Source organism: uncultured Maribacter sp., from assembly GCF_947500405.1.
Classification (GTDB): domain Bacteria; phylum Bacteroidota; class Bacteroidia; order Flavobacteriales; family Flavobacteriaceae; genus Maribacter_B.
The window spans coordinates 1-57,671 of sequence record NZ_CANMRY010000009.1; the positions used below are offsets into that span (position 1 = coordinate 1).

52 protein-coding genes, 1 tRNA gene and 1 pseudogene (1 of these 54 running past the window's edge) are annotated in these 57,671 nt (G+C 31.4%); 38 read left to right on the plus strand and 16 right to left on the minus strand.

Annotated elements, in window-relative coordinates; genetic code table 11:
* Positions 1-104 precede the first annotated feature (104 nt).
* The 9 genes from Q0945_RS12420 to bla all read left to right on the plus strand — a co-directional run bounded on the left by Q0945_RS12420 (position 105) and on the right by bla (position 8,167).
* A complete protein-coding gene (locus Q0945_RS12420; RefSeq protein WP_299435010.1) occupies positions 105-1,559 on the plus strand; it encodes a serine hydrolase domain-containing protein in 1,455 nt (484 codons plus the stop codon).
* Between the two features lie 240 nt (positions 1,560-1,799).
* Positions 1,800-2,303, plus strand: coding sequence for a sigma-70 family RNA polymerase sigma factor (locus Q0945_RS12425; RefSeq protein ID WP_299435012.1), 504 nt, complete (start codon positions 1,800-1,802; stop codon positions 2,301-2,303).
* Positions 2,300-2,887: a hypothetical protein gene (locus Q0945_RS12430; RefSeq protein ID WP_299435014.1), complete on the plus strand. Its 588-nt coding sequence runs from the start codon at positions 2,300-2,302 to the stop codon at positions 2,885-2,887. Before Q0945_RS12425 ends, Q0945_RS12430 begins: the two co-directional genes overlap by 4 nt.
* 365 nt (positions 2,888-3,252) lie before the next feature.
* Entirely contained in the window at positions 3,253-4,551 is a 1,299-nt protein-coding gene (locus Q0945_RS12435) for a M1 family aminopeptidase (RefSeq protein WP_299435016.1), read from the plus strand.
* Between the two features lie 353 nt (positions 4,552-4,904).
* Positions 4,905-5,144: a CopG family transcriptional regulator gene (locus Q0945_RS12440; RefSeq protein WP_299435018.1), complete on the plus strand. Its 240-nt coding sequence runs from the start codon at positions 4,905-4,907 to the stop codon at positions 5,142-5,144.
* The gene (locus Q0945_RS12445) at positions 5,137-5,424 is read left to right on the plus strand and encodes a type II toxin-antitoxin system RelE/ParE family toxin (RefSeq protein ID WP_299435020.1); all 288 of its coding nucleotides are present in this window, start codon (positions 5,137-5,139) and stop codon (positions 5,422-5,424) included. Before Q0945_RS12440 ends, Q0945_RS12445 begins: the two co-directional genes overlap by 8 nt.
* A gap of 124 nt (positions 5,425-5,548) precedes the next feature.
* The gene (locus Q0945_RS12450) at positions 5,549-6,511 is read left to right on the plus strand and encodes a polysaccharide deacetylase family protein (protein WP_299435022.1); all 963 of its coding nucleotides are present in this window, start codon (positions 5,549-5,551) and stop codon (positions 6,509-6,511) included.
* Between the two features lie 167 nt (positions 6,512-6,678).
* Entirely contained in the window at positions 6,679-7,161 is a 483-nt protein-coding gene (locus Q0945_RS12455; protein ID WP_299435024.1) for a GNAT family N-acetyltransferase, read from the plus strand.
* Positions 7,162-7,312: 151 nt separating this feature from the next.
* Positions 7,313-8,167 (plus strand): class A beta-lactamase, encoded by an 855-nt coding sequence (bla, locus tag Q0945_RS12460; RefSeq protein WP_299435026.1) that lies wholly within the window; start codon positions 7,313-7,315, stop codon positions 8,165-8,167.
* A gap of 133 nt (positions 8,168-8,300) precedes the next feature.
* Here the strand turns inward: bla and Q0945_RS12465 are convergent.
* Positions 8,301-8,453 (minus strand): annotated as a pseudogene (locus tag Q0945_RS12465) (IS110 family transposase); the annotation flags it as partial.
* A gap of 218 nt (positions 8,454-8,671) precedes the next feature.
* Positions 8,672-9,052 carry a transcriptional repressor gene (locus tag Q0945_RS12470; RefSeq protein ID WP_299435027.1) on the minus strand — a complete coding sequence of 127 codons (381 nt, stop codon included), beginning with the start codon at positions 9,050-9,052 and terminating at the stop codon, positions 8,672-8,674.
* A 329-nt stretch (positions 9,053-9,381) separates the two neighbouring features.
* Here Q0945_RS12470 and Q0945_RS12475 point away from each other — a divergent pair, with 329 nt between their 5' ends.
* From Q0945_RS12475 to Q0945_RS12535, 13 genes are all read left to right on the plus strand, one after another.
* The gene (locus Q0945_RS12475; protein WP_299435029.1) at positions 9,382-10,293 is read left to right on the plus strand and encodes an NAD(P)/FAD-dependent oxidoreductase; all 912 of its coding nucleotides are present in this window, start codon (positions 9,382-9,384) and stop codon (positions 10,291-10,293) included.
* 276 nt (positions 10,294-10,569) lie between these two features.
* Positions 10,570-10,968, plus strand: a complete 399-nt coding sequence (locus Q0945_RS12480) for an NTF2 fold immunity protein (RefSeq protein WP_299435031.1) — start codon at positions 10,570-10,572, stop codon at positions 10,966-10,968.
* A 376-nt stretch (positions 10,969-11,344) separates the two neighbouring features.
* A complete protein-coding gene (locus Q0945_RS12485) occupies positions 11,345-12,181 on the plus strand; it encodes an alpha/beta hydrolase (protein ID WP_299435033.1) in 837 nt (278 codons plus the stop codon).
* A gap of 132 nt (positions 12,182-12,313) precedes the next feature.
* Positions 12,314-12,877 (plus strand): Crp/Fnr family transcriptional regulator, encoded by a 564-nt coding sequence (locus Q0945_RS12490; RefSeq protein ID WP_299435035.1) that lies wholly within the window; start codon positions 12,314-12,316, stop codon positions 12,875-12,877.
* A gap of 115 nt (positions 12,878-12,992) precedes the next feature.
* Positions 12,993-13,409, plus strand: a complete 417-nt coding sequence (locus tag Q0945_RS12495; RefSeq protein ID WP_299435037.1) for a DoxX family protein — start codon at positions 12,993-12,995, stop codon at positions 13,407-13,409.
* A 40-nt stretch (positions 13,410-13,449) separates the two neighbouring features.
* Positions 13,450-14,295: a hypothetical protein gene (locus tag Q0945_RS12500; RefSeq protein ID WP_299435039.1), complete on the plus strand. Its 846-nt coding sequence runs from the start codon at positions 13,450-13,452 to the stop codon at positions 14,293-14,295.
* 32 nt (positions 14,296-14,327) lie between these two features.
* Positions 14,328-14,483, plus strand: a complete 156-nt coding sequence (locus Q0945_RS12505) for a 4-oxalocrotonate tautomerase family protein (protein ID WP_299435041.1) — start codon at positions 14,328-14,330, stop codon at positions 14,481-14,483.
* A 44-nt stretch (positions 14,484-14,527) separates the two neighbouring features.
* The gene (locus Q0945_RS12510; protein ID WP_299435043.1) at positions 14,528-14,899 is read left to right on the plus strand and encodes a nuclear transport factor 2 family protein; all 372 of its coding nucleotides are present in this window, start codon (positions 14,528-14,530) and stop codon (positions 14,897-14,899) included.
* A gap of 335 nt (positions 14,900-15,234) precedes the next feature.
* Positions 15,235-16,089, plus strand: coding sequence for an alpha/beta hydrolase (locus Q0945_RS12515; protein WP_299435045.1), 855 nt, complete (start codon positions 15,235-15,237; stop codon positions 16,087-16,089).
* 23 nt (positions 16,090-16,112) lie between these two features.
* Entirely contained in the window at positions 16,113-16,346 is a 234-nt protein-coding gene (locus Q0945_RS12520; RefSeq protein WP_299435047.1) for a hypothetical protein, read from the plus strand.
* The gene (locus Q0945_RS12525; protein ID WP_299435337.1) at positions 16,298-16,993 is read left to right on the plus strand and encodes a Fic family protein; all 696 of its coding nucleotides are present in this window, start codon (positions 16,298-16,300) and stop codon (positions 16,991-16,993) included. The genes Q0945_RS12520 and Q0945_RS12525 overlap by 49 nt, the downstream gene beginning before the upstream one ends.
* A 108-nt stretch (positions 16,994-17,101) precedes the next feature.
* Positions 17,102-18,196, plus strand: coding sequence for a serine hydrolase (locus Q0945_RS12530; RefSeq protein ID WP_299435049.1), 1,095 nt, complete (start codon positions 17,102-17,104; stop codon positions 18,194-18,196).
* 111 nt (positions 18,197-18,307) lie between these two features.
* Complete coding sequence (locus Q0945_RS12535) at positions 18,308-19,330, plus strand: adenosine deaminase (RefSeq protein ID WP_299435051.1); 1,023 nt, start codon at positions 18,308-18,310, stop codon at positions 19,328-19,330.
* A gap of 43 nt (positions 19,331-19,373) precedes the next feature.
* On the opposite strand, the gene hemL is transcribed toward Q0945_RS12535, so the two are convergent.
* The 4 genes from hemL to Q0945_RS12555 are packed head-to-tail and all read right to left on the minus strand — an operon-like array spanning position 19,374 to position 22,731.
* Positions 19,374-20,651, minus strand: coding sequence for a glutamate-1-semialdehyde 2,1-aminomutase (gene hemL / locus Q0945_RS12540; RefSeq protein WP_299435053.1), 1,278 nt, complete (start codon positions 20,649-20,651; stop codon positions 19,374-19,376).
* 18 nt (positions 20,652-20,669) lie between these two features.
* Positions 20,670-21,485 carry a glucosaminidase domain-containing protein gene (locus Q0945_RS12545; RefSeq protein WP_299435055.1) on the minus strand — a complete coding sequence of 272 codons (816 nt, stop codon included), beginning with the start codon at positions 21,483-21,485 and terminating at the stop codon, positions 20,670-20,672.
* The gene (locus tag Q0945_RS12550) at positions 21,482-22,387 is read right to left on the minus strand and encodes a pyridoxal-phosphate dependent enzyme (protein ID WP_299435057.1); all 906 of its coding nucleotides are present in this window, start codon (positions 22,385-22,387) and stop codon (positions 21,482-21,484) included. The genes Q0945_RS12545 and Q0945_RS12550 overlap by 4 nt, the downstream gene beginning before the upstream one ends.
* A gap of 11 nt (positions 22,388-22,398) precedes the next feature.
* Positions 22,399-22,731 (minus strand): hypothetical protein, encoded by a 333-nt coding sequence (locus Q0945_RS12555; protein WP_299435059.1) that lies wholly within the window; start codon positions 22,729-22,731, stop codon positions 22,399-22,401.
* Between the two features lie 208 nt (positions 22,732-22,939).
* Between Q0945_RS12555 and Q0945_RS12560 the strand changes: the two genes are divergently transcribed.
* On the plus strand, positions 22,940-23,098 hold the full coding sequence (locus tag Q0945_RS12560; protein WP_299435061.1) for a DUF5522 domain-containing protein: 159 nt from the start codon (positions 22,940-22,942) through the stop codon (positions 23,096-23,098).
* Positions 23,099-23,176: 78 nt separating this feature from the next.
* Positions 23,177-23,737, plus strand: a complete 561-nt coding sequence (locus Q0945_RS12565) for a DUF4136 domain-containing protein (protein WP_299435063.1) — start codon at positions 23,177-23,179, stop codon at positions 23,735-23,737.
* Positions 23,738-23,791: 54 nt separating this feature from the next.
* Here Q0945_RS12565 and Q0945_RS12570 read toward each other — a convergent pair whose 3' ends face one another.
* The gene (locus tag Q0945_RS12570; protein ID WP_299435065.1) at positions 23,792-24,259 is read right to left on the minus strand and encodes an Lrp/AsnC family transcriptional regulator; all 468 of its coding nucleotides are present in this window, start codon (positions 24,257-24,259) and stop codon (positions 23,792-23,794) included.
* Between the two features lie 164 nt (positions 24,260-24,423).
* On the opposite strand from Q0945_RS12570, the gene Q0945_RS12575 reads away from it, so the two are divergent.
* A complete protein-coding gene (locus tag Q0945_RS12575) occupies positions 24,424-26,190 on the plus strand; it encodes an aromatic amino acid hydroxylase (RefSeq protein ID WP_299435067.1) in 1,767 nt (588 codons plus the stop codon).
* Here Q0945_RS12575 and Q0945_RS12580 read toward each other — a convergent pair.
* From Q0945_RS12580 to alaS, 3 genes are read right to left on the minus strand one after another with little or no spacing between them, the layout of a single operon-like run.
* A complete protein-coding gene (locus Q0945_RS12580; protein ID WP_299435069.1) occupies positions 26,187-26,801 on the minus strand; it encodes a DUF4230 domain-containing protein in 615 nt (204 codons plus the stop codon). The genes Q0945_RS12575 and Q0945_RS12580 overlap by 4 nt on opposite strands.
* A complete protein-coding gene (locus Q0945_RS12585; protein ID WP_299435071.1) occupies positions 26,798-27,748 on the minus strand; it encodes a GSCFA domain-containing protein in 951 nt (316 codons plus the stop codon). Before Q0945_RS12585 ends, Q0945_RS12580 begins: the two co-directional genes overlap by 4 nt.
* Positions 27,749-27,755: 7 nt before the next feature.
* Entirely contained in the window at positions 27,756-30,371 is a 2,616-nt protein-coding gene (gene alaS / locus Q0945_RS12590) for an alanine--tRNA ligase (protein ID WP_299435073.1), read from the minus strand.
* A gap of 104 nt (positions 30,372-30,475) precedes the next feature.
* On the opposite strand from alaS, the gene Q0945_RS12595 reads away from it, so the two are divergent.
* From Q0945_RS12595 to Q0945_RS12615, 5 genes are read left to right on the plus strand one after another with little or no spacing between them, the layout of a single operon-like run.
* The gene (locus tag Q0945_RS12595) at positions 30,476-31,453 is read left to right on the plus strand and encodes a M23 family metallopeptidase (protein WP_121065386.1); all 978 of its coding nucleotides are present in this window, start codon (positions 30,476-30,478) and stop codon (positions 31,451-31,453) included.
* Complete coding sequence (locus Q0945_RS12600) at positions 31,453-31,782, plus strand: MerR family transcriptional regulator (RefSeq protein WP_298487646.1); 330 nt, start codon at positions 31,453-31,455, stop codon at positions 31,780-31,782. Before Q0945_RS12595 ends, Q0945_RS12600 begins: the two co-directional genes overlap by 1 nt.
* Before the next feature lie 19 nt (positions 31,783-31,801).
* Entirely contained in the window at positions 31,802-32,401 is a 600-nt protein-coding gene (locus Q0945_RS12605) for a LemA family protein (protein WP_299435075.1), read from the plus strand.
* A gap of 5 nt (positions 32,402-32,406) precedes the next feature.
* Entirely contained in the window at positions 32,407-32,844 is a 438-nt protein-coding gene (locus tag Q0945_RS12610; protein WP_299435077.1) for a TPM domain-containing protein, read from the plus strand.
* Positions 32,825-33,616, plus strand: coding sequence for a TPM domain-containing protein (locus Q0945_RS12615; RefSeq protein WP_299435079.1), 792 nt, complete (start codon positions 32,825-32,827; stop codon positions 33,614-33,616). The genes Q0945_RS12610 and Q0945_RS12615 overlap by 20 nt, the downstream gene beginning before the upstream one ends.
* Positions 33,617-33,761: 145 nt before the next feature.
* Here the strand turns inward: Q0945_RS12615 and Q0945_RS12620 are convergent, their stop codons facing one another.
* From Q0945_RS12620 to Q0945_RS12645, 6 genes are all read right to left on the minus strand, one after another.
* Positions 33,762-35,153 (minus strand): right-handed parallel beta-helix repeat-containing protein, encoded by a 1,392-nt coding sequence (locus tag Q0945_RS12620; protein WP_299435081.1) that lies wholly within the window; start codon positions 35,151-35,153, stop codon positions 33,762-33,764.
* Positions 35,154-35,283: 130 nt separating this feature from the next.
* Complete coding sequence (der, locus tag Q0945_RS12625; protein ID WP_299435083.1) at positions 35,284-36,588, minus strand: ribosome biogenesis GTPase Der; 1,305 nt, start codon at positions 36,586-36,588, stop codon at positions 35,284-35,286.
* A 74-nt stretch (positions 36,589-36,662) separates the two neighbouring features.
* The gene (locus Q0945_RS12630; RefSeq protein WP_299435085.1) at positions 36,663-37,373 is read right to left on the minus strand and encodes an acetyltransferase; all 711 of its coding nucleotides are present in this window, start codon (positions 37,371-37,373) and stop codon (positions 36,663-36,665) included.
* Positions 37,374-37,559: 186 nt separating this feature from the next.
* Positions 37,560-39,083 carry a choice-of-anchor I family protein gene (locus tag Q0945_RS12635; protein ID WP_299435087.1) on the minus strand — a complete coding sequence of 508 codons (1,524 nt, stop codon included), beginning with the start codon at positions 39,081-39,083 and terminating at the stop codon, positions 37,560-37,562.
* Between the two features lie 89 nt (positions 39,084-39,172).
* Complete coding sequence (gene era / locus Q0945_RS12640; RefSeq protein ID WP_299435089.1) at positions 39,173-40,060, minus strand: GTPase Era; 888 nt, start codon at positions 40,058-40,060, stop codon at positions 39,173-39,175.
* Positions 40,047-41,411, minus strand: coding sequence for an amino acid carrier protein (locus Q0945_RS12645; RefSeq protein WP_299435091.1), 1,365 nt, complete (start codon positions 41,409-41,411; stop codon positions 40,047-40,049). Before Q0945_RS12645 ends, era begins: the two co-directional genes overlap by 14 nt.
* Positions 41,412-41,593: 182 nt before the next feature.
* On the opposite strand from Q0945_RS12645, the gene Q0945_RS12650 reads away from it, so the two are divergent.
* The 8 genes from Q0945_RS12650 to Q0945_RS12685 all read left to right on the plus strand — a co-directional run.
* Positions 41,594-41,666: transfer RNA gene (locus tag Q0945_RS12650), tRNA-Met, on the plus strand.
* Positions 41,667-42,062: 396 nt separating this feature from the next.
* Positions 42,063-43,478, plus strand: a complete 1,416-nt coding sequence (gene xylE, locus Q0945_RS12655) for a D-xylose transporter XylE (RefSeq protein ID WP_299435093.1) — start codon at positions 42,063-42,065, stop codon at positions 43,476-43,478.
* An 89-nt stretch (positions 43,479-43,567) separates the two neighbouring features.
* Positions 43,568-47,731, plus strand: a complete 4,164-nt coding sequence (locus Q0945_RS12660; protein ID WP_299435095.1) for a two-component regulator propeller domain-containing protein — start codon at positions 43,568-43,570, stop codon at positions 47,729-47,731.
* Between the two features lie 552 nt (positions 47,732-48,283).
* Positions 48,284-50,935, plus strand: a complete 2,652-nt coding sequence (locus Q0945_RS12665) for a glycoside hydrolase family 3 C-terminal domain-containing protein (RefSeq protein WP_299435097.1) — start codon at positions 48,284-48,286, stop codon at positions 50,933-50,935.
* 39 nt (positions 50,936-50,974) lie between these two features.
* Complete coding sequence (locus Q0945_RS12670; protein ID WP_299435099.1) at positions 50,975-54,127, plus strand: TonB-dependent receptor; 3,153 nt, start codon at positions 50,975-50,977, stop codon at positions 54,125-54,127.
* 19 nt (positions 54,128-54,146) lie between these two features.
* Positions 54,147-55,664 carry a RagB/SusD family nutrient uptake outer membrane protein gene (locus Q0945_RS12675; RefSeq protein ID WP_299435101.1) on the plus strand — a complete coding sequence of 506 codons (1,518 nt, stop codon included), beginning with the start codon at positions 54,147-54,149 and terminating at the stop codon, positions 55,662-55,664.
* 9 nt (positions 55,665-55,673) lie between these two features.
* Entirely contained in the window at positions 55,674-56,804 is a 1,131-nt protein-coding gene (locus Q0945_RS12680) for an IPT/TIG domain-containing protein (protein ID WP_299435103.1), read from the plus strand.
* Positions 56,805-56,870: 66 nt separating this feature from the next.
* Positions 56,871-57,671 carry the 5' portion of an endo-1,4-beta-xylanase gene (locus tag Q0945_RS12685; RefSeq protein WP_299435105.1) on the plus strand. It continues 606 nt past the right edge of the window, so the window shows 801 of its 1,407 coding nt (coding positions 1-801); it begins with the start codon at positions 56,871-56,873; its stop codon lies off the right edge, out of view.

Consider the following 57,671-nt stretch of genomic DNA (forward strand, 5'->3'; position numbering starts at 1 on the left):
GACCTAGTTCAAACTATTTTTTTGCCTTCCAAACGGCTGAAAAAAATCTTTTGAACGGACAAAAAAGACAAAAAAAAGGGCAACCTATTTCAGTATAATACAGAATGAAGTACTCATATTTAACACTAGTCTTTTTAATTATTATTTCTGGATGTAAACCTTCGGAAAAACTATTAGAAAAGAAAGATGACAAACAAGATTTAATAAATTTTTTATTCCAAGATTATATAGGAGAAAAACCGAGTACAAGTTTTATTGTTATAAAAGATGGCAAAATAGAAAAATGTCAAAGTTTTGGATATGCAAATTTAGAAAACAAAATACTTGCTAATTGCCAAACCAATTACAGAATCGCCTCTGTAACAAAACAGTTTACTGCAATGGGAATTTTGATTTTAATAAATCAAGGGAAATTAAATTATGATTCTAAACTGACAGAAATAATCCCAGAATTCCCAGATTATGGAAAAGAAATCACAATTAAAAACCTAATGTCACATAGGTCTGGTTTACAGTCTTATAATAGATTATATCCAAAAGATTGGGAAAAACAGCTTGTTGATAAAGACGTGCTTAATCTTTTAATGAAACAAGATAGTCTGTTGTTTCCTGCAAATTCTAAATTTAGATACAGTAATTCAGGATACGCTGTTTTGTCTATGATTATAGAAAGGGTTTCTGGAAAAACCTATAAAAAATTTATGGACGATGAGATTTTCAAAAAGCTAGGAATGACCAACAGTACTGTATACTTAAGTGATATAAAAATCGAAAATCGTGCTTATGGTTATAATTTGATAAAAAATAAATTTGAAAAGAAAGACCAAACTAAATTTACTGCAATTCAAGGAGATGGAGGAATTTATTCTTCTGTAAGTGATTATGCTAAATGGGATAAGGCTTTGTATGATGAAACTCTTGTTAGTAAAAATCTACTCGATGATGCGTTTTCTAATTGGGACGAAAATGGAAAAACCGATGAAAATGGTTATGGATTTGGTTGGTTTATTGACAAAAAAAATGATAAAAAATATTTACTTCACAATGGAAGCACAAGAGGTTTTCTAACTACAACATTAAGAATTCCCTCTGAAAAAATTACAATAGCAATTTTTTCAAATTATGGAAATTTAGGAGGTCTAAAAAGAAAGGCTTTATTTTTAGCTAGTCTCTTTTCTAATTACAGAGCACCTATGCCTGCTGAACTGGTACTAAAAAAGGATATTGAGGATAACGGAATAGAAAATTTTGCAACCAAATTTAATCAACTAAAATCTGACAATAGTAAATACGATATTGTGAATAAGGAGTTAGTTTATTTAGGCTTTGGTTTTTTTAAAAATGAACCAGAAAAATCAAAAGAAGTGTTTGAACTAATCACATCTGAATATCCAAATTATTTTGGAGGTTACTATGGATTAGGACAATACTATGCCTATAAAACTAAAAATAATAAGTTGGCTATAGAAAATTATAAAAAAGTAGTTGAACTAAATCCATCGAATGAACAACGACTTGTTAATCGTTCGAAAAAAATGATTAAAAAATTAAGTGAATAAAAACTGTGCCTAACAATGGCTATAAGTAATTGCTGGTTCTCGCATACTTCTGAAAATCCTCGCGGATTTTCCATTCAGCAATTATTTGCTAAATTTAGTACCAAAACCACACAACTACTAATAGCCGAAGCCTTTACCTTTAATGGTTCGTAAAAATTCATCCTTTTTAAAAAAAATGTTTTCTAAATTGTCATATTTCTCGAATTATGGTAACTAAAGTAGTAAAGGGAAGTATTAAAAATGGAAAAACAAAAAAGCCTATTTCTATCCGAACTTGAGGAAAACCAAGATAAATTATATAGGCTTTGTTCAATATATTCTGATAATAATGAAGACTCAAAAGACCTATTTCAAGAGGTTTTAGTTCAAATCTGGAAGTCGATGAGTTCATTTAAAGGCAATTCATCTATTGGTACTTGGATGTTTAGGATAGCATTAAATGTTTGCCTTCGTTTCAAATCAAAATACACGAAAAACCAAAACCGATTTATAAGATTAGATAGTATGACTATTTGTAATATCGGTTCTGAAGTAGAAGACGAAAATAATAATGAAAAACTAAAAGCTTTAAGGAAGTGTGTTAAAAAATTGAATGATGGAGATAAGGCAATAGTTGCTTTGTACTTAGAGGGATTAGCATACCGAGAAGTTTCAGAAATACTTGGGTTATCTGAAAATCACGTAGCCGTAAAAATCAAGCGAATTAAATCAAAATTATTTAACTGCATAAATGGAATATCATGATAGAAGATGAATTAATTAAAATCTGGCAATCGTCGAGTAATCAAGAGCGTATAAAATTTGAGAAATCAAAATTAATGATTGAACTACAATCAAGTTTAAAGCGTTTAGACAAATGGTGGAACTATCTGGAACTTTCAGAAACGGTTTTAGCTATATTTGGAGTTTTATTATCTACTTTTTTATTATTCAAGATTCCATTCATTCTGACAAAAATAGCATTGGGTTTAATGATTATTTGTGCAGTTTATTTAATAATAAAATATCGAGGTGTAAAAAAGTTTCAGCCTAGTGACTTGGAAAAAGATTACCTCAATTATCTCAAAAAAAACAAGGAATATCTTCAAGCACAAAAGAAATTCCTTAAATCATATTTCTATTGGGGCATATTACCAGCTTATCCAATAATGCTATTATTCACTATCAGCGTTCGGGAAAAAGTTCCAATATATTTGATTGTCCTTATTAATGTTGCTGCAATCGGAATAGGTGTTTATGGATATTTCTTAAATAAAAAAAGAGTAAAAAAAGAAATAAACCCAAGAATATCTGAAATTAAGGAATTAATAAATCAATTGGAACAATAGCATATGAAGTCCGAATATAGACCATCAAGAGTTTCAACAAACTTTTTAGAACAATTATCAAAAATCTTGAGTTTTTCAACTTCAAAAACAAGAAGAGAAACAATCAAACAAAAGAGAAATCAAATTAGGAATAAAAAGTACTAAGCACAACATTGGCTATAATTAATACGGGGTTTGGTTTTTAATCAAAAGTTTAGTGTATTTTTATGAAGTCCGCCAAATTTTTAATTTGGCTTTTAAAAAGAGAAAAATTAAAAACAAAATATAAAAATTCGGCTCTGTGTTAATCCGACAAGTTAGTGCCTTTTTACACGCTACTTTTCATACACAAGTCCGTTGCCATTAATTATGACCCGTCCTGAAATATGTATACTAAGTACATCACATTAATTTTTAAAATTTTACTTCTAATTCCGTTAGCAAGTCAAGCAAATCCCTATCAAAATGATTTAAATGTAATTAGTTATCACTTGACAATCGAACCTGAGATTAATCAAGGATATATTAGTGGTTCCGTTGTAATTTGTTTTCAAATTAATGAAACTAACGAATCCGTAGTTCTAAATTCTGGAAATCTAGTAATTGACAATGTAATTGGAAACAATGTTTTGGATTTTAAGAAAACTGGAAACGATTTGATAATTAACCTTTCCGAAAGGGAGCAAAAAGATAATGAAATAACTATAAGTTATCATGGTAGTCCTAAAAGAGGGATTTTCTTTGATAAAGAGAACGGTGAAGCTTATACGGCTTATGCCACTAATCAATGGATGATTTGCAATGATTTACCTAGAGACAAAGCATTGTTCAATATTGACCTAGTAATTCCTTCAGATAAATCTTGTGTAGCAAGTGGAGAGTTGCGCAGTAAAATTCGTCAGAATAATAAAATAAGATACTCTTATCAACAGAATTACGAGACACCAGCCTATACCTACGGATTTGCAATTGGTAATTACAACAAAGTAAAAAGCGAATATAAAGGAGTAGTATTGAATTATTTGGCGCCAAATTATTCTTCGAATCAACTCAAGGTTATTTTTAAAGAGACACCTTCCATTATATCTTTTTTTGAACAAAAGTCGGGTATTGAATATTATCAATCGGTTTACTCGCAAATACTTATTGGAAACCACTATCAAGAAATGTCTGGATATTCAATCTTAAAAGATGGGTATGGAAATCTGGTATTAAAAGATAGTACTGAAACTAATTTGATTTCACATGAACTGTCTCATCAATGGTGGGGAAATCGAATAACATGCAAGAATTGGAATCATTTCTGGCTCAATGAAGCGATTGCAACGTTTATGTCAGCCGCCTACAATGAACATCGTTTTGGTAAGGAAAAATATGAATCTGATATAGGTTCATATTTTAAAGTATATCAAGGTTTAAAAAAGCGAGGAAAAGATAAGCCTCTAGTTTTCAATGGTTGGTCGAATCCAACCAGAGATGACCGAAACATAGTGTACTTTAAAGGAGCATACGTAATACATTTACTAAGAGAAGAAATGGGTGAGGAAAAATTTTGGAACGCACTACGTTTTTATAGCACCAAATATTTTGGAAAAACTGTCACAACTCTAAATTTCCAGCTTGCATTAGAAGAATCATCGGAGATGAATCTCAAGGATTTTTTTAGTAAATGGGTGTATAAATAACTTGTTTTCATTTTAAGATTTATTAAAGAAAGCTAAAAAAACGTTTTGCAACAAAACCTATAAAAAATACGGGCTACTGGCTTAGTAAAAAGGTATGTGTATTTTTATGAAGTCCGCAAGCGTCTTTGGCCCCGACGCTTCGGGGTTACTTTTTAGCGGGACAAAGAAAAAAAGAAAACCAAAAGATTTCGCTATGTACGTGGCGGAAAGCAAACGCCAGTTTGCTCCCGTACTTTTCATAGCTCAACCGTTGCCAACTATAATAACTCTACCCTCTAAATACTAACATTTCTAAATAAAAAAACTTGCTAAATAATAAATTTTGGTGTATTTTTACACCAAAAAAGCATCTCATGGGACGACAAAGCATTTCTTTTACTGAACCAAATGATAATTGGTTAAAAGCTCAGGTTGATAATAAAGAATACTCAAGCAAGAGTGAGCTTGTTAATGACTTAATCAGACAAGCACGAAAACAAAATAAACAAATTGATTGGATTGCAGCAAAGTTAGATAAGGCAGAAAAAAGCGGATTTACTTCTGATAGTAAAGAGCAGATTTTATCTCAATCCAAGAGTTTATTAAATGGCTAAATACATATTAAGTAACACTGCCAAAGAAGACTTAATCAGAATTCATCATTATGGTGTTAAAAAATTTGGGATGGCACAAGCTGACAAATATTTTGACTCTTTTTTTGAATACTTTGACATCATTGCACAAAGACCTTACTCATTTGAATCGGTTGACTTTATAAAAAGTGGATATAGACGTTGTGTCTGCGGATCGGATAGCATTTATTACAAAGTAAATAATGATAAAGTGGAGATTATGGTTATAATTAGACGTCAGGATTTGGATAACTTATTATAAAATTACAGTTAGTAACACTGTATAAAAAAAATAAGGCGTTTGTGCTAAACCGAAAGTCCTTTTAATATAAACAAAGTCCACTAAATATAAAACATGTCTCTTTACGAACATTAAAAAAAAATTGATGACCCAAATTCGACCTATATTTTTATTCCTTTTAGTAGTCTTTTTTGGATGTAAAGATTCGAAATACACAAAAAAAGAACAAGCTGAAAAAATTGTAGTAACCAAACCAACAGTCAGTTTCACCTTCGACGATGGCAACACTTCAAATTTAGCAGGATTCCAGTTTGAGGAATGGAATAAAATGATTTTATCAACTCTTGAAAATGAAAATCTAAAGTCTGTGTTTTTCGTTACAGGAAAGAACAAGTCGGATAAAAAAGGACAGTTTTTACTTAAAAGTTGGAACGATAACGGACATAAAATAGCAAATCACTCATTTTCTCATCCATATTTTAATTCTGAAAAAAATGATTCGCATCTTTTTGAGAGTGAACTTATTAAAACAGATGCTATTATTTCAAATCTTAGTAACTCTGTTAAACTATTTCGTTTTCCTTATTTAAAAGAAGGGCAGAATCCATCAAAAGTTGACAGTATTAGAAATATTCTCGCCAATAATGATTACAAAAACGGTTATGTAACTATTGATGCTTCTGACTGGTACGTTGACCAACGTTTAATTACCAGAATCAAAAAAGTCGGAATCGAAAAAACGGAAATTGATGTATTTAGAGACTTTTATGTTCAGCATATTATGGAAAGAGCCAACTATTATGAAAAACTTTCAATGGAATTAAACGGCAGACACATTAATCATACTTTATTACTTCATCATAATTTGACATCCGCCCTCTTTTTGGACGACCTCATAAATAAATTTAAAAAAGAAGGCTGGGAATTAATAGACGCGGACAAGGCATATGAAGATAAAATATTCGAAAAAATTCCTGACCCAAATTTTGCAGGAGAAAGTTTAATTTATTCTAAGGCAAAACAATCTGGAAAATATGGAGAATCATTACGCTATCCAGCCGAAGACGGTAGATATGAAAAAACTAGAATGAATGAGCTTGGTTTATAAATAGCACGTATATAAAACGTATGCTAACAGGTATAAAAGCAATAGCGGTTCTGGTGTAAACTTGAACCGCTATTGCTTTTAAATAAGTATATTCGTAACACGAAAGACTAGTGCAATTAATCTGCTACTGCTCTTACACTAAACGTTGTGTGTAATTAAACACTAAAATGAAAAACAGTCTAAATATTTTGAGATTACAAGAAAATGACGTTGAGCGATTAGCAGAACTTGTAGAGCTATTGAATGAGGTTTTCGAAGAGCCTAACAAAGTTGCTTCAAAAGGACAACTGAAGAAGCTATTGACTAAAGCTGATTTTCATGCAATTGTGGCAATTAAAGAAGATAAAGTTATTGGAGGATTAACTGCTTATGAAATAGAACGATATTATACTGATAAGAAAGAATTATATATTTATGACATAGCAGTTAAAACGGAATTTCATAACCAAGGGATAGGAAAGGAATTAATTGACTATTTAAAGGATTATTCAATTAAAAACGGGATTGAGGGAATTTTCGTTGAAGCACACTCAGAAGATGAACAAGCAGTTAAGTTTTACGAATCTACTTTTGGTAAAAGCGAAAAAGTAGACCACTTCAATTTTGAAATAAAAACTACACACAACAATGGCTCCTATGGGAAGCACTAGCCCAGTTCTCCAAATTTACTATTTTTAATACTTAATAATGGCTTGGTAAACATACTAGCCGAGACCATTGTGCGTAATGCAAGAAAGAACAAACTTAGAATTAATGAAAAAATATTTTCCTATTATAACTAATCTACTCATTCTGAATTTATTGATTTCAAATCAAATCTACAGTCAGGATACTCTTCAAAAACATTTTAAACAAATTGCAGATACAATAAAGGGAAACGTAGGAATCAATGCCTTGCATCTTGAAAGTGGAGAATCAATTTCTTTCAATGGAGACGTAAAATTTCCAATGCAAAGTGTTTATAAGTTTCCAATCGCAATGGTAATGCTTCACGAAATTGACAATGGTAAATTTTCTCTTGGGGACACCATAGAAATTAATAAAGCGGAATTTATACCCGAAGCTGGTTATAGTCCAATAAGAGACAAATACCCAAACGGTGCAAATCTTACAATCAAAGAAATTTTACAATATAATGTTTCACGAAGTGATGGAACAGCTTGTGATGTTCTATTAAGACTTTTAGACGGAACGGAAAACGTACAAAAAAACATTCACGACTTAGGAGTAAAAAATATAGCCATATCAACAACCGAAATGGTTCAAGTTGCAAATGACACCATTCAATATCAAAATTGGTCAACCCCAATAGCAATGAATGAACTTTTGGAAATATTCTATAAAGGTAATTATCTCTCAAAAGAAAGCAGAGATTTACTATTGGCATATATGTCAATCTCTAATGAATGGTTTGACAGAAGAATAAAAAGGTTATTGCCTGAAAAAACTGAACTGGCTCATAAGACAGGAGCTTCCCGAACATATAATGGACTAACCAGAGCTACGAATGATGCTGGTATAATCACATTACCTGATGGTAGTCATTTAGCAATCACTGTCTTCATTTCAGACTCTTATGATTCGCAAACAAAAAGGGAAATGACAATTGCAAGAGCATCAAAAGAGGCTTATAATTATTGGACAAGAAAAAAATAAAAGTACCAGCGCACAACAAAGAACTGAGGAAAAAAGCAAGTAAATTTTTTCTTAATCTGAGACAATACTATTCTAAGCTCATAGATACCAAAATCTGATTCTTTGAGCTTTTTTTATTCGAATTATCTTCTATTTATCTAGGTAATATTGAAACGTAAGTTTCGTCATATGGTTTACCAGATTTTGCGATTGCAAAGGACTGTTTGAGTAGTTTGTTAGCAACTGCTATTAACGCTAGTTTCTTACTTTTTCCTTTACCAACGATTCGGTCAAATAACACCTTGCATTGCTCTTTTGTTCTTTTGTTCTTTTGTTCTTTTGTTCTTTGATTTTAACTAATATAAATTAATAGAAAACAAACTTAGGATGGCTAAAATTACTACTGGTTTTGGTACTTTTTCAAAAGTATAGGCTCATCTACAAAGTCATCAAATTTTTCATATACGATACTGCTGCAAAACATTTTGAAATAAAAAAACAACCTATTTCAAGACAAAGCAAAACTCACGAACAACCATTACAAATTCCAGAGATAAGACCATTAAAGGACTGTGAAACATAGCCTTTTGGCAACGGAATTTCAATTTCTTTAGTAAGACACTCTACAGTTCCACATTTGAGACACCTAAAATGGAAATGATTATGATTGTGCTCTTTTTTTTCTTCATCACAATTAAGGCATAATGCAAAATATTGTTTTCCATCATCACCAACAATTCTATGAACCCGACCATCATCACAAAATCTGTTTAAAACACGGTAGATAGTTGCTCTGTCCATTTCAGAACTTAATTTCTCTCTTATCATATCATGGCTCAACGCAGAATTAGCCGATTTCAGAGCTTCTAAAATTTCTGTTTTAGACTGTGTATTCCTTCTTTTCATAATTCATTAATGCGACTATGTTGCAATAACGTAAAATTTTATTACTTTTACAAAAAAACATAAAGCTATGTCAGAATGTTTAATTGATCCAAAAAAACTAACCAACCTAAAAATTGAGTTTAGCAAATAAGCTTATACAATAACGCTTCTTGAACATTCCAACATAAAAATACTAAAAGGTTATGTTGATAATATCATATCAGCATTTAATAATATGCACGAAAATCTCATATAATGTTAACAAGAAAAATTTTATTAAAACTGCATAATTAACGACTATGGCAATCGGTTTACCATATTCACTATCCGCAATATCAAAATGCAATCCAATGAAAGATAAAAATGAATTTGAAGTAATTATTATAGGTGGCAGCTACGCTGGACTTTCAGCAGCAATGGCGCTAGGTAGGTCTTTAAGAGAAGTTCTAATTATAGATAGCGGTAAGCCCTGTAATAGACAAACACCTTTTGCACATAACTTTATAACACACGATGGAAAAAAACCTAATGAAATTTCAGCGTCGGCACGAAAGCAAGTTGAAAAATATCCAACAATTAAATTCCATAATGGTATCGCAAATAAGGGAATTAAGACAGAGAATAGTTTTAAAATCACCACCGAGAAAAATGAAACATTTTCCGCTAGAAAAATAATTTTCTCTACTGGAATAAAAGATATAATGCCAAATTTAAATGGTTTTTCAGAATGTTGGGGAATTTCAGTAATTCATTGTCCTTATTGTCACGGTTATGAATTCAAAAAAGAAAAAACGGGAATTTTAGGGAATGGCGATTATGGATTTGAATTTTCCAAAATGATAAGTAATTTGACCAAACAATTGACTTTGTTTACAAATGGAAAATCAACATTAACAAATGAACAAACTGAAAAATTACAAAAGAATAACATAAAAATTGTTGAAAAGGAAATTGAAAGTTTAGAACACCAAAACGGACATTTAAATCATATCTTGTTTAAGGACAATACTAAAGAAACCATCAAAGCTATATATGCGAAAGCTGATTTTGAGCAACATAGTAAATTACCAATGGAATTAGGGTGCGAACTTGACGACAAAGGATATATTAACGTAGATATGCTCCAGAAAACGAATGTTGACGGATTATTTGCTTGCGGAGATAACACAACTTTTTTGCGCTCAATTGCAAATGCAGTTGCCAAAGGAAATGTTGCTGGCGCAATTGCGAATAGAGAATTAATTGAAGAACATTTCGGATAAAAAGTTGCACATAACAAAGAACTGAGATAAAAAACAAATAAATTCTTCCTTAATCTGAAAGCATTTTGCATCTGCGATGTCGTCATATTTTTAATTTTAGTATTTTTTAATACCAAAAAGTTAAAAATAAAATATGGCTTGTGGTACAACCGAAAAGAAAAAGCTAATTTTCTACCCTACTATTCTTAAACAAAACCGTTGTGTGTAATTTGAGAAAAATGAGGAGGAGAATGAAATTAGTAACATTTATTTCGATATTATTAACAGTAAATTGTAATGAACAAAATGAAAAAACCTGCTGAATTAACAAAGGAATTTATAATTGATTATAAAAAATGGAATGACTTTGCCTTCTCAACTAAAGAAAGTAAAGTTGAGAATACCAAACATAAAATTGGAAAAATGTATGATGAATTAATACTGAAATTTTGCAGTCCCGAAAAAAAATATCAAGGACTTGCTTATGGAAGTGAATCTGACCATTGCCCAAAACAAGAATTAGTTATTGAAGAATTAATTGATTCGAAAAAAGCAATTGTTAAAACTAAATTCACCAACGAAAAATTTAGTTTTATTGAACACGATTTTGAATATCATTTTACTCTAAATGGGGATCAATGGATTTTAGAAGAACTATATTTAGTAGATGAAGATGGAAAGCATAAGTCTCTATAAGAAACTATGCACAACAAAGAACTGAGGAAAAAAGCAAATAAGTTTTTCTTTAATTTAAAACAATATTATTCTAGGCTCATAGATTCAACACCTTGATTCTTTATAATTATTCAAAATAAATGTTTTATGAAAGAACCAGCTACTTCTACTCACAACAGCCTGAAAACAAGATCTAAAGTCTAACAGAACTGAACTTAATACAAGTAGCAAAAGAGAGAGGATTATTCCCGACGCTTCGGGACTGTCAAGGTCTAAAGCTTCACTGTATAAAATTTATTGCTAATTCTAATAGATTTTCTATTCGGTTTATATTTACTAAATTAGGTGCTTAACCGTGCAACAAACCACATACAAACGCTTTGGCAGTCATTAAAAAATGAAAGAAATTCAGATACCATATAACTCTGAAACATTATCAGCAACTTTATTTGATGATAATAACAATGAAACTGTTTTAATTATAGCTTCTGCGACAGGAGTAAAGCAGGAATACTACAGTAAATTCGCTAAATTCGCTGAGAATAATGGAATTACTGTTATCACATTTGATTATAATGGAATAGGTCGTTCTTTAAAAAAACCAATCAAAGAACTAAAAATAGATGCTGCATATTGGGGTAGTAATGATTTAGAAAGTATAATACAATACACTATAAATAACTACCCAAAATCAAAGAAGGTAATAATTGGACACAGTATTGGAGGGCAACTAATTGGACTTGCCAAATCCTCTAACAGATTAGATAAAATAATTTTAGTAGCAGCACAATCAGGGTATTGGAAAAACTGGAAAGGAATTGAGAGAATAAAAATGTGGTTTAATTGGTATATTCTTTTTCCTTTTCTTATTACAACTTTTGGATATCTGAAATCTAAGAAAATTAGCGGAATGGAAAATCTGCCAAGAAATGTTGCTAACCAATGGAGAAATTGGGGAAAGAACAGAGAATATATTTTTAGTGATAAATTTATAATTGAAACTTTCTATGAAACAATAAAGACAAATATAACTGCTTATAGTATAGATGATGATGATTTTGCTCCGAAAGAGGCTGTTAAATGGATGACAGAGAAATATAAGAATGCAAAAATAAAATCAGTACATTTAAATCCAATTGATTTTCAAACCAATAAAATTGGACATTTTGGAATATTTAAAGACCGTTTTAAAAAAACAATTTGGACTCAAATTTTGAGTGAAATAAATTGTTAATAAAAACAAAATATCCATGAAAAAAACCAGACGATACAAGGCTTTTCTTCACATCATTATTCTTTTTTTTGTTTTTGATATTTCCGCTTAATTCCTTTACTAATCATAGACGAAACACTAGGCAACAATTAAATGAATCATCCTCTAAGACAACATATTGAAGAAATAATTAAGCTGACAGACGAAGAGTTTAAGTTCATTTTGAGCCATTTTGAAACTATAACTAAACGCAAACATCAATACATTTTACAAGAAGGAGAAATTGCTAACAAAGAATATTGGATAACGAAAGGTTGCTTAAAAAGTTACTTTTTTGACGAAAGCGGAAAAGAACATATTTTACAGTTCGGAATGGAAAATTGGTGGATAACCGACTATGAATCTTTTGTAAAACAATCTAAATCAAAAATTAATATAGACTGCATCGAAAATTGTGAATTGCTTTACATAACTTATAAAAACAGAGAAAAACTCACCAAAGAAATGCACAAAATGGAACGATTTTGGGCAAAGAAAAGTAAGTTTGGTAGAATAGCGCTTCAAAACAGAATCTTATCATTATTAAAAAACTCTTCAAAAGAGCGATATGAATTACTTCTTGAACAATATCCAAAACTTTTTCAAAGAGTGCCTAAAAAACTTATAGCTTCCTATTTAGGTGTTAGTAGAGAAACTTTAAGTAGATTAAATTCCTAAAATAAGTTTCTTTAATATGTGACAAATGTCACATATTAATAGTGACAAATATCCTCCAGTCTGTTCTGTCGTTTTTTGACTTTTGTATCAAAATAATTTTAAAAAAATAAATGATATGAACGCTTTAGATAATTTTCAAAACAAAGACATAGGCTTATTGTTACAGAGATTGAGTATAGGTGTACTTATACTATTCCACGGAATTGCAAACTTGACTTCCAATTATTCATTTATCAAAAGTTTACTAAACGGTATCGGAATTCCGGAATTAGTTGCATACTCGGTTTTTATAGGAGAAATAATTGCCCCAGTACTAATAATTATAGGTTGGAGAGCAAGGTTGGCAAGTTCAGTTTTAGCATTCAATATGTTAACTGCTATTTTAATGGCCCATACAGGAGATATTTTTACATTAAATCAATTTGGCGGTTGGGGAATTGAACTACAAGGCTTATATCTATTTGGTGCAATCGCAATATTTTTATTAGGTGCTGGAAAGTATGCGGCATCAACTACTTCAAAATGGGATTAATTCAATAAGTAAACTTTAGCAGTTACTTAATCCTTCAGTAATGAACAAATATTCCTTTTTCTTTTGCATATTATTTATCTCTATAAATTGTATTTCCCAAATTAATGATATAGAGTTATCAGATAATTTAGAGTTAAACAGAGTGTATTTAGGTTTAGTTTCAAATTCTGGTGTAAACATGACTAATTTTGAAATGGACAATAATACTTCCTTACAGTCTGGATTAATGCTAACATATTCATTAAGCCAAGTGGTAAGATTACGTTCTTTTGGTGTTTTAAAATTTGAAAGTAGTGAGCAGACACAAGGCTTTACATCTTATGAAGTTATCTATGATATATTTGAGAACACTACTTGGCATTTTGGAACAGTATCTACACCAGCAACAGAATTAAGACCAAATCCAACTACTTGGGAAAGTCAGACAGAAACCAACGCTCAATCCAAAATAATTGGAGGTAGAACAGGAACAAAAATTAATTTTAGGCTAAGTCAAAATCTCAAAATTACCTATGGTTTATTTAATCATAATGGCATTTGGGCTAATCATTTAAAAATTAATTATAAATTCATCAAAATTGCTGGGTATATAGAAAAGAGTAAAACCTTTTTAGCATTAGATATTGACACTAGAAGAATTAATTCTACATTAACGTTTGAGCCAAATAATCAATTTTCACAGTCAATTTTCGTTAATTTCAACAAAGGATTTAGTCTTCTTTTAGAATCCGAATATTCTATGATTAAAGAAAAAATGTGCTATAGCAATATTGGATTTAGAAAATATTTTTCAAATTCCAACTTAAGACTAAAAGGCTATTTTTTAATTGGCTATAGTACAATTGAGAACAACCAAGTAACAGGTAGTTTTGCCATCCATATTTAACCTTCAAAAATTAATTTTAATTAAAAGAAACTATGCCATACATAAACATAAAAGTTACAGACACAAATGTAACCAAAGAACAAAAGAGACTATTAATTGAAGGCACTACACAGTTGGTTGTTACTATTTTAAACAAAAAACCTGAAACAACTCACGTAGTAATTGACGAAATACCTATTGAAAATTAGGGATTTAGTGGGAAGCAATCTTTAGCAACTAAAAAATAGTCAAAATGTACCAAGACAATATTAAAGAAATAGAAAATTTAATTAATAACTACTTCGAGGGAATTTTTTACGGCAACACGTCAAGTCTTGAAGCTTGTTTTAGCCTTAACGTAAATATATGGGGAGATATAAATTCAAACGAATATTTTAAAAGTGTTGGTGAGTATATTAAAACCGTTAAAAATAGAAAAAGCCCTAATGATTTAAACGAAACTTTTAAAATGTCAATTGTAGGGGTAGATATACTTGGAAAAATTGCAATGGTAAAATTACACGTACCAATGTTAGGATATAATTATTATGACTACTTATCCCTTTTCAAAATAAAAGACGAATGGAAAATAGTTAATAAGTTATTTACTAATGTTGTTTTGTAGACTTCCCTAAAAACGAATTATAATTATGAAGATTACAATTAATGAATTAAAACATAAAGATGCAGAATTGATTATTGAATATTGGTATCAGTATGACGGAACAAAATCATTGCAATGAATCTGCGGTCGTTGAGCGTGTTAACTGCATCTTTAAAGACCAGTTCTATCTTAATAAGACTTTGACACTCTGAAACACACAAAGAGAGCAACAAAAAATGCAATTAATTTATAGAATGAAATAAGATTACATTTATCTTTAGACTATAAAACACTTAATATGGTATTTAAATTAACAGCTTAATTATTCCATTTAACCCGTAACCATATTTCAGGACTTGACAGAAGAAAAATCCGATATGAATAACATAGTCATAAATACGAAACTTGGCAATATTGAATATAATTCTATTGGAAAAGGAACTGCAATAGTATTTGTACACGGTGGACACTCAAGTTGCAATGAGACACTCTGCCACAAAGGATTCGATTTAGATAAATACCAGTTAATTACCCCTTCTCGTCCAGGGTACGGAAACACCCCTTTGGAAAATAACCAAACACCAAAACAAGCAGCCGACTTAATCATAGAGCTTATAAACCACCTATCCTTAGGAAAGATAGTTGTATACGGTATTTCAGCAGGCGGATTAACAGCAATTGAGATTGCAAGCAATTACCCAAACAAAGTCAGTAAGCTGATTCTTGCCTCGGCAATTTCAAAAAAATGGCTTGATGAAAATGACAAAATTTATAAGACGGCAAAAAAGATGTTTAATCCCAGAATGGAAAAATTCGTGTGGGGAATGGTTAAGTTCTTTTCTCAGATTTTTCCAAATACGATTGCAAATAGTTTTTATCCTCAGTTTTCCTCGAGCTCAAAACATAAGCTAAAAAAGAGTGATGTTCAAGAATTGCTTTCTACAATGAAACACTACAATTCTAAAACGGGATTTTTAAATGATATTGACCAAAATATTAATCATGGGACAATTGCAAAAATTAAATGTCCAACTCTAATTATTCATAGTAAAAATGATAGTAGTGTTCCTTTTGAACATGCTTTATACTCGAATAAAATGATTGACAATTCAGTAATGGTAAAATTGAATAATGAATGGGGGCATCTATTTTGGATTGGAACTGACTCGAAAAAGTCAATAGAAAAGACGATAAAATTTATTGAACAATAGAATTCCAGCACGCAAAAACCAATATGAAAGAGGCTCTTATAAAAAAAGAAGATATTAACCCAGAAAAAAGAGATGATTGGGGTGAAGTACATAATTATATAAAAGCAATTAACACCTCAATTAAGGACTTGGAAAAACTACCAATTTCAAATCGACTAATAAAAAAACACATAAAACCCTTTTATCAGGGGTTAGAGGCAAACATAAAATACCTGGTGATTTTAGAACAAGTCAGAATTGGATTGGAGCAACCCTAAAGGATGCTATTTTCATTCCTCCTCATCATTCTGAAGTAATTGAACTAATGAGTGATTTAGAAAAATTCATTAATGAAGATGAACATCATGTTCCTCATTTAATCAAAATTGCTATCGTTCATTATAAATTTGAAACTATCCATCCTTTTTTAGATGGAAACGGACGATTGGGTAGATTACTTATTACACTCTATTTAGTGAGTAACAATGTCCTAAAAAAATCGTCATTATACTTATCCGATTTCTTTGAAAAAAACAAAGGCTATTATTATGATAATTTAATGACAGTTAGATTAACAAACAACCTAGTTCAGTGGATTAAATTTTTCTTAGTAGGAGTAATAGAAACTTCAAAAGAATCAATTCAGGTATTTAAAGATATTATTGCCTTAAAGACAGATATTGAAACAAACCGCTTACCAAAATTAGGTAGTAGAATTGAAAATGCTCAACAATTGCTAAAGCAATTATTTCAAATTCCAATTACTGACTCAAAACAAGTATCGGAACTTTTAGGAATATCACCTTCAACAGCTAATAGACTAATTAAAGAATTAATTGAACTTAAAATACTTTCTGAGTTAACAGGTTACAAACGAAATAGGAAATATATGTTTACAGAATACTTTAAAATATTTCATAAATAAAACGGATTAAAACTAAAGACAATACTATGTAAAATGTATTAAAACGCATTTTACATTAACCGTTACCTTTAATACAGCGAATATGAAAAAATTTCTAACTAAAAATTCATGAAAAAGATAGCCCCAATATTGGCATTAGTACTTTTTATTAATATTTACTGTCATGGGCAAAACACCTATTCGTATTCTAAACCTAAAGAACTAACAGATGGCTGGGAAACTAATACTTTATTAGCTCAAAATATAGATACAACAGCAATACATGAATTATTTAACCAGATACTAAATAAGGAAGATAAAATTCATAGTATTCTTTTGGTAAAAGATAAACAGTTAATTCTTGAAGAGTATTTTAATGGACAATTAGCTAACCAACCCCATGACTTGCGTTCTACTACAAAAAGCGTACAATCTATTTTAATGGGAATTGCTATTGATAAAGGCTTTATTCAAAGTATTAACGACCCAATTTTAAAATATTTAAAAACTACTATTCCAACTAAAAATCTAGATTCCAGAAAAGAGAAAATAACTATAAAACATCTTTTAACAATGTCTAGCGGATTAGATTGTAATGATTGGGATAAAAAGTCTAAGGGGCAAGAAGATAAAGTATATAAAAAAAAGGATTGGCTTCAGTACACTCTTAATTTACCAGTTATAAATGAACCTGGACAAGTTTCTACTTATTGTTCCATGGGTGCAATTTTAATAGCCGAGATAATAAGTCAAGCGTCCGGAATGGCAATCCAAGAATTTGCTCAAAAGTATTTATTTGCCCCGTTAGGAATAACAAATTTATATTGGGGTCATACATCAGACAAAAAAATTCTTCCCTCTGGGAAAAGATTATATATGACCTCCCGAGATATAGCAAAAATAGGAGTTTTAATACTCAATAACGGAATGTGGAATAAAAAGCAAATTGTTTCGCAGAAATGGATTGATGAATCTACCACTCCTAAAACAAAAATTACAGGAATTAACTATGGCTACTTTTGGTGGAATATACCATACAAAGTAAATAATGAAATTATAATTTCAAAAACCGCAACAGGAAATGGTGGGCAATATATTATGATTATACCCAAAATGAATATAGTTGCCATATTTACTGGTGGTGCATATAATTCTCACGAAGACAAATTAGCATTTAAAATAATGCAAAAAGTGTTCTTACCTAGTATTAGTGTTAAACAATAATAAAAATTAGCATTCCTATATTTTTAGGGAATTTATAAAAGTACTTATGTATTTTTATACAGATTTATACCTAAATTTTTACATTAACCCTAGTCTTAACTATATAATTACATGGAAGTATCTAATCTTAAAAAAGTTGTTGTAGGTGTCCCAAAAGCAGAACTTCATTTACATATTGAAGGTAGTTTTGAACCTGAACTTATGTTCCAGATAGCGAAAAGAAATAATATAATTTTAGATTATGATTCTATAGATTCTTTAAAAAAAGCATACCAATTTAATAACCTTCAAGAATTTTTAGATATTTATTATACTGGAGCTAAAGTGCTCTTATATGAACAAGATTTTTTTGATTTAACTTGGGCATATGTAACTAAAGTACACAGTGAAAATGTTGTACATGTAGAGGTGTTTTTTGACCCCCAAACACATACCAATAGAGGTGTTTCATTTTCTGTAGTTATAAAAGGTATATACAAAGCTCTTGAAAAAGCAAAACAAGAATTAAATATTTCTTTTAAATTAATAATGTCTTACTTAAGGCATTTAAGTGAAGAAGAAGCCTTTAAAACATTAGAATCTTCATTACCTTATAAAGACTGGATTGATGGTGTTGGCTTAGACTCTTCCGAAATTGGAAATCCGCCTAGCAAATTTGCTAAAGTTTTTGAAGCTTCTGCAAAACACGGTTACAAATTAGTGGCTCATGCTGGCGAAGAAGGCCCTGTAAATTATATTTGGGAAGCTTTGGATCTTTTAAAGGTTATAAGAATAGACCACGGAAATCGCTGTCTAGATGATGAAAAACTAGTTCAAAAATTAGTTAAAGAAAAGGTTGCCCTAACCTTATGTCCATTAAGTAATGTAGCACTTAAAGTTATTTCTAAAATGGAAGAACATCCTGTTGCAAAAATGCTTGACAAGGGAATTGTTGCTACCATACATTCTGATGACCCCGCATATTTTGGTGGTTATATGAATGCTAATTATTACGAAGCAGCTAAAGCTCTTAACCTAAATAAAAAACAAATAATGCAATTGGCAATTAACAGTTTTAAAGCTAGCTGGTTAGCTTCTAATGTTAAAGAAAAGCATATTTTAGAGGTAAAGAATTATTTTAATTCTTTGAATTAATTACACGACTCACTCTAGTCTAAATACTTAAAAACCAACTCACTTAAAACACCTTATCTATAGCATCAATAGTTTTATCCAAATCTTGATAAGACAAGGCATCATTTAAAAAATAACTTTCAAAAGCAGAAGGAGGCAAATAAATACCCTGCTCTAACATGCCATGAAAGTACTTCTTAAAAGTGTCGTTATTTCCTTTAGCTGAAGATGCAAAATCTACTACAGGAGTATCTGTAAAATGCACAGAAATCATACTTCCATAACGGTTTATTTGGTACGGAATTCCCTTTGTTTTTAAAACAGCATCAAAACCTTTATGCAAATACTCTGTTTTTTCTGCAAGGCTTTCAAAAACTTCTGGGCTATTATTTAATTCGGTCAACATTGCTAAACCTGCACTCATTGCTAATGGGTTACCACTAAGTGTTCCTGCTTGGTAAACTGGTCCGTCTGGAGCTAAATAACTCATGATTTCATTACTAGCAGCAAAAGCACCAACGGGTAAACCGCCACCTATTACTTTTCCAAAAGTAACAATATCTGCATCTACGCCTAAAGCTTCTTGTGCCCCGCCTACTCCTAAGCGAAACCCTGTCATTACCTCATCAAAAATTAATAAAATCCCTTCTTTAGTACAAAGTTCTCTTAGGCCTTTAATAAATTCTGAAGTAGGAATAATGCAACCCATATTACCTGCAATAGGCTCTATTATTATTGCTGCAATTTCCCCAGCATTAGCATCTGTAAGTGCTTTTACGCTAGCTAAGTCATTATAATTTGCTAATAGTGTGTCTTTTGCTGTTCCTTGGGTAACACCTGGACTATTAGGACTACCAAAAGTTACTGCACCACTACCCGCTTGTATTAAAAAAGAATCGGAATGACCGTGGTAACATCCAGCAAATTTTATGATTTTATCTTTTCCTGTATACCCTCTTGCTAAACGCACAGCACTCATACAAGCCTCTGTACCACTATTAACAAAGCGTATTTTATCTATATTAGGAACCATAGAAACTGCTAGTTTTGCTAAATTTGTTTCTATTTCTGTAGGCATTCCAAAAGATGTTCCTTTTTTTGCTTTATCTACAATAGCATTTATTACAGGCTCATAGGCGTGCCCTAATATTAATGGCCCCCATGAAGCTATATAATCTATAAGTGTATTACCATCTTCATCATACAAATATGCTCCTTTTGCTTCTTTTACAAAGATTGGATTCCCACCAACAGCTTTAAAAGCACGTACCGGAGAATTTACACCTCCAGGAATATATTTTTTAGCATCATTAAATAAGGCACTACTTCTTTTATAAATCATCTTTTATAATTGCTATTTTTATTTTACTACAAGTTCCTGACCAATAGACAAATTGGTGTTTTGCATTCTATTCATTCGCATTAATTCTTCTACAGAAACAAAATATTTTCTTGATATAGAATACAAGGTATCTCCTTTTTGAACAATGTGTTTTTTAGAATTTACTTTAGGTACTATTATTGGTTTTCTTTTTACGTTTGCTACACTTCCCTTTGGAGTATCATAGGTATATAATTGATACTTATCTATAAGGTAAATAAGTTTTTGAGGATATTTTTTATCTGTAGCGTACCCTGCTTTTCGTAACCCTTTAGCCCATGCTTTATAATCTTTATGGTGATAATCAAACAAAAAAGCATACCTAGACCTTGTTGTTAAAAAAACACTGTGGTCTCTATAAGAATACCTTGGGTGGTTATATTTTCTAAAACACTCTCCTTTTTCATCATCATCATGAAAATCATAATCGCCTTCCCATCCTGTATGGCATTTTATTCCAAAATGATTATTTGTTTTCATGGCTAACTCTCCTTTGCCATAACCGCTTTCTAATAATCCTTGCGCTAAAGTTATACTTGCAGGTATACCATAAGCCATCATTTCTATCTGCGCTATTTCTGAGAAAGTATCTATATATTCTTGAGCTGTATTAAATTTAAAATGAACAAACTTTTCAGAATCTTTTGGTAAATCCTTATTCCTTTTTACAGTTTTCCTTTTTTTATGAGAAACTACATTTTCTGTTTTTAGCTTACCAGAATGTATTGTCGTTTTTTTGGATTTACAACCAATTACTAAAAAAACTACTAAAAGAAAGAAACTATATTTTTTCATTCTACTATTCCTAATTGATTTTTCTTTTTTAATACTGCATTCATTCCTTTAATTCCTTGTAAGCCACCCGTATGAATTGCTAATATTTTTGTGCCAGGTATAAAAAAGTCTTCTTTTATCATCTCTATCAAACCGTATACCATTTTACCTGTATATATTGGATCTAACGGAATATTAGTTTCTTTTTTAAAAGCATTAATAAACATAATTAATTCTGAAGAAACTTTACCATAACCTCCAAAATGATACTTATTTTGAAGTTCCCAATTTATTTTGGTTGCAAATTTACGAATATCTTCTTGTAAAAAATCACCCTTTAAGGCAGGAAAACCAATTACTTTTTGATTATTTTTTGATGTATTTATAATTCCAGCAATAGTACCTCCAGTACCTACAGCTAAAGCAATTACATTAAAGACATTGTCTTCTGGAGTTAAGATCTCTTCGCACCCTTGTATTGCTAAAGAGTTACTACCACCTTCTGGCAATAAATAAAAATCTTTAAATTCTTTCCTTAGTTGGTTTATAAATTCTGACGCTTCTTTAGACTTATACGCCTCTCTAGTAACAAATTTAAAATGCATACCATGCTCTTTTGCCAAACGTAACGTAGCATTATTTTGCCATTTACCTTGAAGCTCTTCTCCCCTAATAATACCAATAGTTTGCAAGCCTTGCTCTTTACCTGCATAAGCCGTTGCTGCAATATGGTTAGAGTATGCACCACCAAAGGTTAGTATGGTATTTTGCTTTTTTTCTTTAGCTGCTAGAATGTTGTATTTTAATTTGCGATACTTATTTCCAGAAATTAACGGGTGTATTAAATCTTCTCGCTTTATGTAGAGCGAAATTTCTTTTTCTTTAAGTATAGGAAGATGTACTTTTTGATTCTGCGTTTGCACTAAACTCTTGTTTAATTACGCCAAAGGTATTTAATAAAGCTGAAGAATTTTCTTTGATTTAAATAATCTAAATTATTCTCATTATAATAAGCTTCACGCTCAAAGCTAATATTTTGATATGCTTTATATGTGTCTAAATAAAAAACACTTCGTAGTAGCCATTCTGTTACATACCAAATGTAAAAAGGGATAATAAGCAATTCTTGCTGCTGTTTAAGGTGAATTTTTTCATGATTAATAAGTACAATATCTTCTTTTAAGGTAGTATCCTTTAGAATTATAAAAGGCCATAAAGACAAGCCTACGTAATTTTTATAGAAGAAATGTTTGAATATTAATATCATAAATACTTTTTACAAACGCTTACCCTCAAAGATAATTGTAATTTTTTAATCTTTAAAAGTTCCTAGATTTACATATAAACAAAATCGATTAAAGAATAAAAAAACCTATAAACCTTGCTAAATTATATGGCTTTCTAACAAATACAAGGCATTTATCAACAAAGAATCCGTAATTTTATTGCAAAACTTTATAAGCTAATTACTGTACATGAAAGACATTATTCCGTTAGAAGAAGGTGATTTTTACTTATCTAAAGAAGGATACAAAGTATTTACAGAACAATTTCATTTAAAAAGAGGTTATTGCTGCGAAAGTGGTTGCAGACATTGCCCTTATGGTTATAATACAAAGACAAATAAACAATAACCAGATGTTTCTTCGGCATGATTTTTGAGATGTTTTAATTACAAAAAATCTATTCTAATCCCAAAAAATATAGTTGTTATGAAAAAACTACAATTACTCGCAATACCAATATTAGTATTGGCTGTATTAAGTTCTTGTACCTCGGTACGCGTACTTTCTGATTATGATAAAGATGCTAATTTTAATTCGTATAAATCATACGCATTTTACAAGACTGGCATTGATAAAGCGCAAATTTCTGATTTAGATAAAAAAAGAATTTTAAGAGCTATTGATACTGAAATGGCCACAAGAGGTTTTATAAAATCTAGCTCTCCGGATATCTTAGTAAGCATTTTTACTAAAGAGAAAGAACAAGTTGATGTTTACAATAACTACTGGGGTGGTGGTTTTGGTTGGGGCTGGAATCCTTATTATTGGGGACCAGGGTGGAACAATGGCACCCAAGTAAGCACTAGAACACAAGGTTCTCTTTATATAGATTTAATTGATGCTAAAAGCAAAGAATTGGTTTGGCAAGGAAAAGGAATTGGAACTCTTTCTCCTTCTAAAAGTATAGAAAAGAAAGAAGAACGTATACAGCAGTTTGTTGGCGAAATATTAAAAGCTTATCCGCCACAAATAATGGCTGTAAAATAAGTGTCTGTATATAAATTTTAATAAAGAGGTTGTTTAGATAAACAATCTCTTTTTTTATAATAAAGGAAAATAAGTACTGTCTTTTACTTCGTTTAAAACAAATGCGCTTTTAACCATTCCTATGTGCGGCAAGGATGCTACCTTATCTTTTGAGAATTTAAAATAATCCTCCAAATCTTTAACTACTATTTTTAATAAAAAATCGAACTCCCCACCTACTACAAAACACTCTACTACTTCTGAGTACTTTTTTACACTAGTAGCAAAATCATCCATTAAGCGTTCTTTTTGAGCATCTAAGGATACAAAGCTAAAAACAGTAATACTAGGTTCTACTTTATTTTTATCTATAATAGCAACGTACTTAGAAATAAAACCATTCTGCTCTAACCTTTTTATACGATCATAAACTGGGGTTTTGGTCATTTGCAAACGTTCTGCTATTTCTTTAGCATTAGTTTTTGCATCTTTCTCTAGTATCTTCAATATTTTTCTGTCTATACTATCTATTTTTTTCTCCATAAATTTTCCTGTTTTAGCACTATAAAACTCAACTTAAAAGTACTTATTTCCTAATAAATTAAAAACACAGGAATTTTTACTAATAATTATACATTTTACACTACTAAATAACTAAATATATATCTTTAATAGTAATTATACATTTTTATATTTACATATATAATATGCAAAACAACTACCAAAGCAATCCAATTTTAGATAAATTACCCGAACACCTAAGGCAATTTATAAAACCCCAAAACTATGAGGAATACTCTGCTATAGATCAAGCAGTTTGGAGATATGTTATGCGCAAAAATGTAGGTTATTTAGGGAAAGTTGCACACGCATCTTACCTAGAAGGGTTACAAAAAACAGGAATATCCATAAATAACATTCCAAACATGTATGGTATGAACCGTATTTTAGAAGAAATTGGATGGGCAGCTGTTGCCGTAGATGGTTTTATCCCTCCATCCGCTTTTATGGAGTTCCAAGCATACAATGTTCTTGTAATTGCATCAGATATAAGGCAATTAGAAAACATAGAGTACACTCCTGCGCCAGATATTATACACGAAGGTGCTGGGCATGCTCCCATTATTGCTAATCCTGAATACGCAGAATATTTAAGACGATTTGGAGAAATAGGGTGTAAAGCTATTTCTAGCAAAAAAGATTATGAATTATATGAAGCTGTACGTCATTTATCTATCATAAAAGAAGCTCCAAACACTCCAGAAGACGAAATTAAAAAGGCCGAAAACCTAATAGAAAATCTTCAGCAAAATATGGGTAAACCTAGTGAAATGGCTCTTATTAGAAACCTGCATTGGTGGACTGTAGAGTATGGTTTAATTGGTACTGTTGACTCCCCTAAAATATACGGCGCAGGACTTTTATCCTCTATTGGAGAAAGTGCTTGGTGCATGACAAACGAAGTAGAAAAAATATCCTATTCTAAAATAGCAGCGCACACTGCTTTTGATATTACCAAACCACAACCACAACTATTTGTAACACCTGATTTTTCATTTCTAAGCCAAGTTTTAGAAGAATTTGCAAATACTATGGCATTAAGAACTGGAGGACTAAGTGGTGTTCAAAAATTAATAAATGCAGCAGAAATAGGTACTATAGAACTAAGTACAGGTTTACAAATCTCTGGTAATTTTATTTCGGTTCTTGAAGATAAGGGTAATCCAATATTTTTTCAGACAGCAGGACCTACTGCACTTTCCTATCGCAACCAAGAGCTTATAGGGCAAGGAATTAATCAACATTATTCCGGTTTTGGTTCTCCTGTAGGAAAATTAAAGGGTATTAATATTGCTATTGAGGATATGAGTCCTAGAGACCTTAAGGCGTATAACATTTTTGAAGGCGAATTAATTTCTCTAGAATTTGAAGGCGATATTACTGTGAAAGGAAAAATTATTACTGGAACACGAAACTTACAAGGAGAAATTATTTTAATTACATTAAAAAATTGCGTTGTTACGCATTTAGGAAAGGTGTTATTTAATTCGGAAGAGGAACTTTATAATATGGCAATCGGAGAAAAAATTGTTTCCGCTTTTAATGGCCCTGCAGATTTATCTAGTTTTAACAGAGTAACACATAAAGTTAAAACAACAACCCATAAAATTAAAAAGACTACTAAACAATTAAAACTAGAAGATTTATACCAACAAGTTAGAGACTTTAGAGAAGGCAAAAACAAAACTGTTTCTAGAAATAAAGTATTTAATGAAATACAAGAAAATTACCCTAATGACTGGCTTCTTTCCGTAGAACTTTATGAACTGGCAATGGATAGTAACACTATAGAATTTGCAACTTCTATTGCCACTCACTTAGAAAATATAAAGCTAAATAATCCTAAAGTTAAACATCTTATTGATGATGGTATAACACTAGTACAAGACCAATCAAAAAATAAAAAAGCTTAATCCTTTATAAATTGCTCTAAACTATTTTCTTGAATAGTGTGTTCGTTATACTCTAATGTCCACCCCATACTGTTGGTAAGTACGTAGAATTTAGACAACTCACTCAACAATCTATTTTTGGCATTGCTTTTTAAAGAAGAAGCTTCTACTTTTTTTAATAGGGAAGCGCGTATGTTTTTCTTTATAGTGTTATAATCTTCTGCTTTAAAAGGGTTTAAATAATCTGCAGTAACATCATAATACTCAAAATCTGGGTTTATTTTAATTTCGGGTTCTGGGATTTCTTTTATGTATAAGACTTTTGCTTTCTCATCTACTTTAAAAGTTAATTTGCTTAAATCATAACCAACGGTAACTTCGGCATTAACTACCACCAAAGCTTTTTTATCTGCTGTAATTAAAGGTCCAAAAAGTTCTTGAGAATCCTTATAATTATATACTTCTGCAAAATGCCCTTCGGTTACAACTAATTTAGAAATATTTTTAATTTGTTCCTGAATGAGCATTGAGTTTTCCTCTAGAATTGCTTTTTCTTTATTGCTATCCACACAAGAACGAAAAACAAAAACCATGGCCAATGCAACCAACGCGCCTATTAAAACTCTTTTCATACCGTAAATTTCATAAAAGAATACGTTTCTTGAAGATACATTTTTTTCTTTTCAAGCGCTTTTAAAAACGCTATATGTTTAAGAGACTTTTCATTAAAAGGTCTGTGCGCAAGTCCTTTTTGTACTACTGCAACTTTATCCATCTCTTTTTGGGTTTCTTCTGCAATCCAAACCGATGTAAATTTCTCCCAGATATAAGAAACCGCAACAGCATTTGGGTGCACCATATCTTCTTTATAAAAACGATAGTCGCGTAATTCATCCATCATAATTTCATAAGATGGAAAATAAGCTGCACCACTTTTTTTAACTACCTCATGTACAGCAGTAATAAGATGTGCCTTACTTTGTTGGTTTTCTAAAAATCCGTCTTTTATATGACGTACTGGAGAGATAGTAAACAATAGAATTGCTTCTTTATTTATGATTTTAATTTGCAGTTTTATATGCTCTAAACTTTCTTGAATTTCTTTTACGGATAGTATTCTCTTAGAAAATTGTTTTTGCGGAACTTTATGGCAATTAGCTACTATTTTTTTCTCCTCTAAAAAAGTATACACCCAAGCGGTTCCTAAAGTAATTACAATATGAGATGCTTTTTGTATCTGGTCTCTAGTAATCTGCAGTCCACTATTTAGTTTTTCTAACAATTCCTCAGGAGTACTAGAACTTAACTCGGAATGCGCATCATAACAATGCCAACGCTCTTCATGTAAAAAAATAGAATCTTTAGTGTACTCTCGAGAAGTAACAGCTCTAGTTATTAAACTTTCTATTGCGAGGGTGTGAAATAAAATTCCAAACGGATTTTGAACCGTCTGGAATTTATAATATTCTAATTTCTCCCCAATATTCTCTACAAAGCAAGAACCCAATAATAATAAAGAACTATTATATGTTATTTGGTTCTTTTCCTTTTGTAAAGGAATTTTTGTTTGGAGTTTCATAACTAGTTTATGAAATATACTCTTTTACTTTACTTAAAGCTTCATCTATACCTGCTGGGTTTTTACCTCCAGCTGTAGCAAAAAATGGCTGTCCGCCACCGCCACCTTGGATGTATTTACCTAGTTCACGAACAATAGTTCCTGCATTTATGTTTTTAGATGCAGCTAATTCCTTAGATATATAGCAAGACAATAGTGCTTTTCCTTTTTGCTCTGTACCGAATAATAAGAATAAATTGTCTTTATTCTGTCCCATTTCAAAAGAAAGGTCTTTAATCCCAGCAGCATCTAAATCTATCTTTTTTGCTAAAAATTGCACCCCGTTTACTTCCTCTAAACTACTTAACAAATCTCCTTTTAGATTCTTAGCTTTATCTTTTAAAAGCTCTGCTATCTGTTTTTTTAAAGCACTATTTTCTTCTTGTAAAGTGGATACCGATTTTATTGGGTCTTTTGCATTATTAAGCAAGTCTTTTATACCTATTAATATTTTATTATTATCTGTATAAAACTCCTTTACGCCATCATAGGTTATGGCTTCAATTCTACGAATTCCAGAAGCAACAGCACCTTCGCTCTTAATTTTAAAATGCCAAATATCTGCTGTATTTGCAACATGTGTTCCTCCACATAGCTCTATAGATTGCCCAAAACGAATAGTACGTACAGTATCGCCATACTTTTCTCCAAACAAAGCCATTGCTCCTTCTTCTATAGCTTGTTTCATAGGAACTGCTCTACTTTCTTTTAATTGTAATTTCCCCTCTATCCTAGCATTCACAAAACCTTCTACCTCACGCAATTCTTCTGTTGTAACTTTAGAGAAATGAGAAAAATCAAAACGTAAATATTTAGAATGCACTGCAGAACCTTTTTGCTCTACATGTGTCCCCAAAATTTCTCTTAAAGCTTGGTGTAATAAGTGCGTAGCAGTATGGTTTGCTTCGGTTCTTTGTCTTTGTTTTTTATCTACAGCCGCTTTTAATGTCTCTTCTAATTTCTTAGGCAAATTTTTAGAAAAATGAACAATTTCGTTATTCTCCCTTTTAGTATCCATAATATAAATAACATCTCCGTTAGGTGTTTCTAAATATCCTTTATCTCCAACTTGCCCTCCTCCTTCTGCATAGAACGGAGTTAAATTAAAAACTAATTGATATTGCTGCCCATCTTTCTTAGAAGTGATTTTTCTATATTTTACCAATTTTACATCCGCCTCTAATCTATCATAACCAATAAACTCTTGTTCTTGGTCATTTCGTAAAATAGTCCAATCTTCTTTTGAGGTTTCTGATGCAGATTTAGAACGATTTTTTTGTTCCTGCATTGCTTTGTCAAAACCTGCCGCATCTAAACTTAATCCTTTTTCGCTTAAAATTAAAGCAGTAAGATCTATAGGAAAACCATATGTGTCATAAAGTTCAAAAGCTTTAGCCCCATTTACTTCTTTTCCTTTGGTATTACTAATTATAGTATCTAATAAAACCAATCCCTGATCCAATGTCTTTAAAAAAGAATGCTCTTCTTCTTTAATTACATTTTCTATTAATTGGTGTTGCTCTTTTAATTCTGGATAAGCACTTCCCATTATATTATTTAGCACTCCTACTAAACGATACATAAAAGGTTCTTTGGTTCCTAAAAAGGTAAAACCATAGCGTACTGCCCTTCTTAAAATCCTTCGTATTACATAACCTGCACCAGTATTACTAGGCAACTGTCCGTCTGCAATAGAAAAAGACACCGCTCTAATATGGTCCGCAATTACACGTATTGCAATATCTACTTCTTCATTTTTCCCATATTTAGAATTGGTAATAGTCTCTATTTCTCTTATAATTGGCGTAAAAACATCGGTATCATAATTAGATTTTACATTTTGCATAACCATACACAAACGCTCAAAGCCCATTCCTGTATCTACATGTTTTGCTGGCAAAGGTTCTAACTGGCCACTTGCTTTACGGTTATACTGCATAAATACAAGATTCCATATTTCTACAACCTGAGGATGGTCTTTGTTTACTAAACTTGCCCCAGAAATTTTTGCTCTTTCTTCTGCAGAACGTATATCTACATGTATTTCTGAACATGGTCCGCAAGGTCCTTGCTCTCCCATTTCCCAAAAATTGTCTTTTTTATTTCCTTTTATAATTCGGTCTTCTGGTACAATAGCCTTCCATAAATTGTAAGCTTCCATATCCATTTCTAAATTATCTGCATCCGAGCTTCCTTCAAAAACAGAAACGTAAAGACTATCCTTATCTACTTTTAAAACATCGGTTAACAACTCCCAAGCCCATTCTATTGCCTCTTTTTTAAAGTAATCTCCAAAACTCCAATTACCAAGCATCTCGAACATAGTATGGTGATACGTATCTTTACCTACCTCTTCTAAATCGTTATGCTTACCACTTACTCTTAAGCATTTTTGTGTATCAGAAACTCTAGAACTTTTAGGCACACTATTTCCTAAAAAATACTCCTTAAACTGGTTCATACCAGCATTTGTAAACAATAAAGTAGGGTCATCTTTAATAACCATTGGGGCAGATGCGACTATCTTGTGGTTTTTTTCTTTAAAAAAATTTAAAAACTGACTTCTAATTTCCTTGGAATTCATCTAAAATGGTAAGGTTTCTTAAAAAATAATGGTTTCTGCAAAACAATTTTTATATTTGTTTATTGCGCTATATTTAAAGCACAAAAATAGGATAAAATCTATTCATGTCTAAAGTAAAATATTATTACGATCCAGATACGTTATCTTACCGTAAGATTGAACCAAAAAAATCTAAACGGTATAGAAACATAAGTTTCTTTTTTTTAGGGTCATTTCTATTTGGTTTACTAGGATTAATTTTCCTTTTAAACACCAATTTAATTAATACTCCCAAAGAACTATCCTTACAAAGAGAGGTAAAAAACTATGAACTTCAGTTTGAGTTGTTAGACAAAAAAATGGAGCAAATTGAAGATGTTCTTGCTAATATAGAGGATCGAGATAATAATATTTACAGACTATATTTTGAAGCAAACCCTATTCCTGAAGAGCAGAGAAGAGCAGGTTTTGGTGGTATAAATAGATATAAATCTCTAGAAGGCTTTAATAATTCTGATATGGTAATTGCTACTACCAAACGTTTAGATGTTATTAAAAAACAAATGGCTATACAATCTAAATCTTTAGATGAAATTACTATCCTTGCAGAAGAAAAAGAAAAATTACTAGCTGCAATACCGGCTATACAACCAATAAACAATGAAGATTTAACTAGAATGGCTTCTGGTTACGGCTGGCGTTCAGACCCTTTTACAAAGGCAAGAAAAATGCATTATGGAATGGATTTTACTGCTCCTAAAGGAACTCCTATTTATGCTTCAGGAGACGGTAAAATAGTTAGAGCAGATAATAATTCTTCTGGGTACGGTAAACACATACGTATAGACCATGGATATGGTTACCTTAGTTTGTACGCGCACTTAAGCCAATACAATGTAAAAAAAGGACAAAAAGTTAAGCGTGGAGACCTTATTGGTTTTGTAGGTAGCACAGGACGTTCCGAAGCTCCACATTTGCATTATGAAGTTTGGAAAGAAAAGGATCGTATAAACCCAATTAATTTTTATTATGGTAGTTTATCCCCTATAGAATTTGAGAATATGCTAAAGTTTGCTAATCAGGAAAATCAATCACTAGATTAATGCATATAGAACTTCCAGAAAAAAGATATTATGGTATTGGCGAAGTTGCCAAAGCTTTTGATGTAAACACTTCTCTAATTCGTTTTTGGGAAAAAGAGTTTGATGTTCTAAAACCAAAAAAGAACGCTAAGGGCAACCGTAAATTTACACCACAGGACATTACCAATTTAAAGTTAATTTACCACCTTGTTAAAGAAAGAGGGTTTACTTTAGAAGGAGCAAAAACACATTTAAAAGAAGAGCGACACAAAACTTTATCTAATTTTGATATCATACAAAAATTAGAAAAAGTAAAAATGGAACTTATAAAAATAAAAAACAACCTATAAACACTAAATAAACACTATTATGAAAAAAGGATTAATTGCTTTACTAGTACTTGGAGTATTAGCATTTGGAATTTACCAATGGGCAGTAGGCTTTAACAATACAGCTGTACAACTAAAAGAAACCTCTACCAAAACATGGGCAAATGTAGAAAGTGCTTACCAAAGAAGGAATGACCTTATTGGTAATTTAGTAAAAACAGTACAAGGCGCAGCAGATTTTGAACGTGGTACATTAACCGATGTTATAGAAGCAAGAGCAAAAGCTACATCTGTGTCTATAGACCCAACAAATATAACGCCAGAGCAACTTGCGCAATTTAATAAAGTTCAGGGCGGGCTTAGTGGTGCATTAAAAAGCCTACTAGTTACGGTAGAGCGTTACCCCGATTTAAAAGCAAATCAAAACTTTTTAGAATTACAGTCTCAGTTAGAAGGAACAGAAAATAGAATTAATGTTGCTAGAGACCGTTTTAACGCAACTGTAGAACCATACAATGTTTTAATTAAAAAATTCCCTGGATCTATTTTAGCAGGTATTTTTAATTTTGATGAGCTAGCTTATTTTAAAGCTGAAGCCGGTTCTGAAGATGCTCCAGATGTTAATTTTGATTTTAAATAAAATTAATGTCTAGAGTAGAAGAATTTTTAACAGCAGAAGAAGAGCAAGAAATTGTAGATGCTATAATTAAAGCAGAAAAAAATACTTCTGGTGAAATTCGTGTACACATTGAAGCACATACTCGACTAGACTTATTAGATAGAGCTAAAGAAGTTTTTCATTTTCTTAAAATGGATAATACCAAAGAAGAAAATGGAGTACTTCTTTACATTGCTGTTAATGACCGAAAATTCGCAATTTACGGTGATAAAGGTATAGACAAAGTTGTACCCAATAACTTTTGGGATGCTACCAAAGAAGGTATACGTAAAGATTTTGTTGCCGGTAACTTTAAAGAAGGAATTATTAATGGTGTTTTAAAAGCTGGTAAAGAGCTAGAAGAACATTTTCCATGGCTACATGGCGACACTAATGAATTAAGTAATGAAATATCTAAAGGGTAGTTTTCTTCTTTTTTTCTTATGCTTTTGGACTATTTCACAAGCGCAATTTAATATCCCCGAAAAACCTGGTAAACAAAACCAAACCAGTGTTTATGACTATATTGGTTTATTATCCGATTCGCAAAACAAAATACTTACCAGAAAACTTACCCAATACGCAGATAGTACCTCAACACAAATAGTAGTTGCTATAATTAGTTCTACGGAAGGTGAAAATATAACCTACTTAGGAGCAAATTGGGGACAAAAATGGGGAATTGGCCAAAAAGGAAAAGATAATGGCGTATTAGTATTACTTGCTAGAGACGACCGTAAAATTGCTATAAATACAGGATATGGTGTAGAAGGCTCTTTAACCGATGCCATGTCTCGTAGAATTATAGAAAGCGTAATTATTCCTAAATTTAAACAAAATGATTACTATGGTGGGCTCAATAAAGGCACCGATGCAATTATAAAAGTCTTAAACGGAGAATTTACAGAAGATAGAACTTTTAACGAAGGGATACCATTTGAAGCCTTTTTACCATTTATTATTTTCTTTATTATTCTAATAATCTTATGGAATAGAAAAGGGAATAATCATAACAACAAAGGTGGTAAACGAGGTTCCGGATTGGACTTTAGAGATATTATTATTCTAAGTAATATGGGACGCAGTGGCTCTTCTAGTGGAGGCTTTGGAAGCGGTGGCTTCGGAGGTGGAGGCGGATTTAGCGGCGGCTTTGGCGGCGGCGGCTTTGGCGGCGGCGGCGCATCTGGAGGCTGGTAAAACACTTATAGCTTGCAGCCATTATAGACAAATAAGTATTCTCTTCATGAAGGAAGATATATTTATTAAAATTATAAATTTTCTTTAAAAGTAGTCTTAGTATTCTTTTCCTGAATTATTATCAGGCGGCAATGGTTCAAAAAAACTACCATCCATCTATTACACATTGTAGAGTATGCGGTTTCGTTTCAGAAAGTGGTATTTCTTGTAGCTCATCTTCTAAATAATTTCCGTTAGCAAAACCTGTAACATTATTAAAACGATATGACCAACAAAACCTAAGGTTTGTATGTTCTTTAGAATATGTAACCAAATTATCTATTAACACTACGTTTTCAAAATCGATAAACGCCATAAAATAACCAAGAAATTTATTGCGCCTAATATCTGCGTCTGAACTTTTATACATATACATACCACAATTATTACAAACATTATCATGTACATAAGTGGCTCGGTTATGTCCTTTATCCCCCCCATTAGAGTATTGAATATAGCCCAACCTTCCATTAACGGAATCCGAATTCATGGTTATACTATTTCTGGCAATAATATTATGCGTTTTATGCCAACTAACAATCGGAGCGTCTACATAACTGCTTCCTTCTCCTTGCTCAAGAGTATTATCTAAGATGTAAACATTCTTACCACTTGTATTTACAATATCTCCTCCTGCGTTATGGTGAAAATAATTATTCTGTATTAATATGTTCTCATCTATGCGTCCGGCACCTTCTATATCAATTCCAAATTCTGGACTTGTTCCTTTAATATGGTGTATTTCATTATCTCTTATCTCTATACGTTTGCCTCCAACTATAGAAATACCCTGACGTCTATTGTTATAAATATTATTATTCACAAAAGTAACATCATTAGAATCTAATACTAAAGAACCGTCACCAGTTAAGTTATGAAGTTCCATATTTTTAATTAATACTTGATTACTTGTATTCCAAACACAAATACCATGACCTTCATCATGAGATTTACTTCCGTCACTATCTCGAGGTACGTAAACATGAGTATCTCGATCTCCTTTAATGATTCCATCACGAATAATTATATTATCTCCATTTAAACTAATTACGCAGTAATTCCATTTATTATTTGTATCTATTTTTAAAATTGCTCCCTCACTAAAAACAAATTCCGTATCGCCATGAATTTCAATACCTCCTTGATAAATTTCATTAACGTCTTCCCCAACCAAATACTCTCCTTCTGGCAGCACAACTTTAGTATAATTGTTTTCATGAGCCCAATCTATTGCTGCTTGTAAATTACTAGTCGTTTTTACAGCATTTGTATTATTATTGGGTATATCCCATTGGTCAATATCAATAACATACTCAAGGCTAGTTGGCATTTTAGGTAGTTGTGCCTTAAAATTTAGAATAGGTAATCCTGTTACATCTAAATTTTCTTTATCGGCTGCATACTCAGAATTACTAATAATAGTATCTAAATCTTCACTTTTACATGAAATATTAAAAAATAGTATACTAATTAACAGATAATAAATGGTACTTCTCATAAGCAAATATTAAGACTAGGTTTGCCTTACATAAACTTTAATTAGAAGATAATATTTTAAAAAAAAATGCTTTATCGACAAAAGGTATTACAATACACTACGGACTAATTTATAGGCCTGCGAAAAATATTTACTTTTTGCGCATAAATACACTAATAGGAACTCCCGAAAAATTAAAGTTTTCACGTAATTTATTCTCTAAATAACGCTTATATGGCTCACGAACATATTGCGGTAAATTACAAAAGAATGCAAATTGCGGATATGGCGTTGGCAGTTGCATACAAAATTTAATCTTAACAAACTTACCTTTATATGCTGGTGGTGGATAGTTCTCTATAATAGGCAACATAGTATCATTAAACTTACGTGTAGGTATCTTAATGTTTCTATTATTATACACCTCAACGGCGGTTTCTATAGCTTTAAAAATACGTTGCTTTGTTAGCACAGATATAAATAGAATTGGAACATCTGTAAAAGGCTCTATTGCTTTTTTAATTTTATCGGTATAATGCTTTATAGTATTTGTCTCCTTGTCTTCTACTAAATCCCATTTATTTACTAAGATTACAATGCCCTTATTATTTCTTTGTGCTAACCAGAAAATATTTTCTACTTGCCCATCAAAACCACGAGTGGCATCTAACAACAACAAACAAACATCGCTATGCTCTATAGCTCTTACAGAACGCATAACTGAATAAAATTCTAAATCTTCTTTAACTTTTGCCTTACGACGTATACCTGCTGTATCTACTAAATTAAATTCAAACCCAAAGCGATTATATTTAGTATCTATACTATCTCTTGTTGTACCAGCAATATCGGTCACAATATAACGATCTTCTCCAATTAATGCATTTATAAACGAAGATTTTCCTGCATTTGGCCTACCAACAACTGCAAACCTAGGAAGATTACTTTCCTCTTCTTCTACTTCTGGAAGGACTTTTACAATTGCATCTAGAAGCTCTCCAGAACCACTACCATTTATACTAGAAAGTGTATAAAAATCTCCTAGCCCAAGGTTATAAAATTCTACAGCATCTTCTGCACGCATAGCATTATCTACCTTATTAACTGCTAAAAAGACTGGTTTATTTACTCTTCTAAGTAACTTGGAAACATCTTCGTCCATTCCTGTTATACCAGACTCTACGTCTACCATAAAAATTATAGCATCGGCTTCTTCTATAGCAAGTTCTACCTGCTTATCTATTTCTTGTTCAAAAATATCGTCACTACCAACAACATAACCCCCTGTATCTATTAAAGAAAATTCTTTTCCGTTCCAGTCGCTCTTTCCATAATGACGGTCTCTTGTAACACCACTAACAGCATCTACAATAGCTTCTCTTCTTTGGATTAAACGATTAAAAAATGTAGATTTTCCAACATTTGGTCTTCCTACAATAGCAACAATAGCACTCATAATATAAAATTAAGCCACAAAGGTAGTGCTAATACTTAAATAAAAGATAAGAATATAAACAGAAGACTTTTTAACTATACTTCTTTTAAAAAATTATGACTTATAGTTCTTTTTTTTGCTCCTGTTAAGTAAGATTCCCCAGGATTCCTCTTTCTAACTACTTTAGCAGGAGAGCCAAACGCCAAAACATTACTTTCTACATTATCTATTACCAAAGAACCTGCTCCTATTACAGAATGATTTCCTATTCGAATATTTTCTATAATATTAGTTCCCAAACAAACAACTGAAAATTCACCTAAGTAAAAATTACCTCCAGTACATACACGAGGTGCTAGACTAGAAAAATCTCCCATAATACTATCATGATCTATGGAAGCATTAGTGTTTACTATACAAAAATCCCCAACTCTTGTACTAGACCCAACAATTGCGCCAGACATAATTACACTTCCTTTACCAATATGACTTTCTCTTCCTACACAAGCATTTGGATGAATAACGTTTACGAATATAAAATTTGGTAAAATAGAAGTTATTTTATCTACCACTTTTTTTCGTATCCAATTATCTCCTATTGCTACAACACCACCAACAATGCCATACTTTTCTACTAATATTGGTAAATCTGCTACACTTCCTAAAACAGTATAACCAACAACAACGCTTCCTTTTCTTTTATTGGAATCTATAAAACCAATAACAGAATATTTTCCTTGCTTTTGAATACAATCTAAAACAACTTTTCCATTTCCTGAAGCACCAAAAACTATAATATTTTTCATATAATAATGGGGATTCGTGCATTTTATCGATAAAAAACACACTTAACCGATAAATCAAAGGTAGGTAATCATTTCATATTTATACTCATATTTAATCCTATTTTTAGAAAAAATAGGACAAAAAAAATCTCTAAGTTCAAGTATATACTTAATCTTAGAGATTAATTAATAGTTACTTAACCTTACTTATTTTATCTCATAAATAGTAATTGTATTAGAAACTTCATTAGTTACTACTAATAAATTTTCTTTAGTTGGACTTTGTTCACTAGGAATTACTATTAATCCTTCTGGAGCAATATCTTCTGCGTTATATAACCAGTTTACAAAAACCGGTGCTGTTGGCGTTGTTATGTCATAAACCATTACTCCTCCTGTTCTTTCTAATCCAACAAAAAGTAAGGTGCTATTTCCTATTTTTAATGTCGTAACAGATTCTGGCTCCGCTCCTTTATCATCACTACGACCATCAGCTTCTCCTTCATCATTATTAAAAAGTTCCGGATTTAATTCAAATGTTTTCTTTCCTATTTGATCACCACTATCATATATTTTTGATCCTGCAGTATCCCATATGGTAAAAGAACGACCACCGTAACCATAAATTTGGTCAAAATCTCCATCGCCATCAGTATCTCCATTGGCAGTTGTAATTTTTAAACGACCTAAATTTTCATCTAATTGTAATTCTTCTGCATTAGGATAAACAGTTTCATCTAAAGTTAAATCTTTAACTCTTTCTTCCTCAGAGTACCCATCATAATCTCTAGCATCTCCTTCATTTGCAGTTATTAAATACTCAGCCCCACCAATTCTAGAAAAAGTCATAGCATCTGGCATGTAATAACTTAATACTGGCCAGTTTTTAAAATTACCAACAATAGCATCTTTATTACTAGCATCCATCGTATTTTCTGGTAAAGAAAAATCTTTAGTCCCTAAACCATAAACATTTGTAATTGCCATGCTTCCTAGGTCTACCACTGCAATACCGTTATTCTCTTGTAAAGTAACGTATGCATACTTACTATCTTCTGATACAGCAACGTATTCTGGCTCTACATCTTCACTTAAAGAAGCTCCAGGGCCAAAAACACGAAAATCATTACCTATAGTTTGCCCATTATAAGCACCAAAAAATAATGTGTTTATTTCATTCTCTTTAATATTAACTACAGAAATAGACCCTTCAGGGTCTACAGTATAATCATCATTTGGTTCTCCTTCATTTGCAGATATAATATATTTACCATCTGGACTAAAAGTTACCATATCTGGCAATGCTCCTGCATTATAAGTATTTACTTGAACTTGTGTTTCTGTATTAAAAGTAATTATTTGCCCATCTAATTGTTTTGGATCACTTTCTACAGCTACCGCTAATAAGCCATCATGTGCAGCAATACTGTTTGGTGTTCCAGGTAATGTTATTGATGTTAATTTTAGTGTTGCTGATGGATTAGATATATCCCATACAGATATTTCTTGCTCATTTGGATTTACTACAAATAATTTCTCTGTTTTTGCATCAAAAGCACTGATTTCTGCAAATCCTTCATCTCCAGAACCATTAATAGAAGTGCTTAATTTTGTAAAAGTTAATGCAGATACATCTATATCTTTATCGCCATCAAAGTCTGTATTATCATCATTAATACATGAACTAAAAATTAGGGCCATTGAAGCCGCTAGAATAAGTGATTTTTTCATTTTGGTATTTCATTGATTATTATAAGTCAACAAAAATGAACATCCTACTTAATTCTAAAGTAAAGAAAAGTATATCCTATGGTTACTAATTACTTCTTATTGTAACCAAAACGTTTCAGCTGTCGAGAATCGCTACGCCAATTCTTATTCACTTTTACATATAATTCTAAATGAACTTGTTTACCAAAAAATTTCTCCAAGTCTTTTCTAGACTCTACACCTACTCTTTTTAAAGCACTTCCTTTATGGCCAATAATGATTCCTTTTTGAGAATCTCTTTCTACCATAATAACAGCACGCATGCGAATAATATCTTCATCTTCAAAAAACTCCTCGGTTTCTATTTCTACAGAATACGGAATCTCTTTTTTGTAGTGTATTAATATTTTTTCGCGAATAGTTTCGTTTACAAAAAACCGCTCTGGTTTATCAGTTAATTGATCTTTAGGATAATAAGCTGGTGAAGCTGGCAGTAATTCTATAATACGCTCAAAAACACCTGTAACATTAAAATTTTGAAGTGCCGATATTAAATGTATTTCTACAGTTGGTAATTGCTCTTGCCAATACTGTACTTGTTCTTCTATTATTTCCTGTTCAGTAACATCAATCTTATTTAATAATAGTAATACAGGAATCTTAGAATTCTTTATTTTATTAAAAAACTTTTCATCTTTTAAAGCCTTTTCTCCAATTTCTACCATGTAAATTAAGACATCGGCATCTTCAAAAGCAGATTTTACAAAGTCCATCATAGAAGTTTGTAACTCGTAGGCTGGTTTAATTATCCCAGGTGTATCTGATAAAATCATCTGAAAATCATCTCCGTTTACTATTCCCAAAATACGATGTCTTGTAGTTTGTGCTTTAGAGGTAATAATAGATAATTTTTCTCCAACAAAAGCATTCATTAATGTAGACTTCCCTACATTAGGATTACCAATAATATTTACAAACCCGGCTTTATGCTCTGTCATTCTTTAACTTTTTAAAATATGCTTTTGCAGCTTCATTTACTTTCGGCGCCAATAATAAAACGGCTATCATATTAGGTATTACCATTAAAGCATATGAAAGGTCTATTAAATTCTTCACTAAATCTAAAGAAGCTACAGCGGCAAAAATAATCATTATAACAAAGTAGACATTATATAATTTACCTATTCGTGCGTTTGTTAGAAAAGAAAGTGATTTTACACCATAATAGGAATAGGTAAATAACGTAGAAAGAGCAAAAGCAGATACAATTATCATTAATAAATCATCACCATAACCAAAAAGTGTACGTCTAAATGCCTCTAAGGTCATTACAATTCCGCTCATATCTTCTAAATATGCACCACTTAATATTATTACTATAGCTGTAAAAGTACATACCAAAATTGTATCAATAAATGGACCCAACATAGCTACTAAACCTTCTTTAATAGGATTGTCCGTTTTAGATTGCCCATGATACATTGGTGCACTACCTAAACCTGCTTCGTTAGAAAACATAGCTCTACGAACCCCAATAATAACTAATCCCCAGAAACCTCCAGTTACTACCGTTTTAAAGTTCCAAGCCTCTGTAAAAATCAATCTTAAAGATGGTATTATTTGGCCAGAATTTAATAGCATAACCACAATTACTGCAACTAAATAAACAAATACCATAAAAGGTACAATTGCAGACGCCACCTTTGCTATTTTGTTAAGACCTCCAAATATTACAAAAGAAGTAATTACGGCTAAAAAGATTCCTATTGTCCATTTCCAACACTCATCTCCCATGGCATACAAGGTTTCCGATGGCTCAATTACACTCATGAATGTCTCCGTGAACTGATTTGCTGTAAAAACGCCTAAAAAACCAAATAACCCACAAACAGCAAAAAACACAGCCAGAGGTTTTGCTTTTTTACCCAAACCTTTTGTAATATAATACATAGGACCTCCTTGCATTTTACCATCTGAATCTATGCCTCTAAACATTATAGATAAACTGCAGGAATAAAACTTTATTCCCATTCCCAAAATTGCCGTAATCCAAATCCAAAAAACTACTCCAGGACCACCATCATGAATAGCAATAGCTACTCCAGAAATATTTCCTAAGCCTACTGTTGCAGCGACAGCTGCAGATAACGCCTGAAAAGAACTAACATCTCCTTTTGCATTTTTATCATCATATTTACCTGCGGTTATTGCTATAGCATGCCCAAAAAAACGAAGAGGAACCAACTTAGAATAGAAGAAAAGAAAAAGTCCGCCACCAATTAAAAGAATAAACATGGGCCATTCTGTATATGGCAAGACGGAAGACAATAAATCGTTTAAAAAATTCATAAATAACGGTAATCTTAAAGATTGGGTAATTTAGGAATTTTAAAACGGATGCAGTAAAATAAATATGTGTTTTTATTTTGATAGTAAACAAAAAGCATTGTATATTTGCAGTCCAAAATAAGTCAGTCAGCATTATGAACTGAGTGCTTTTAAGGCAAAGTTGATTATTTTGAAATCCATATCGCGGGATAGAGCAGTAGGTAGCTCGTCGGGCTCATAACCCGAAGGTCACAGGTTCGAGTCCTGTTCCCGCTACTACCAAAAGCCTTTCAGGAAATTGAAAGGCTTTTTTATTTATTACCTTACCTATCTTTACGTAATTTCGGATCAAGCCTAAAAGTTGTGTTTATGCAAATATTCTGTTGAAGCGTTTTTTGAGTATGTTTTACAACATCTTTTATTCTTACCTAAAAAAAATATACTATATTATTATATAATACTGCAACATAGTCTAACTTAATGTGTTTGCATAAATTTTATTAGAGTAACCGTATAGTTAAGTTGCTGAATTTGTAACAAATGATGCTTAATAATTTACAAACACTTTTTTAATATACACTTAACTTTGTTAACACTGGAATTTAAAAAAACTAGTTTAAAACAAAGCTTTATTAAAAAACACACTAAATAATAGTAAAATCTTAAAAATATATGTCCAAGTCAGAAAATTCAAGGTACTTATTAAAATTAACATTAGTAGCTACCTTAGGAGGGTTACTATTTGGTTATGACACAGGTGTTATTTCAGGAACAGTTGGCTCTTTAGATGCTTTTTTTATAAAGCCAAAAGGTTTGTCAGAAACAGCAGCAAGTGCTTTTAAAGGTTTTTTAATATCAAGTGCTTTAATTGGGTGCATCATCGGAGGCATATTTGGAGGAGTAATAAGTAAAAAAGTTGGTAGAAAAAACGGTTTAATAATTGCAGCTATTTTATTTTTAGTATCTGCATTAGGATCAGCAATGCCAGAAATGCTAATTACTAGAATAGGTACAGCAGACCATACATTCTCAACTGTATTTATTATATATAGAATTATAGGCGGCTTAGGGGTTGGTTTAGCATCTATGCTCTCTCCTTTGTATATTTCAGAAATAGCTCCAGCAAATAGTAGAGGTAAGTTAGTTTCATTTAATCAATTAGCTATTGTTGGTGGTTTTATGGTTGTATATTTTGTTAATTATTTTATTTCAAAAGGAGGGGGCTCTGATGAATGGCTAAACACTGTGGGTTGGAGATGGATGTTTGCCTCAGAGGTAATACCGGCGAGTTTGTTTTTAATTTTACTATTTTTTGTACCTGATACACCACGATCTTTAATGTTAAAAAACAGAAAAAAAGAAGCTCTAAATGTATTAGTTAAAGTTAATGGAAAAATAGAAGGTCATAAAATCTTATCAGAAATTGATGGGTCTGTTACCGAAACCTCAGGTAAATTATTGTCTTATGGTTGGTTAGTTATTGCAATAGGAATAATTCTTTCTGTTTTTCAGCAGTTTGTAGGTATTAATGTTGTATTATATTATGCCCCTGAAATTTTTAAATCTATTAACTCTGATACGGATGGTGCTTTATTTTTAACAATACTTGTTGGTATTGTAAATTTCATATTCACTATTATTGCTATTAAGACCGTAGATAAATATGGTAGAAAGCCTTTAATGATTATTGGAGCGTTAGGTATGACAATAGCAATGTTTGCTCTTGGATTTGTGTTTTTTGCTAAGTCTACAGGTTATTTGGCATTAATTTGTATGATGCTCTATGTCGCTAGTTTTGCTGTAAGCTGGGGGCCTGTAACATGGGTTTTACTTGCTGAAATATTTCCAAATAAAATAAGAGGAAAAGCCATGGCTATCGCAGTAGCTGCCCAATGGATATCAAATTACTTAGTTTCTTTAACTTTTCCAATGATGGATGATAACTCTTTTTTAACAGAGCATTTTAATCATGGGTTTTCTTATTGGGTATATGGGCTTATGAGTCTTTTAGCAATGTTTTTTATATTAAAATTTGTACCTGAAACAAAAGGAAAGACTTTAGAAGAAATGGAAGAAATTTGGAAATAGAAATATTATTCTAATAATTAAGAAAGAATAAATAAAAAGTATTATTTTAAAACAAAAAAACCACAATAAATTGTTGAAAAAGTCATAGTATGAAATATACTTACTTATATATTTGTCTATGCTTTTTGAGTCTAAATTTATATTCACAGAGTAAAATTGAAAAATTTGATTTTGTTAACATAAAACAAGGAGATTCAAAAGTAGCAGTAACAACTATTATACAGGATCATTATGGCTTTATTTGGCTTGGAACTGCAGGCGTGGGATTAAACCGTTTTGATGGAATAGATTATGTAAACTATAAACATTCTTCTATAGATAGTACGTCAATTAGTAGTAGTCTTATTTATAGCTCATTTTTAGACAAAGAAAACCGATTATGGTTTGGAACAGAAGAAGGTTTAAATCTATATGATAGAAATTTAGATCAGTTTAAAAGAGTGCCTATTAATAATATTAAAACTAAAAAAAAAGAAATTCTATCTATTCGCAGTTTATGCGGAGACCATAATAATAATTTATTTATAGGAACTTTTGGCAAAGGTATATATAAATTAAACCTTAGTACTTTAAAGGTCGAAAAAGTCTCTATAACTAAAGAAATTAGTAATTCATTTTTCAAGGTTTTTGATTTAAAATGTAATGCAGAAGGCAAAATATTTGCTGGAACAAATTCTGGTTTATTAGAGTATAATTCTAAACTAAATAAATTTAGCCTCACCAAAGTTAACAATAAAAAAGGGGTAATACGCAACACCGTAAATTCACTTATAATAGATCATAAAAATATATGGGTAGGAACAGAATCTGAAGGTTTAATAAGTTTAAAGTATTTAGGCCCAGAACCTTCACGCTATGATATAGTTACATCTAAAATAACAAATAAAAGACTACTTGCATTAGTTAAACTATCTGATGGGAGTATACTTTGTGGGAGTGAAAATGATGGTCTTTTTCATGTAAATTCTAATGGAAAAATAGTAAACAAGTACTTAAATGACAAAAAGGACGAAAAAAGCATATTGTCTAATTCCATCTGGTCCCTTTTTAGAGATAAAGATAACAGAATTTGGATGGGATATTACAATAGTGGCGTTGGCATATATGATGATCTATTTGATAAATTTAATCACATTGAAAGTGTAAAAAATAATAACAGTTCTTTATCCAATCCATCCGTAACTGGTTTAATTCAAGATGAACAAGGCAGGTTATGGATTAGTCTTGATGGAGGTGGCGTTGATATTTATGACTTAAAAACTCACAGTTTTTCTCATGTTAATACAACTGAAAGTGGCTCCTATTCTGGGTTAAAAAGCGATTATATAGAGTGTATTTTTATAGACAGCAAAAAAAATATTTGGTTAGGTAGTTGGAATGATGGTATTTTTCTCTTGCCAAAAGGCTCTAGAAAATTTATAAATTATACTAGTGAAAATACTGGAGGGGATTTAGCATCTAATACTATTATGAGTATTACGGAAGATAAACAAGGAACTATATGGATTGGTAGTTTCTACAAAGGATTGCACTCCTTTAATCCAATTACAAAAAAAATTACGCACTATAATTCAGAACCTTTTATAGTTAACAACCTAATCAATGTTGATGTTAGAAAGATTCTTGTAGACGCAAGGCAAAATATATGGGTAGGATCAACCCAAGGTTTATTTAAAGTAGTTATAGGATCTAATAATAAACTTTATGTTACCTCCTACGAAAATAAAATGGCTGAAGAGTTTAGTAATAAAATTACTTCAAGTCACATAACAACACTTTGTGAATCATCAGACAAACAAAAAATTTGGATTGGAACCAGAGGAGCGGGGTTATGTATGTTAAACATTAAAGAAGAAACCTTTAGTTGGTATAATAAACAAAATGGACTTTTAGGAGAAAATATAGCTAGCATTGAAGAAAATAATGTTGGTAATTTATGGATAAGTAGTAATTCTGGTTTGTATAAATATGATATAGAAAAAGAAATTTTCACCAATTTCACGTATAATGATGGTTTGCTATCAAACGATTTTAATATAAACTCCTCACTTAAGGACAAAGAAGGTAATTTGTATTTCGGAAACTATCAAGGCGTAGACTATTTTAATCCAGACAATATTAAAACAAATATAACTTTACCATCTGTTTATTTAACAGATTTTAAATTGTTTAATAAAAAGGTAATTCCTAATAAAGAAAAAAGCCCTTTAAATAAAGTTATATCCGAAACTAACAATATAATACTAAATCACAAGCAATCTGTTTTTACTATTGATTATACAGCAGTTAACTATACTAGGCCAGAAAAAAATCAGTTTGCATATTATTTGGAAGGGTTAGAAAATTCATGGAATTACGTTGGTAATATACGAAATGCGACATATACAAATTTAGATTATGGCACTTATATATTTAAATTAAAAGCTGCTAATAACGATGGTGTTTGGAATGAGACACCAAAAAGCCTAACAATAACAATATTATCCCCTTGGTGGAAAACAAATTGGGCATTATTTGGTTATATAGCATTATTTTTATTGGCATTGTTTTTATTAAACAAGGTAACTCAAGAAAGAATACAAGAAAAACAATTACTTAGTTATGAAAGGAAAACTAGGAAACAAAAGGAGGAGCTAAATGAAAAAAAATTTCAATTTTTCACCAATATTTCACACGAATTTAGAACACCTTTAACCTTAATAATCAACCCATTAGAAGATATTCTAAGCGACAAAAGTTTAAATATTCCACAAATAGTAAAAACAAAGCTTAACACAGTTCACAAAAATACGGACAGGCTACATAGGTTAATAACTGAGCTCCTAGATTTTAGAAAGCTTGAATTAAATAAAGTTAGAATAAAAGCATGTAATCTAAATCTTGTTGTACTTTTAAAAGATGTTGCGAGTCATTTTAAAGAAGAAGCCTTATTAAAAAACATATCATTATCTGTAGACACTACAAATCCTGACATCTTTGTTTGGGCAGATAAAAGTATGTTAGAAAAAGTAATTTTTAATTTACTTTCAAATGCAATTAAAGTTACTCCAAATGCAGGCACAATTGATGTGGAAGTTTGTATAAAGCAAGATAAAATCATACTTCCCTTAGTTAGTGATTATAACCCAGTTAATGTGGCACAAATTGTTATTTCAGATTCTGGCCCAGGAATTGACGAAAAACAAGTAGAAAAAATATTCGATAGATTTTATCAAGTAGAAAATTTAAACAAAACATATTATGGAGGAACTGGAATTGGTTTAGAGGTGGTAAAAAGTTTTGTTGAATTACATAAAGGTAGTATAAAGGTTAAAAGTGAATTTGGTAAAGGAACTAGTTTTAAAATTTACTTACCAATAGGGAAAACACACTTTAAAAAAAACGAATTGGTAATAGATGTTCAAGATGATAAAGATGAAGTTTTTATTAGAGAACACATAATAAATGAAGAAAAAGACTTAGAATCTAATGAACTAAAAAACAAATCTAAACTAAATACATTATTGATTGTAGAAGATAATTTAGAGCTTCAAAATTATTTAAAAGAAGAACTTAAAAATGAATACAAAATTTACACCGCTAAAAATGGTTTTGAAGGCTTAGAAATAGCTGAAAAAATACTACCAGATGTAATTATTACAGATGTAATTATGCCAAAAATGGATGGATTCCTTTTTTGTAAAAAAATAAAAAGTGACATTAAAACCAGTCATATTCCACTACTAATGCTTACTGCAAAAGCTAGAATAAATAATAGAATGGAAGGTATAGAGCTTGGTGCAGATGCATATATGGTTAAACCTTTTAATTTAAGACTTCTAAGATTACGATTAGCCCAGCTAATTACAAGCAGAAAGCTAATTTTTAATAAATATTTTAGTGTAATAAGTGAACTCCCAAATAATGTAAACACAACTTCTTTAGATAAAGAATTTATTGAAAAAGTTCTTAATTATATAAATGAAAATATTAGTAATCCAGAATTAAGTGTAGAAATTTTAGCTTCAGAATTAAACTTAAGCAAGAGTCAATTTTACAGAAAAATTAAAGCCCTAACAAGCCAAACTGCAAATGAATTTTTGAGAAATATAAGGCTTCAAAAGGCTAAACAAATTTTAGAAATAGGCAGTGCAAATGTGGGCGAAGTATCTTTCAAAGTAGGCTTTTCGTCTCACTCTTATTTTACAAGGTGTTTTAAAAACTATTATGGAATACTTCCAACAGAAGTAGAAGGTAATGATCTCCAGCAATAATTTTTTATAGTATATAGATTATAATCTGACTCTTAAATAACTATAAGTGTAATCTTATTTTTTCTTTTAGCATTATATAATCTATCAATCTTTTCTGTTTTACAAAGTCTATACCTAGGCAAAATAATATCCTTTTTTTCATCAGTACATCCCAAACAGTTAAAAAACTAATCCTTATAAAAATTTAATCTATTAAGAACATTCTATTTGTAATAATACGTACCCCTTATACTTTATTTAAAAGCACATTATTCTTTTAAAAAACGTGATAACATTAGTGTAAATTATTATGCACTTTTTTGTAAAAAACACAGCATATGAACCTGTCTTACGCAAAATGCTTAAAAAGTATTAACAAATGCTTAACAATTAATAAATAGCACTAAACCTTTTATATAAATTTGATTTTATCATGAAAATTAAATCCTCTAAAAAAAAAGAGTTAATAGAAGTAATACTTATAATAGCATTAGTTGGACTTATGCTATTTTTCTTCTTCTTTTTTATTTAAATACAGTAACAATTTCCACCTTCAAAAAATGTAAAGTAAAAATGATTAATACGCATAAAATAAAAAAAAATAAGCTCTCAATATTTTTTTTAATTGGATTATTAGGAATCCTATCATGTAAAAACACTAACAACAGTAGTGAATTTAAATTTCAAAATACAGCTCTAAATGTGCAAGAACGAGTTGAAGATTTAATAAATCAAATGACGTTGAAAGAGAAAGTTTCTCAAATGCGTTATGATGCACCAGCAATAGAGCGGTTAGGTGTTCCAGAATATAATTGGTGGAATGAATGTTTACATGGGGTTGCAAGAGCAGGTGAAGCCACTGTTTTTCCTCAAGGTATTGGCATGGGATCTACATGGAACCCTGATTTAATTTTTGAAATGGGAGAAGTAGTTTCAGACGAAGCAAGAGCTAAGCATCATAAATTCGTTTCAGAAGGTAAAAGAGGTATATATCAAGGGCTTACGTTTTGGACACCTAACATCAACATTTTTAGAGATCCTAGATGGGGAAGAGGTCAAGAAACATATGGAGAAGACCCTTATTTAACTAGTAGAATAGGTGTTAATTATATAAAAGGGCTTCAAGGAGATGACGAAAATCATTATAAAGTAATTGCAACTGCAAAGCATTTTGCAGTGCACAGCGGTCCAGAAAAATCTAGACATGAAGACAATTACCAAACATCTAATAAAGATCTTTATGAAACATATTTACCCGCATTTGAGGCTGCTATAAAAGAGGCAAAAGTACATTCTGTTATGTGTGCATATAATAGATATAGAGACGAAGCCTGCTGTGGCAGCAACTTATTATTAAATAAGATATTAAGAGACGATTGGGCTTTTGATGGTTATGTGGTATCTGATTGTTGGGCAATTAATGATTTCTGGGAACCCAATAAACACGATTTGGTTGAGACACCGGAAGAAGCTGCTGCACTAGCTATAGACAGAGGAACGGATTTAAATTGCGGAAGTGTTTACGACCCAAGTTTAAGTGAAGCCGTTTTAAAAGAATTAATAGATGAAAGTAAAATTGATATTGCTTTATCTAGATTATTTACTGCACGTTTTAAATTAGGAATGTTTGATCCAGATGAAAAAGTAAAATGGTCAAAAATTCCTTATGAAGTTGTTACAAGTAAACATCATTATGATTTATCTGAAAAAGTAGCTAGGGAGTCTATGGTACTTTTAAAAAATGATAATAATACATTACCATTAAGTAAAAACATTAAGTCTATAGCTGTAATAGGCCCAAATGCTAATTCAGATCAGGCCTTATTAGGAAACTACCACGGGACTTCAAAAAACAATATTACTCCGCTTTTAGCTATTAAAAATAAATTACCTAATGCTACAATAAATTATGCCTTAGGAAGTGATTTAGCTATAGGTTGGCCAATGTTAACACCTGTACCAAATACGGTTCTTAAAAATGGAGACTCTAAAGGTTTAAAAGGTGATTATTATAAAAATAGAAATTGGGAAGGACAGCCAGAGTTTACTAGAACCGATAAAACAATAGACTTTACTTGGGTAACTAAAAGACCATTAGACAATATAGAAAAAGATGATTTTTCAGTGAGATGGACTGGAGAATTAGTTCCTAAAGAAAGTGGTAATTACAGAATTGGATTAAAAGCTAGTAGTGGTGGAAAATTATATTTTAATGATTCTTTGCAGTTTAAATTTAGTGATGATCATGAGCCAAAAACAAAATATTTTGATGTTGAATTAGTTAAAGGAAAATCTAATACTATAAAAATTGAATATTTTAATTACCATGCAGACCCTCAAGCACAACTGGTATGGGCTAAAACAGACCAAGATTTAATAACTCCCGCCATTAAAGCTGCAAAAAAATCTGAAGTAGTTATCTTATGCTTAGGTCTCTCTCCATCAATTGAAGGGGAAGAAATGCCTGTTTTACTAGAAGGCTTTGATAAGGGTGATCGTTCAGATATTACATTACCAAAAACTCAAATTGAGTTAATGAAAAAAATTCAGGCGCTAGGTAAGCCAACTATCTTGGTTTTAATGAACGGTAGTGCTTTGGCTGTAAATTGGGCAGCAGATAATGTTCCTGCCATTTTAGAAGCATGGTACCCTGGAGAATTTGGAGGTAACGCTATTGCAGATGTTTTGTTTGGAGATTATAATCCTGCAGGAAGGCTACCTGTAACTTTTTATAAATCGGTAAACGATTTGCCCGATTTTAAAAATTACAACATAGAAAACAGAACCTATAAATACTTTAAAGGAGACCCGTTGTTTCCTTTTGGACATGGTTTAAGTTACACGAATTTTACATATTCCAATCTAAACATTCCTAAAATAGTTAGTATTGGCCACGATATTGAAGTGAGTGTTAATGTAAAAAATACTGGAGCAATTGAAGGGGATGAAGTGGTACAATTATACATTTCTCATGAAGGAAAAGAGAATGCAGCTATAAGAACTTTAGTAGAGTTCAAAAGAGTTCATTTAAAAGCTGGCGAAACAAAAAAACTCAGCTATAATATAAATCCAAAAAAGTACGCTTTAATAAATGAAGATGGTAAAACTATAATGGAACCAGGAACTTTAGTGTTAACCGTTGGCGGAAAACAACCAGGTTTTAAAGGTCTTTCAAATACCCATACAACAAATGTACTGGAGAAAAGAATAATATTAAAAAAATAATTAACTATTCAACTAAATTAATAACTTAAACTAACTAATATGATAAAATTAAAATTTTTAGGTATTGTACTGACCATATTATGCATACAAAATGCCTTTTCACAGACCAATACGGTCTCTGGTTTAGTTACAGATAAAGCAGGTGTTCCGATACCCGGAGTAAATGTAATTTTAAAAAACACCGCAAACGGCACGTCAACAGATTTTGACGGAAAATATATAATTAACAATGTAAGCAAAAATAATGTTTTAGTATTTAGTTACTTAGGATTTGCTACACAAGAAATTGAATATAAAAGGAATAATGTTATAAACATTTCTTTATCAGAAGATGCTTCAGAATTAGATGAAGTAGTATTAATTGGTTATGGTACTTCTAAGAGAAAGGATCTAACAGGAGCAATATCTTCTGTTTCTGTTGATGAGTTAAAAGACCAGCCTTTTTCTTCTGTTGACCAGGCCTTAACAGGTAAAGCAGCTGGTGTCACAGTATCCCAGAATTCTGGAGCACCCGGAGGAGGCGTTTCTATAAAAATTAGAGGTATAACATCTCTTTATGGAAATGAACCCTTATATGTTATCGATGGCACTCCGATTTTTGCAGATAGAAATAATACCTCTTTAGACCTAGGATCTGCTACAGGAGGTGGTTCTGGGCAAAATGTTAATTCCGCCTTATCTGGTTTAAATATGTCAGACATTGAATCAATAGATATTTTAAAAGATGCATCTGCTACAGCTATCTATGGGGCTAATGGTTCTAATGGAGTTGTTTTAATAACAACAAAAAAAGGAAAAAGAGGTAAAACTACTATTTCTTTTGATAATTATACGGGTATTCAAAGTGTTACTAAATATAACGACATGATGAATTTGCAACAATATGCCCAATATACGAGTGATCTTTTAAAATCTGATAATAGAGATGTTCCTTTTATATTTCAAGATCCTAGTTTGCTAGGTGAAGGTACAAATTGGCAAGAAGAAATTTTTAGAAGTGCACTAATTACAAATAACCAACTTGCAGTTTCTGGAGAAAAAGATGGAACACGATATTACACATCGCTTGGCTATTTTAATCAAGAAGGCGTTATTGTTAATACAGATTTTGAAAGAATTTCAATGCGTTTAAATATCGAAACAAAAGTTAATGATTGGTTCAAAGTAGGTAACAATATATCATTAAGTAATGTTAAACAACGTATTGTAAAGAATGATGATAGGGGTGGTATTGTTTCTTCAGCTTTACGATTAAGCCCTTTAATACCAGTTAGGTATCCAGACGGCAGTTATGGCGCTCCTGGGGGTGGTGTAAATGGTGCTTCTAATAATTATGAAGCGGTAAACCCTGTTGCTTATTCAGAATTCGTTAACAATATTGATAAAAAATTTAAGATTAATGGTAACTTATTCGCTGAAATAGCATTCTTAAAAAATTTAACTTTTAGAAGTGAATTAGGATATGATTTAAATGCAGGAGACAGTAGAGTATTCATTCCTACATATGAAAACATTGGTACCGCTGCAAATGAAGTAAATTCATCGCTTAAACAGCAAGATCAAGGTTACTATTGGACTGTTAAAAACTTTTTAACATACAACAACGCTTTGGATAAACATAATATAAATGTAGTCTTAGGCCAAGAAAGACAAAAAAGTAATTTTGAGTATTTAAGAGGTTCCAGAAGAGATTTAGAAGGGAACAATGAGTTTGACAACTTAGTTTTAGGGTTAAAATCGACATCAGAAGTAGACAACCAAAGTTTTGCTTGGGCAATGCAATCCTATATTGCAAGAGCAAATTACAATTATGATAGTAAGTATTACTTAACAGCTTCTATGAGAGCTGATGCATCTTCAAACTTTGGACCAAATAATAAATGGGGATATTTTCCTGCACTTTCTGGTGCTTGGACCATTTCAAATGAAAACTTCATGAAATCTTCATCGGGTCCAATAAATTATTTAAAATTACGCGCAGGTTATGGTGAAGTTGGTAATCAAAATATTCCTAGCTTTTTATATCAAACACAGTTTTCTGCCGTTCCTTCATCTAGTGGGCTATCCTATGTTTATTCAGTAGACGGGAACCCTGATATTAAGTGGGAAACTTTGAAATCTACGAATATTGGTTTGGAAATTGGCTTGTTAGATAATGCCATTAGATTAGATCTTGACTTATATCAAAAGAAATCTTCAGATTTATTAATTCAAAGACCAGCAGATGATAGAACAGCAGGTAGAGTTTTACCTTATGAAAACATTGGTGAAATGGTTAATAAAGGGTTAGATATAAAGTTGAACACAAGAAATTATGAAACTGATGATTTTTCATGGAATTCTACTTTTATATATTCAACATTCACCAACGAATTAACAGAATTCTATGGAGGTACAAAACCATTAACGGCAAACATACCGCAATCGGACGGAGAATTATTATATAGTTATGTTGAAGAAGGACAATCTTTAGGACAAATTTATGGTTATGTCACAGATGGTATTTTTAGAACCCAACAAGAAGTTGATGAAAGTGCTGTTCAAGTTCCAGGAAAAACCAGTGTGGGAGATATTAAATTCAAAGATTTAAATAACGATGGCGAAATTACCCTTGACGACAGAACGTATATAGGATCTGCTCTTCCTAAATTTACTTTTAGTGTTAATAATAATGTTACCTATAAGAACTTTGATTTAAGTGTTGTATTAAATGGATCATATGGTAATAAAATATACAATCAAAATAGATTTTACACCGAAGCATTACGTTTCTTGGGAGAAAATCAATCTACCGATGCTCTAAATCACTTTGTTGTAAATTATTTACCAGATGGAGTTACTTTGGATGATGAAGCAAATATTGCTCAAAATACCAATATTCCAAGAATTGATTTAGCAAACGGTAATTCAAATACAAGAGTATCTGATCGCTTTGTAGAAGACGGTTCTTATTTAAGAATCCAAAACATTACAATGGGATATAATTTAAGTCCCGAGTTTTTAAGCAAAACTAACCTCTTTACTAAGGCGAGGCTATACCTTTCAGGACAAAATTTATTTACTTTCACTAAATATTCTGGTCTAGATCCAGAAATTGGAAGCAGAAATTCAGACATAAGATATGCTGGTTTAGATGTGGGTAGATACCCTTTAGCAAAGACCATAACCTTAGGTGTTAATCTAACATTTTAAAAATTTAAAATTGATTATTATGAAAAAACAAATAAAAAAAGTATTGATATTATTGACTGTCATACTTTCCATAGTATCATGTTCAGATGATTTCACCGAGTTAAGATCGGAGAATTCATTATGTGTAGACTGTTTACCTCCTGGAGCATCCCCTTATGAAGGCATTCAAAATGGATTGTATACAAAAGGATGGTTCGATTATAACTTTAAGGGTATGATAACCCAAGGAGACACCTATGCTGGTAATGTATGGGCTAACGATGGTGAATTTAGACCATTTGCAGAAGCATCTGTTTTAAATGATAATGCTGTCCTGAATAGTAATTGGACAGCGTTATTTTCTGTAGTGAACCAATCTAATTCATTAATACAAGATTTGATCAGGGACAAAGATAATATCCCCGAAGATGCTTATAACCAAGGTATTGGGGTGTCTAAGTTCATGAGAGCCACAGCCTATTACTATTTAGTAAGAATTTGGGGGGCCGTTCCAATTTTTGACGAAAACTCCGATGGGATAAATGCCAATAGGAATTTAGAGTCTGATGTTTATAAATTCATCGAGATAGATTTGGCAGATGCCGTAGAAAAATTGACAACAGAACCAAAAACAGGAAGAATTGGCAAATACTCTGCCATGGGTATGTTGGCAAAAGTGAAATTAAATTTAAAAAAATATGATGAGGCTGCCAATTTATGTAGAGGGGTTATAGAAAGTGGCAAGTTCGATTTGCTAGAAGAATATGGAAATTTATTTAACAACCCAAATTTTAACAATAGCATAGAGAGTTTGTTCTCATTACAATGGACAGTTAATTGTAATGAATGGGGTACGCAGAATACCGAACAAGCCTTTATAGTACCATCTGGCTCTGGTATAACCGGAGGTGGAGATGGCTGGGGTTCTTATATGCCTACCATTGATCTGCCAGGATTGTACGAAGATGGAGATAAAAGGAGAAAACCCTCTGTTATGATAGATGGCGATGTATATCCTGAGCTATTAAGTAAAAAAGGGGGATATACATTCGACAAGTTACCTTCTCAGACCGCATTAAACTTCAGAAAATATATTGTTGGTTCGCCAGATGATGGATATAATGTTTGCTTCATGCGAACAGATCAAAACACAAATATGCTAAGATATGCAGATATTTTATTAATGATGGCCGAAGCTAAATTAGCAGACAATGCTTCTACCTCAGATGGTGAAGCACTATCAGCTTTTAATAGGGTACGTTCACGTGCAGGTTTAAGTTCGGTAAGTACCATAACTCAAGCCAGTTTATTTAAAGAAAGAAGAATAGAATTTTTATTGGAAGGGCAATATTATTTTGATTTACAACGTAGAAATAGAGCGGATGCATTAGCAGAAATCGCTGCCCAAGAGCGAGGTTTTTATGGTGATGACGCCAGAACAGAGTTGAATTCCATTAAAGTAACTCCAACAGATGATTTCTTTTCTATGCCGCTACCATCGGGTGCTATAAGTATCAATGAGAATTTGACAGCTGAACCGGTTCCTTTTAATTTTTAAACTACAATTATGAAAAATTTGATAAAAATATATTTAGTTACGGCAATTTTTGGCCTTACGTTATTTTCATGTTCAGAAGATGAAGTTGAAATACCAATAATAGCGACTTTTTCTTCGCAAACAAATCCTAATGCATCAGGTACTCCTGGTGAGTTGCTTAAGATTGAAGGCACAAATTTAGCTGGTTTGGAAAAAATTATTCTGGATAATACATTGGAAGTATCTTTTAATCCTAATTTGAATTCTGAAAATGCGATCTTTTTCAATATACCTAATTATGATTTTGAAGATCCATATAATTTTGGTGTTCAGCCTATAAAGTTCATAACAGCGAATGGGGAAGTTGATTCTCAAATAAATATTATACAACCTACACCAGTTTTCGATAATTTAAGCATACCTAATCCTAAACTTGGTGAAAAAGTAACCATAAAAGGCAATTGGTTTATAGGTATTCAATCAGTAACTTTTGGAGGGGAACCAATAGAGTATAATCTAGTTTCGGATCAAGAAATATACTTTATAGTGCCTACTGATGCAACCGAAGGGCAGCATGTTGTTATTACAACCAATGCAGGAAGCACGGCAATCGTGGAGCCAGGTCCTGGTATCGGAAACACTACGTTCGTTGATATTAATTTTGGATTTGTAGATTACTTGTTTGAAGATTTTGACGGCAATGGTTTGTACACTAGTACTTGGGGGTTTTATGGTGATGCAGGTGATTTGTCTGTAACAGCAGTAGGTGAGACTGGTAATTGTGCCCAATATGATTATAATGGAGCAACAGCAAATGGGTATAATGGATGTCAAAATAATGAAGCTGGAGCTTTTTTACCTAGTTCAGCTACTGAAGCATCTAAAGTAACTTTCAAAATGATGGTAAATGCAGATGCAGGTTCGTCTTTTGATGTGATTCTAGATACTTGGGCTTATAATTTTACCGTTACGACTAGTGGGTGGCAAGAAGTTTCAGTTAGTTTAGATCAATTTGGATCTAATTACAACCCTGGGAATGCTGCAACGGATACAGAAAAAGTTGATCCATCTGGTGTATTACAAGTAAAAGTCTCTTTACCTAATAACGGTACTGCATCAAGCGTGAAATTTGACGATATTAAATTTAGAGTAGCGGAGTAATTAGATGTAAAATAGAACAAAAGGTTACTATTTTTAAACCTAGTAACCTTTTTTATAAATAAAAAAATGATAATTAATCACAAAAAAATACTAGGAATAGCTTTTTTAATGATGTTTACATTGCTATTGGGCTGTAGCAAAAATGGCAGTAATCCCCCTCCTGAGCCAGATACTGTTTTAGGAACTCCTTTTGCTTCAAATGCAAGCAATATTACAAATACTTCTTTCAATGTAAATTGGGTTATATTACCCGAAGCGGAAAGCTATTTGATTGATGTTTCTACATCCAACAGTTTTTCTACTTTTGTTACCGGGTATAATACGCTAGAAAAAAGTGGAAGTACGGTTGAAGTTACTGGACTTTCTCCGGGTCTTACATACTATTATAGAGTAAGAGCTAAGAAAGGTGCTGAAATTTCTAATAACTCTAATGTTATAACAGTTACTACTACCGGTGTCCAAGCTGAAGACCCAACTTTCTTAAAGGTTAAAGCAAACGCTTTAGAAAACCCTTTTTATGTAGGGGTGGCAGTAAAATCCAATCAACTAACAGAAGGGAGTAGTTATGATACAGTGCTAAAAAATGAATTTAGTAGTATTACAGCTGAGTATGAAATGAAAATGAATCCAATATCTACAGGGAGCGGAACTTATAATTGGAGTGCTGCTGATAAAATAGTTCAATACGGAAATGATAATGGGATTAATGTTCATGGCCATGCTTTAGTATGGCATAATGCAGTACCTGATTGGTTATCTAATTTTTCGGGCACAGATTCTGAATTTGCATTAGAAGTAAAAAAATACATCACAGATGTAGTTACTCGCTACGCTGGAAAGATACAGTCATGGGATGTAGTAAATGAA

Bases quoted from the DNA above. Each gene is read 5' to 3' on its own strand.
- Q0945_RS12420 (WP_299435010.1), top strand. From the start codon at position 105: ATGAAGTACTCATATTTAACACTAGTCTTTTTAATTATTATTTCTGGA.
- Q0945_RS12425 (WP_299435012.1), top strand. From the start codon at position 1,800: ATGGAAAAACAAAAAAGCCTATTTCTATCCGAACTTGAGGAAAACCAA.
- Q0945_RS12430 (WP_299435014.1), top strand. From the start codon at position 2,300: ATGATAGAAGATGAATTAATTAAAATCTGGCAATCGTCGAGTAATCAA.
- Q0945_RS12435 (WP_299435016.1), top strand. From the start codon at position 3,253: ATGTATACTAAGTACATCACATTAATTTTTAAAATTTTACTTCTAATT.
- Q0945_RS12440 (WP_299435018.1), top strand. From the start codon at position 4,905: ATGGGACGACAAAGCATTTCTTTTACTGAACCAAATGATAATTGGTTA.
- Q0945_RS12445 (WP_299435020.1), top strand. From the start codon at position 5,137: ATGGCTAAATACATATTAAGTAACACTGCCAAAGAAGACTTAATCAGA.
- Q0945_RS12450 (WP_299435022.1), top strand. From the start codon at position 5,549: ATGACCCAAATTCGACCTATATTTTTATTCCTTTTAGTAGTCTTTTTT.
- Q0945_RS12455 (WP_299435024.1), top strand. From the start codon at position 6,679: ATGAAAAACAGTCTAAATATTTTGAGATTACAAGAAAATGACGTTGAG.
- Q0945_RS12470 (WP_299435027.1), bottom strand. From the start codon at position 9,052: ATGAAAAGAAGGAATACACAGTCTAAAACAGAAATTTTAGAAGCTCTG.
- Q0945_RS12475 (WP_299435029.1), top strand. From the start codon at position 9,382: ATGAAAGATAAAAATGAATTTGAAGTAATTATTATAGGTGGCAGCTAC.
- Q0945_RS12480 (WP_299435031.1), top strand. From the start codon at position 10,570: ATGAACAAAATGAAAAAACCTGCTGAATTAACAAAGGAATTTATAATT.
- Q0945_RS12485 (WP_299435033.1), top strand. From the start codon at position 11,345: ATGAAAGAAATTCAGATACCATATAACTCTGAAACATTATCAGCAACT.
- Q0945_RS12490 (WP_299435035.1), top strand. From the start codon at position 12,314: ATGAATCATCCTCTAAGACAACATATTGAAGAAATAATTAAGCTGACA.
- Q0945_RS12495 (WP_299435037.1), top strand. From the start codon at position 12,993: ATGAACGCTTTAGATAATTTTCAAAACAAAGACATAGGCTTATTGTTA.
- Q0945_RS12500 (WP_299435039.1), top strand. From the start codon at position 13,450: ATGAACAAATATTCCTTTTTCTTTTGCATATTATTTATCTCTATAAAT.
- Q0945_RS12505 (WP_299435041.1), top strand. From the start codon at position 14,328: ATGCCATACATAAACATAAAAGTTACAGACACAAATGTAACCAAAGAA.
- Q0945_RS12510 (WP_299435043.1), top strand. From the start codon at position 14,528: ATGTACCAAGACAATATTAAAGAAATAGAAAATTTAATTAATAACTAC.
- Q0945_RS12520 (WP_299435047.1), top strand. From the start codon at position 16,113: ATGAAAGAGGCTCTTATAAAAAAAGAAGATATTAACCCAGAAAAAAGA.
- Q0945_RS12530 (WP_299435049.1), top strand. From the start codon at position 17,102: ATGAAAAAGATAGCCCCAATATTGGCATTAGTACTTTTTATTAATATT.
- Q0945_RS12535 (WP_299435051.1), top strand. From the start codon at position 18,308: ATGGAAGTATCTAATCTTAAAAAAGTTGTTGTAGGTGTCCCAAAAGCA.
- hemL (WP_299435053.1), bottom strand. From the start codon at position 20,651: ATGATTTATAAAAGAAGTAGTGCCTTATTTAATGATGCTAAAAAATAT.
- Q0945_RS12545 (WP_299435055.1), bottom strand. From the start codon at position 21,485: ATGAAAAAATATAGTTTCTTTCTTTTAGTAGTTTTTTTAGTAATTGGT.
- Q0945_RS12555 (WP_299435059.1), bottom strand. From the start codon at position 22,731: ATGATATTAATATTCAAACATTTCTTCTATAAAAATTACGTAGGCTTG.
- Q0945_RS12560 (WP_299435061.1), top strand. From the start codon at position 22,940: ATGAAAGACATTATTCCGTTAGAAGAAGGTGATTTTTACTTATCTAAA.
- Q0945_RS12565 (WP_299435063.1), top strand. From the start codon at position 23,177: ATGAAAAAACTACAATTACTCGCAATACCAATATTAGTATTGGCTGTA.
- Q0945_RS12570 (WP_299435065.1), bottom strand. From the start codon at position 24,259: ATGGAGAAAAAAATAGATAGTATAGACAGAAAAATATTGAAGATACTA.
- Q0945_RS12575 (WP_299435067.1), top strand. From the start codon at position 24,424: ATGCAAAACAACTACCAAAGCAATCCAATTTTAGATAAATTACCCGAA.
- Q0945_RS12580 (WP_299435069.1), bottom strand. From the start codon at position 26,801: ATGAAAAGAGTTTTAATAGGCGCGTTGGTTGCATTGGCCATGGTTTTT.
- Q0945_RS12585 (WP_299435071.1), bottom strand. From the start codon at position 27,748: ATGAAACTCCAAACAAAAATTCCTTTACAAAAGGAAAAGAACCAAATA.
- alaS (WP_299435073.1), bottom strand. From the start codon at position 30,371: ATGAATTCCAAGGAAATTAGAAGTCAGTTTTTAAATTTTTTTAAAGAA.
- Q0945_RS12595 (WP_121065386.1), top strand. From the start codon at position 30,476: ATGTCTAAAGTAAAATATTATTACGATCCAGATACGTTATCTTACCGT.
- Q0945_RS12600 (WP_298487646.1), top strand. From the start codon at position 31,453: ATGCATATAGAACTTCCAGAAAAAAGATATTATGGTATTGGCGAAGTT.
- Q0945_RS12605 (WP_299435075.1), top strand. From the start codon at position 31,802: ATGAAAAAAGGATTAATTGCTTTACTAGTACTTGGAGTATTAGCATTT.
- Q0945_RS12610 (WP_299435077.1), top strand. From the start codon at position 32,407: ATGTCTAGAGTAGAAGAATTTTTAACAGCAGAAGAAGAGCAAGAAATT.
- Q0945_RS12615 (WP_299435079.1), top strand. From the start codon at position 32,825: ATGAAATATCTAAAGGGTAGTTTTCTTCTTTTTTTCTTATGCTTTTGG.
- Q0945_RS12620 (WP_299435081.1), bottom strand. From the start codon at position 35,153: ATGAGAAGTACCATTTATTATCTGTTAATTAGTATACTATTTTTTAAT.
- der (WP_299435083.1), bottom strand. From the start codon at position 36,588: ATGAGTGCTATTGTTGCTATTGTAGGAAGACCAAATGTTGGAAAATCT.
- Q0945_RS12630 (WP_299435085.1), bottom strand. From the start codon at position 37,373: ATGAAAAATATTATAGTTTTTGGTGCTTCAGGAAATGGAAAAGTTGTT.
- Q0945_RS12635 (WP_299435087.1), bottom strand. From the start codon at position 39,083: ATGAAAAAATCACTTATTCTAGCGGCTTCAATGGCCCTAATTTTTAGT.
- era (WP_299435089.1), bottom strand. From the start codon at position 40,060: ATGACAGAGCATAAAGCCGGGTTTGTAAATATTATTGGTAATCCTAAT.
- Q0945_RS12645 (WP_299435091.1), bottom strand. From the start codon at position 41,411: ATGAATTTTTTAAACGATTTATTGTCTTCCGTCTTGCCATATACAGAA.
- xylE (WP_299435093.1), top strand. From the start codon at position 42,063: ATGTCCAAGTCAGAAAATTCAAGGTACTTATTAAAATTAACATTAGTA.
- Q0945_RS12660 (WP_299435095.1), top strand. From the start codon at position 43,568: ATGAAATATACTTACTTATATATTTGTCTATGCTTTTTGAGTCTAAAT.
- Q0945_RS12665 (WP_299435097.1), top strand. From the start codon at position 48,284: ATGATTAATACGCATAAAATAAAAAAAAATAAGCTCTCAATATTTTTT.
- Q0945_RS12670 (WP_299435099.1), top strand. From the start codon at position 50,975: ATGATAAAATTAAAATTTTTAGGTATTGTACTGACCATATTATGCATA.
- Q0945_RS12675 (WP_299435101.1), top strand. From the start codon at position 54,147: ATGAAAAAACAAATAAAAAAAGTATTGATATTATTGACTGTCATACTT.
- Q0945_RS12680 (WP_299435103.1), top strand. From the start codon at position 55,674: ATGAAAAATTTGATAAAAATATATTTAGTTACGGCAATTTTTGGCCTT.